The following is a 56,946-nucleotide window of genomic DNA, read 5'->3' as shown; positions in this document are numbered from 1 at the left end:
CGCCGCCCCCGCCGTCCGCGCGTTGCTCGCCGCCTTCCACGGCCGGCTCGCCGCCGAGGTGTACCGCGGGGCCGCGATCCTCACCCCGGGCAACGCCCACGCCCGCCGCTGGCAGGAACGGTGCGGCGCCGACCGGGCCCGGATCCGCACGGTGTACCCGGGCATGGCCGCCGGCCGCTTCACCGAGGTCGGCGAGTCGCCCGACCGCTCCGACCCGGACACGCTGGTCTGGGTCGGCCGGGTCGAACCCGCCAAGGACCTCGTCTCCCTCCTCCACGCCTTCGCCGAGGTCCGCAAGGAGGAGCCCAAGGCGCTGCTGCGGATCGTCGGCGCCCCCGCCGGCCCCGAGGGCGCGGCCTACCTCGGACACTGCCGCGCGCTCGCCGCGCAGCTCTTCCCGGACGAGGCGGAGGGTGTGCACGCCGTCGGCGACAACCCGGTCTCCTTCGAGGAGATCGGCGGCCCGGAGGCCCCCGCGCTGCCCGACGCCTACGCCGCCGGAGCGGTCGTCGTCCTCTCCAGCGTGGTGGAGGGCTTCCCCATCAGCCTCGTCGAGGCCATGTTCTGCGGCCGGGCCACGGTGTCCACGGACGTCGGCGCGGTCGTGGAGGTCATCGGCGGCACGGGGCTCGTCGTACCGCCGCGCAACCCGCGGGCGCTCGCGGAGGCGTGCGTGGCGCTGCTGCGCGACCCCGAGCGCCGTGAACGCCTCGGAGCCGCCGCGCGCGCCCGGGCGCTCGAACTGTTCACCGTGGAGCAGAACATCGCGGCATTCCACGGCATCTACCTGGAGATCGTGTCGCACTGTCCGGTGCGGCGCGTGGTCCTCGACGAGACCGGCGAGCCGCTGCCCTTCGCGGCCCCCGCCGAGTCCCACGTCCCCGGCAGCTGGACGGGCCCCACGGCCCGCGTCATGCCCCGCGGCGCCCCCGGCTGGGCCACGACCGCACCGGTCCGTGCGACGCCGCTGGTGACGGCGGAGGGGGCGTGATGGCGGAGCCGAAGAGAGGTGCGGACGAGGATGCCGTCCTCGCCGAGGGCGTGCCGGCCGGCGGGGTGGATGCCCCGGACGCCGGCGTGGGCGACCTGAACGGCCCGGCGTCCCGCGTTGGCCCGGCGGGCGGCGGATCGAGCGGGCGCGACCGGCCCGGGAGGCCCGGCGGCGCCGATCCGTGGGACGCGCGCGCGGCGGTGTCCGGACCCGCGCTCCCGGGCGCCCGCCGGGACCCGGGACCGGCCGCCGCGGGCGTCGTGACGGACCCCGCGCCGGACCGGAAGCCCGCCGCACCCCGGCGGGGCGCCGTCGACCCGGTGAAAGCCCTGCTGCACCGGCACCGAGAGCTGTGCGAGCGGGCCGTGGACCCGCTGGAGATCGCCGCCGGGCTGGAGGCGCACGGGGTCACCGACCGGACCGCCGCCCGCTTCCGGCACCGTGACGTCTTCTCGCTCGCGGAGGAGCTGTACGCGCGCGTGCCGCGCGGCGGTGAGCCGTGCCCCCGGCCCGCGGCCGCGCCGGAGCCCGGAATCCGCGCCGACTGGGTCCTGCTCACGCTGCTGCCCGGCGCCCTCGCCGCCGCCACCGTGGCCGGACTCCGCCTGACCCACGGGCAACCCCGCCTGCTGACGGCCCTCGGCGGCCTCCTCGCCGTAGCCCTCGCCACGCGCGCGGCCCTGCGACGCGGCCCCCTCGCCGACCCGAGCGGCACGCGCGCGTGGCACGCGGCGAGCGGCACGCGCGCGTGGACGCTCTGGCTGCTCGGATACTCCCTCTTCGGCGACGGCCTGCTGCAGGCCGTGCCGGCGGCCGGCCCCGACGCACTGCCGACCGGCACCCCGGACGGCTCCTGGCCCACGGCCACCGCGCCCGCCCTGGCCCTCGTCCTGGCCTGCGCCCCGGCGGCCTGGTGCGCCCACCTGCTCACCGCCGGCGCCCGCCGCAGACTCGCCGGCAGCCGGGGCCTGGAGGACTTCACGGCCGCCGCGAAACCGCTGCTGTTCGGCACGTTCGCCCTGTTCCTCGGCGCGCTCACCGCACTGCTCCTGCTGTGCGGCACCGTCCTGCACGAACCGGCGGCCTACCCGCAGGCCCTCACCCTGGGCGCACTGCTCCTGCTCGCCCGGCTGCTCGCCGTGCACCACCACCGGCGCGCCCCCGCCCTCACCCTCGGCGCCGCGGCGGCCACGGAGGCCGTGGCCCTCGCGCTGCCCCTGGCCGGCCGGCTGCCCGGCTGCGCCGTCCTCGGCACTCCCGTCGAGACCCTCGTGAACGCCTGGGGCGAGGCCGCCGTTCCGGCCCTGGCCTGCGGTGCCGCGGCCCTGGCCCTGCTGCTGCACGCCGGCCGCACGCTCACCCGGGCCTCGGCCCACGCGCCCACGACAACACCCGAGTGACCCTTCGGGCGCCGGCCCGACCCATCGCCGTAGGCAACCGCACCACCCCTGTTGAAGGAGAAGACCAGATGACCACCTCCCGAGCCGGAGCGCCCGGAGCCACCGGAGCCGCCGCCGGAGCCTTCGCCCAGGCCGGTTCCACCGGCGCGCACACCCCGGGAGCCGCGCGATGAGGGTCCTGCTGATCGGAGCCAACGGTTACCTCGGCCGCTTCGTCGCCGACCGCCTGCTCGCCGACCCGGCCGTCCAGCTCACCGCGCTCGGCCGCGGCGACGACGCCGACGTCCGCTTCGACCTCGCCAGCGGCAGCCCGGGCGCGCTCACCCGCTTCCTCGACGCGGTCCACCCCGGAGTCGTCGTCAACTGCGCGGGCGCCACCCGCGGCGGCGCCCGCGAACTCACCCGGCACAACACCGTCGCCGTCGCCACCGTCTGCGAGGCCCTGCGCCGCAGCGGCTGCGGAGCCCGGCTGGTGCAGATCGGGTGCAGCGCCGAGTACGGCCCGAGCCAGCCCGGCTCCTCCACCGCCGAGGACGCCGTACCGCGCCCCGGCGGCCCGTACGGCGTCAGCAAGCTCGCCGCGACCGAACTGGTCCTCGGCTCCGGCCTGGACGCCGTCGTGCTGCGCGTCTTCTCGCCCGCCGGCCCCGGCACCCCGGCCGGCTCCCCGCTCGGCCGGCTCGCCGAGGCCATGCGCCGCGCCATGCAGTCGGGCGACGGCGAGCTCAAGCTCGGCGGGCTCGGCGTCCAGCGCGACTTCGTCGACGTACGCGACGTCGCCCGCGCCGTGCACGCCGCCTCGCTCTCCGCCGCCCAGGGCGTCATCAACATCGGCTCCGGCCGCGCCGTCCGCCTCCGCGACGCCGCCGCCGTCCTCGCGCGCGTGGCCGGCTACGGGGGCGCCCTGCACGAACTCGACGCCCCGCCCGGCCCGCTGCGCACCATCGGCCACCCCCGCGGCGACTCCGACCACGCGGCGCCGGTGGCGTACCCGTACCCGGACGGCTGCGGCAGCTGGCAGCAGGCGGATGTGCGCACCGCACGCGACCGGCTCGGCTGGCGGCCCCGCATCAACCTCGAGGAATCCCTCGCCGACATCTGGATGGAGGCGGCATGCCGCATCTGACGAGCACCACCGCGGGCACCACGAGTACCGGCGTCCGCACCGCGCTCGGCATCCCCGGCTTCGCCCACCCGCTCGTCGCGCCCGCCCAGTGGGCCGAACTCGCCCGCCCCGGCACCCCGCTGGACTGGGTGGTCCTCGACGTGGCCGCGGGACCGGGCACCCGCCCCGACCCGCACTGTCTGGAGGCCGCGGGCCGGCTGCGGAACGCGGGCGTCCGCGTACTCGGCCACCTCGACCTCACGCACGGCACCCGGGGTTTCGCCGACCTCCTCGTCGACGCGCACCGCCATCTCGACTGGTACCGCGTCGACGGTTTCCTGCTGGACCGCTGCCCCGCCGGGCGCACCGCGCTCCCGGAGGTCCGCCGCGCGATCACCGCACTCCGGGCGATAGGTGACACGGCCCACATCGTCCTCGGGCACGGCACCCACCCGCACCCGGGCTACGCCGAGAACGCCGACCAGCTGGTGACCTTCTCCGGCCCCTGGTCCGACTACCGCTTCTCACAGGCCGCCGAGTGGACCGCCGACTATCCGCCCGACCGCTTCTGCCACTTCGTGCACGGAGTGCCCCGGGGCCACCTGGAGGAGGCGCTGCGGATCGCGCGCTGGCAGGGGGCGGCGACGATCTACTTCACGGACCACACCGACGGGGGCGGCCGCCTGGACCCCTGGGAGACGATGCCCGGCTACTGGGACGACATCGTCTCGCGTATCGGACCGGGTGTCTCGGAATGAAGAAGGCCGTGGCAGTGTTACGAGGAGAACAACTGTAGTGATCGACCGACCAACGGAGTCCCCGTGTCGCTGCCACCCCTGGTTGAGCCGGCTGCTGAGCTCACCGTAGACGAGGTCCGCAGGTACTCCCGCCACCTGATCATCCCCGATGTGGGCATGGACGGGCAGAAGCGGCTGAAGAACGCCAAGGTGCTCTGTGTGGGCGCCGGCGGCCTGGGCTCGCCGGCGCTGATGTACCTGGCCGCCGCGGGCGTGGGCACCCTCGGCATCGTGGAGTTCGACGAGGTCGACGAGTCGAACCTGCAGCGCCAGATCATCCACAGCCAGTCCGACATCGGCCGTTCGAAGGCCGAGTCCGCCCGTGACACCGTCAAGGGCATCAACCCGTACGTGAACGTGATCCTTCACGAGGAGCGGCTCGAGGCCGACAACGTGATGGACATCTTCAGCCAGTACGACCTGATCATCGACGGTACGGACAACTTCGCGACCCGCTACCTGGTCAACGACGCGTGCGTGCTGCTGAACAAGCCGTACGTGTGGGGTTCGATCTACCGCTTCGACGGCCAGGCGTCGGTCTTCTGGTCCGAGCACGGCCCCTGCTACCGCTGCCTCTACCCGGAGCCCCCGCCGCCCGGCATGGTCCCCTCCTGCGCCGAGGGCGGCGTCCTGGGCGTGCTGTGCGCGTCCATCGGCTCCATCCAGGTCAACGAGGCGATCAAGCTCCTCGCGGGCATCGGTGAGCCGCTGGTCGGCCGCCTGATGATCTACGACGCCCTGGAGATGACGTACCGCCAGGTCAAGGTCCGCAAGGACCCCGGCTGCGCGGTCTGCGGCGAGAACCCGACCGTCACCGAGCTCATCGACTACGAGGCCTTCTGCGGCGTCGTCTCCGAGGAGGCCCAGGAGGCCGCCGCCGGTTCGACGATCACGCCGAAGCAGCTCAAGGAGTGGATCGACGACGGCGAGAACATCGAGATCATCGACGTCCGCGAGCCGAACGAGTACGAGATCGTCTCCATCCCGGGCGCCAAGCTGATCCCGAAGAACGAGTTCCTCATGGGCACCGCCCTGGAGGCGATGCCGCAGGACAAGAAGATCGTCCTGCATTGCAAGACGGGTGTCCGCAGTGCGGAAGTCCTGGCCGTCCTGAAGTCCGCCGGCTTCGCCGACGCCGTCCACGTGGGCGGCGGCGTGATCGGCTGGGTCAACCAGATCGAACCGCAGAAGCCGGTCTATTAAGCCGGTCTGCTGGTCACCGTTCCCGCCGGTCCGCGGGAGAGCGGAAGCCCACGGCACTGATCACCTCAGCTGCCGTGGGCTTCTTCACGGGCCGATCTCCCGCCGCTATGGTCGTCCGATGCCGACGATCAAGCAGTTCCAAGTCACCTTCGACTGCGCGGAACCCGAGCGCGTCGCTCGCTTCTGGTGCGAGGTGCTGGGGTACGTCGCACCGACGCCGCCGGAGGGCTTCGCCACCTGGGACGACTTCAACCGCACCCTGCCCGCTGAGGAGCGGGGTGCGTGGTTCGCATGCAGTGACCCCTCGGGCGTGGGCCCGCGACTGTTCTTCCAGCGCGTTCCCGAAGGCAAGGTCGTCAAGAACCGGGTGCATCTCGACGTGCGGGCCGGCACCGGACTCGTGGGCGAGGAGCGCCTGGCCACGCTCGAAGCCGAATGCGCACGACTGGTCGCGCTCGGCGCGGAACGCGTGCGGCTGCTGCCCGCCGATGACGAGAACGAGTCGTGCATCCTGATGCGGGACATCGAGGGCAACGAGTTCTGCCTCGACTGAGTCATGGGCGTTCACGCCCGCAGAGCCGTCCGCGGTGCCTTGGCCGCCTCGTGACGCCGTGGGCCTGTGGCGTCATGAGCAGACCTTGCCGTCCTTCGGCACTCTGCCGTCGAGCAGGTAGGCGTCGACCGTCGAGTCGACGCAGTCGCTGCCGTTGCCGTACGCGCCGTGGCCCTCGCCCTTCCAGGTGAGTTCGACACCGACACCCTTGCCCAGCTCGTCGGCCATCCTGCGCGCGCCCTCGTACGGGGTCGCGGGGTCGCCGGTGTTGCCGACCAGCAGGATCGGTGCGGAGCCGGGTGCGCTGACCTGCGGGTCGTCGAACTGACCCGGCACCGGCCAGTCGTGGCACCAGCCGGCCGTGTCCCAGCCCAGGTAGTCGCCGAACACCGGTGAGATCCGCTCGAACTCCGCCAGCCGCTTCTTCGTCTCGGCGAGCGTCGGCCGCTCCTTGTCGTCCAGGCACGAGATGACCCGCTGGGAGTGGGACAACGTGCCGTAGTGACCGGCGGAGTCCCGTTCGTTGTAGTCGTCGGCGAGTGCCAGCAGTTCGGAACCGTCGCCCTTCTCGGCGGAGTTGAGGGCACTGGTGAGCCGGGGCCAGCTGGACTCGCTGTACAGCGGCAGGACGATCCCGGTGACCGCGAGTGTCTGGGTCAGCTTCCGCCCGGACGAGGTGGGCAGGGGATTCGCGTCCATCCGCTTCAGCAGGGCCGCGATCCTCCGCGAGCCCTGTGCGGAGTCCTGGCCGGTGGACTTCAGATAGTCGTCCAGCGCCCGTTGGAAGCCGCGGGTCTGGTTCTCGGCATGGCCCACCGTGTCCGCGGTCGGGTCGACCACCGCGTCGAGGATCATGCGGCCCACCCGCCGGGGGAACAGATGGGCGTAGACGCCGCCGAGTTCGGTGCCGTAGGAGATGCCGAAGTAGTGCATCCGCGTGTCACCGAGGACCTGGCGCATCAGGTCCATGTCGCGCGCGGTGTCGGTGGTGGAGGCATGGGCGAGCAGCGGACCGGCGGCCTTCCGGCAGCCCTTGCCGAAGTCGGCGGCGTCCTGGAAGTAGGCCTTCGCCTCGGCCGGCGTGTCCGGGGTGGCGTCCACGTCCTCGGCGGCCTCGATCTCCCGGTCGCTGCGGCAGCGGACGCCCTCGCTCGCACCGACCCCGCGCGGGTCCCAGCTCACCAGGTCGTACCGCTCGTGCAGCCGGGAGACGGTGGCCGCGTAGTACGGCATCATCGACACGCCCGAGCCGCCGGGACCGCCGAAGTCGAACAGCAGCGAGCCGATGCGGTCGCCGCCGGTGGCCCGCGCGCGGATCAGCGCGAGGCCGATCGTCCTGCCGCCCGGCTCGGACCAGTCCAGCGGCACCTTCAGCGTCGCGCACCGCCAGTCGCCGCTCGGAGCCGCGGAGCCCCTGGCCGCCGTGCAGCGGTGCCAGTCCAGGCGCTGCGCGGTGAGGGAGGCGGGCAGCTTCGGCGACGACGGGGAAGCCGAAGAGGGAGCCGCCCTCTTCCCCTTGCCCCCGCTCCCGTCTCCGCCGGACGAGCCACCGCCGCAGCCGGCCACCAGCAGCGCCGCGGCCACGGCGGCCGTCCAGCGCAGGAACCGCATCATGCGTACCCCCCTCACAGGCCCGCCGCGTCGGTGCCGCGCCGGGCGTTCACGCCATGGTAGGCACAGCGCGTCGATCGCGTGGCGGCCTGTGGATAACCTTCTGACCTGCGGATTTGCCGAGGCGTCGTGGTGTCAGGAACAGACCGTGCCGGCCTTCGGCTGCTTACCGTCCAGCAGGTAGCCGTTCACCACCCTCTGCACGCACCGGTTCTTGCTGTCGTACGCGCCGTGCCCCTGCCCCTTGTACGTCAGCTCGACGGCGACGCCCTTGCCGAGCGCGTCCACCATCTTCTTCGCCCCCTCGTACGGGGTGGCCGGATCGCCGGTGTTGCCGACGACGAGGATGGGCGCCGAACCCGGCGCGCTGACGTCGGGATGGTCGGCCGCGCCCGGCACGGCCCAGTCGGTGCAGCTGACCATGCCCCAGGCCAGGTAGTCCCCGAACAGCGGGGAGGCGGCCCGGAACTCGGGCAGCTTCTGCTGAACGTAGTCCGCGGTGTACCGCGGCTTCTCGTCGGCGCAGTTGATGGCGATGTTGGCGGCGGTGAGGTTGCTGTACTCGCCGTCCTCGTTGCGGCCGTTCATCGAGTCGGACAGCATCATGAGGATCTTGCCGTCGCCGTCGTACGCCTGCTCCAGGCCCTCGGTGAGGTACTCCCAGAAGTCCTTGGAGTACAGGGACTGCGCGATGCCGTTGGTCGCGGCGGTCTGGGTGAGCTGGCGCGGGAAGATGCCGGGGATCGGCTTCTTCTCCAGGTCGCCCAGCAGCTTCGCGATGCGGTTCTTGACGTCCTGCGGGGTGTCCCCGATCGGGCACGGTGTCTTCTTCGACGTGCAGTCCTCGGCGAAGTTGTCCAGCGCGAGCTGGAAGCCCCTGGCCTGGCCGAGCGCGCCCTGCTCGGGGTCCTGTGTGGGGTCGACGACGGCGTCGAGCACGGCCCGGCCGACGTTCTTGGGGAACAGGTGGGCGTAGACGCCGCCGAGCTCGGTGCCGTAGGAGATGCCGAAGTAGTGCAGTTTGGCGTCGCCGAGGGCCTGGCGCATCAGGTCCATGTCGCGGGCCGCGTCCGTGGTGCGCACCTGCGGCAGGATCTTCTTGGAGTTCTTCTCGCAGGCCGCGTTGAACTGCTTGGTGCGGTTCAGCAGTTGGGTGCGTTCGGCGCTGTCGTCGGGAGTCGCGTCCTGCTGGAAGTAGTCGTCCAGCTGACCGTCGCTCTCGCACTCCACCGGCGCGCTGCTGCCGACCCCGCGCGGGTCGAAGCTGACCAGGTCGTAGCGGGTGCGCAGGGCGGCGTAGTCGTCGCCGAACGCGGGCAGCGTGGTGACGCCGCTGCCGCCGGGGCCGCCGAAGTTGAACACGAGCGAGCCGATCCGCTTGCTCGCGGGGCCGCTGGCCTTGGCGCGGATCAGGGCGATGCCGATCGTGTCGCCCTTCGGCCTGCTCCAGTCCAGGGGCGCCTGCATGGTGGCGCACTGCCACTGGGTGCCGCTCGGCAGCGGGGACGGGGCGCTGCCGCCGCCCTCCGCCTCGGACGGCGCCGGGCAGTCCTGCCAGTCCAGCTTCTGCGCCGTGAGGTCCCCGCTCTTGGTGCCGTCGTCGCCGCATCCTGCCAGCAGGGCGGAGACCAGCACGGCTGCGGTGGTCAGGGCGGCAGTGCGCAGCCGGATCGGGTTCGCCATGGTCCCATCCTGGGGGCGCATTCGCCGCTGCGCGCGCCGGGCGCGGGCCGTACGAGGTACGACCGGGGCGCCCACGCGCGCGTGGTCCTACAGGGCTCCCTTGCGGGTGAGCTGGTTGAAGGCCAGCCAGCCCGGCAGCACGGGAAGCCACAGGGTCAGCAGCCGGAACAGCAGCACGGCCGGAGCGGCGACCTCCTTGGGCAGGCCGAAGGCGATCAGGCCGAGCGTCAGGCTCGCCTCCACCGCGCCCACGCCGCCCGGGGTCGGTGCCGCGGAGCCGAGAGCGTTGCCGGCGAGGAAGACGACGGCGACGCTGGCGATGCTCAGCGAGGTCGAGCCGTCGCCGAACGCGCGCACAGAGGCGTCCAGGCACATCACGAAGCAGGCCGTCAGCAGCAGCATGCCGCCGATGCCGGTGACGAGCTTCTGCGGCCGCTGCAGCACGTCGAGCATGCGCGGGACGACACCGGCGAACAGCGACCGCACGCGCGTGACGACGAATTTCCGCATGAACGGCACGGAGGTCACCACCAGCACCAGCACCGCCACGGTCAGCAGACCGGCGATGACCGTCCGGGACGGCGACAGCGACGGGGTCTTCTCGGTGCCGGTCAGATAGCCGAAGGACAGCAGCATCAGAATGTGGCAGCCGAGTCCGAACAGCTGCGACGCCCCGACGCTCGCCACCGCGAGCCCCGCACGCACACCGGCGCGCTGCAGAAAGCGCGTGTTGAGGGCGACACCGCCGACCGCGGCGGGCGCCACGATCTTCACGAACGACCCGGCGACCTGGGCCGCCACCGTCCTCAGGAACGGCACCCGCTCCGGCACGAATCCCAGCAGTGCCATCGCCGCGGCGACATAGCTGAGCGCGGAGAACGCCACCGCGGCGACCACCCAGCCCCACTGGGCCTGGGAGAACAGCGTGCCGAACTCGATGTGGGTGAGCTGCGTCAGCAGGTAGTACGCGCCGATCGCGCCCGCGATGAAGCTGATGAGCGTGCGCGGCCGCACCCGCTCCAGCCGGGCCGGCTCCACGGGGGCCTGCGGCCTGATCAGCAGCACCTCGTGCCGGATCTGGCTGAGCAGGTCCTCCTCGCGGGCCTCGTCGAGGGCTTCGTCGATGGCCCGCCGCTCCGCGCGCTGCTCGGCGCGGACCGTCTTCTTGTCGGGCTTGTCGACGGCGGCCCCGCTCGTCTCGGACTCCTCCTCCAGGCGCGCCTGCTTGGCCTGCCGGGACGCCTCCAGGACGGCTTCGCGTTCGCGCTGGGCGCGCTCCCGGGCCAGCCGGCGCAGCGTCGCGCGCGTGGAGCGCGTCAGCGCGATCGGCTGCAGCATCGGCAGACAGTCGGCGACCGCGTCGGGGCCGAGCACGCCGACCGCCGACACCACCGCCCGCTCGGCACCCACCCGCAGACCGAGCGTGGTGACCAGCTGCGCCACGTCCATGCGCAGGAGCAGATCACCGGCCGCGATCTCGCCGCCGCGCAGCTCGGTGAGGATCACCCTGCCGGAACGATCCACCAGGATGGCGTCCCCGGCGAGCCTGCGGTGGGCGATGCGGCGCGACTGCAGCGCCTGCACCTGCTGCCATGTGTGGCGCAGCAGTTCGTCGGTGATCTCGTCGTCGGCCAGCGAGTCCAGCGTGCGTCCGCCGGTGTGCTCGTAGACGAGCATCACGGCGTCGGGACCCAGCTCGGAGGTGGCGATCAGCTTCGGCGCGTTGGCGCCCGCCGCGATCGCCGCGTACGCCAGCAGTGCCTCCTGCTCCAGCGCCTGGCGCAGTGACTGGAGGCTGGAGCGGGTGGCGAAGCCGCGCAGGGTCAGATTGCGCCACGCACGGTAGAAGAAGCCCTGGGCCTGCTGTTCCCGGTCGACGACCGTGACGTCCAGCGGCGGGCCGTCCTCCAGGGTGACGAAGTAGCGGCGGCCGCGGTCGCCGCTCTCCGTCTCGACGACCTCCTCGCGGGCCGCGCTGACGGGGCGGAAGCCGACGTGTCTCAGGCCCGCCATCAGGGTCTGCCCGGTCGGGCGGACGTTCGGCGAGCCGACCGCGTACAGGGTGCCGTAGGCGATGGTCCAGCCGATCAGCACCGTCAGGATGATCGAGAAGGGTGTCGTGTAGCCGGTGACCAGCATCGAGAACGCGTCGAGCAGCAGCACGATCCACAGCACCGCGCGCCACCGGGGTCTGCGGGACATGCCGACGGCCGTCATGTACGCGATCACGGGCGCCAGATAGCCGTGCACCGGGTCGGTGAGCGCGTGGATGTCGCCGGGCGACGGCTGGGTGAGCGCCTCCTGGATCGAGCCGGGGGCGGCCCGGGCGACCCACAAATCCGTGGCGAGGGTCACTCCGTGGGCGAGGACGGCCGCGAGGACGCCGTCGGCGATCCGCAGCCCGTCCCGTTTGATCAGCCGTTCGATGGCGAAGGCGACCGGCACGAGGAGGATCGCGATGCTGGACGCCAGGCCCGCGATCTTGATGAGCAGGTCGGGGGCCTGACCGGTGCCCTTGTTGATGTCCTGTTCGAGGCCTGAGGTGGTGCCGTGCGCGAACGCGGCGATCGCCAGCAGGACGATGATCGCGAGGACGCCCACCAGGAGCCGCATGAGATCGGAGGGGCGGTGCACGCGCGCGGGGAGCAGCGGTTCGTCGCCCTCCACCTCGTCGGCGTGGGGATCGTCACCCGGGTGGTGGCCGGAGGGCGTGCTCTCGGAAATGTGCGCCCCCTCGGTCTCGTCGCTGTCGTTCTCACGCGCGCGGGAGACGTCGTCCGTACCCGGACCGGTGTCTTCCGCCGCGGCGCCGTCCCCGCGTGGACCGGTGTCCTCCCGGTGCGCGTCGCGGCCGCTCTGGCCCGCCGGGGAGGCGCCGGGGCGTGCGGCGGCGTCAGGGGTGCCCGCCGCGTCGTCGGGGTGCACGCCCTGCTGCTTCATGGTCTCTTCTTGGTCTCGTATCACCAGTCACCGCCCGCACGATGGTGGCATGCCCCACCGGCACACGCGGCCATCAGGGTGTGAATGCGCGGGCGCACAGTCTGCCGGAAGCACCGCCCGGGTGCGAGAGGAGCGTTCCTCGCAGCGCACGCCGCGTTGTCGGCGGGGTGCGGCAGGATGGGGTGAATGAGCGAGCGGAGCCGTGCCGAGAACACCCGTGAGGAGCGCGCGGACGCACTGCCGGAGTATGCCGAGCGGGTCCTCGAGACCGCCGAGAGCATTCCGCCGGGGCGGGTCATGACGTACGGCGATGTCGCCGAGTGGCTCGAGGAGGGCGGACCGCGCCAGGTCGGCAGGGTGATGGCCCTGTACGGAGGCGCGGTCCCGTGGTGGCGTGTCGTCCGCGCGGACGGGGCCCTGCTGCCCGGGCACGAGCTGCGTGCGCTCGCCCACTACCGCGCGGAGGGCACACCGCTGAAGGAGGCGGGCAGGAGCGCCGAGGGCCACCTGCCACGGCTCGACATGCGGCGGGCCCGCTGGGACGGCGGGGCGGACGCGAGGGGTCACACCTGACAGCTTCCGCCATCGGATGCCGCCGGGGGGCACCTGTGGCCCGTACGAGGGACATGGGGGACGTCCGTGGCATGCCGTACGTTCGTGGGGTGTGGGGCACGCGTGACGCGAGCGCCGCGAGGGAAGAAGCGGAAGCCCTGCTTCCGTCCGGAGCGGCGGCGTAGCGTCGGCTGCGCGTGTCCACCTCACCCCGCGGTCACCGCCTCGCACGCGTGACCGCCCGCCCACCAGCACAACCACCAGGACCGGCCGACCACGTGAGCTCCTCTTCCTCCACCAGGCGCCTGCCGCACCCCGTGCGGCAGGGGAGCCGTGGCGCTTACCGACTGGTCCGTACCCCGCCGGCCGCCGTGGACCCCCCTCGTCTGGACGCGGCGCAGCGTGCCGTGGTTGACCACACGAGCGGCCCCCTGCTCGTCCTCGCCGGTCCCGGCACCGGCAAGACCACCACCCTGGTCGAGTCGGTGGCCGCCCGGATCGCCCGGGGCGCCGACCCCGAGCGCATCCTGGTGCTGACGTTCAGCCGCAAGGCCGCCGTCGACCTGCGCGACCGCATGGCCCGGCGCATCGGCGCCGCCCGCGCGCCCCGCGCGACCACGTTCCACTCGTACGGCTACGCCCTGGTCCGCGCCCACCAGGACAGCAGCCTGTTCGCCGAGCCGCTGCGTCTCCTCTCCGGCCCCGAGCAGGACGTCACCGTCCGCGAGCTGCTGGCCGGCCAGCCGGAACTGCAGCGGCTCGGCCTGACGCACGTGCGCTGGCCGGACGAACTGCGCGCCTGCCTGACCACGCGCGGCTTCGCCGACGAGGTCCGCGCCGTCCTCGCGCGCAGCCGCGAGCTGGGGCTCGGCCCGGACGCCCTGGACGCCTTCGCCCGCCGCATCGGCCGCCCGGACTGGCGGGCCGCCGCCGCCTTCCTCGCCGAGTACCTCGACGTCCTCGACCTGCAGGGCGTGATCGACTACGCCGAACTGGTCCACCGCGCGGTCCTGCTCGCCCACCGCCCCGACGTCGCCGTGCAGCTCGCCGCCCGGTACGACGCCGTGTACGTCGACGAGTACCAGGACACCGACCCCGCCCAGGTACGACTGCTGCACGCCCTGGCCGGCGGTGGCCGCACCCTGGTCGCCTTCGGTGACCCCGATCAGTCGATCTACACCTTCCGGGGTGCCGACGTGAACGGCATCCTCGATTTCCCGGTGGCCTTCCCGCGCGTGGACGGCCGTCCCGCACCCGTCGAGGTGCTGCGCACCTCCCGCCGTTCCGGCGCCGCCCTGCTCGCCGCGACCCGCCTGATCACCCAGCGCATGCCGATGCCCCGGCTGCCCGCCGACAAGGTCCGCGCCCACCGCGAGCCGGCCGCCGTCCGGGACGGCGGCCGCGTAGAGGCCTACACCTACCCGACCTCCGGGACGGAACTGGACAACATCGCGGACATCCTGCGCCGCGCGCACCTGGAGGACGGCGTCGCCTGGAGCGACATGGCCGTCCTGGTCCGCGCCGGATCCCGCAGCCTCCCGTCGGTCCGCCGTGCCCTCACCGCGGCCGGTGTCCCGCTGGACATCGACGGTGACGACCTGCCCCTGCGCCACGAGCCGGCCGTCGCCCCCCTGCTGACCGCCCTGCGCGCGGTGGCCACGGCCGAGGCACGGGGGCGCGGGGAGGAGCCCGCCGCGTTCACGGCCGAGGCGGAAGCGGCCCCGGACGAAACCGCCGCCGAGACCGCCGCCGAAGACGCTGCGGAACCGGCCCCGGAGGAAGCCGAACCGGCTCCGGAAGAAGCTGAACAGGCCGCGGAGACAGCCGAACAGGCCGCGGAGACAGCCGAACCGGCCGCGGAGACAGCGGAACCGGCCCCGGAGGACACCCCCGCCGCGGGCGCCGCCGAGCGAGCCCCGGACACCTCCTGGCTCGACACCGAGACCGCCCTCACCCTCCTGGCCTCCCCCCTGGCCGGCATGGACACCGCAGACCTGCGCCGTCTCGGGCGGGCCCTGCGAGAGGAGGAGCGGGCGGCAGGGAACCCGGTGCCGCCCCCGTCCGACGAGCTGCTCGCGCGGGCTCTCGCCGAACCCGAGCGCCTCGCCGTGCACGACCCGGCGTACGCCCGTGGCGCGCAGCGCCTCGGCGCGCTGCTCCGCACGGCCCGCGAGCGCCTCGCGAGCGGCGGTACGGCCGAGGAGGCGCTGTGGGACCTGTGGGAGGGCACACCGTGGCCCACGCGCCTGGAGCGGGCCGCCCGGCGCGGCGGCGCGGCCGGCCGCAACGCCGACCGCGACCTGGACGCCGTGTGCGCGCTGTTCGCCACCGCCGCGCGCGCGGAGGAGCGCATCGGGGGCCGGGGCGCCCTGAACTTCCTGGAGGAGATCGAGGCCCAGGACATCGCCGCCGACACCCTCACGCGACGTGCGGTACGCCCCGACGCCGTACGCCTGATGACCGCGCACCGCTCCAAGGGGCTGGAGTGGCGGCTCGTCGTCGTCGCCGGTGTCCAGGAGGGACTCTGGCCCGACCTGCGTCGCCGCGGCTCCCTGCTGGAGGCCGACCGCATCGGCCGCGACGGACTCGCCGAACCGCTCACCCCGGGCGCGCTGCTCGCCGAGGAGCGCCGGCTGTTCTACGTCGCCGCCACGCGCGCGCGGGAACGCCTCGTCGTCACCGCGGTGAAGGCTCCCGCCGACGACGGTGACCAGCCCTCCCGGTTCCTGGCCGAGCTGGGTGCCGAGCCGAAGGACGTCACCGGCCGCCCCCGGCGCCCGCTGGCCGTGGCCGCGCTCGTCGCCGAGCTGCGCGCCACCACGGTCGACCCGCGCGCGTCCGCCGCGCTGCGCCGGGCCGCCGCCCGCCGGCTGGCCCGGCTCGCCGCGCTCGCCGACGAGGACGGCCGCCCGCTGGTGCCCTCCGCGCACCCCTACCGCTGGTGGGGCATGTTCGACCCCACCGAGAGCAAGGTGCCGCTGCGCCACCGGGACCAGCCCGTGGTGCTCTCCGGCAGCGCCCTCGACCAGCTCGCCAACACGTGTGCGCTGCAGTGGTTCCTGGGCCGCGAGGTGAAGGCCGACGCCCCCGCCACCGCGGCGCAGGGCTTCGGCAACGTCGTCCACGTCCTCGCCGACGAGGTCGCCTCCGGCCGCACCCCGGCCGACCTGGACGTCCTCATGGAACGCCTGGACTCGGTGTGGAACGCGCTCGCCTTCGACGCGCCCTGGAAGTCGCAGCAGGAGAAGGACAACGCGCGCGTGGCGCTCGAACGCTTCCTGAACTGGCACGTGCTGGACCGCGCGGGGCGCACCCCGGTGGCCAGCGAGCAGGACTTCGACATCACCCTGGGGGCGGGGGACTACCAGGTCCGCATCCGCGGCCAGATGGACCGCGTGGAGGCGGACGGCGAGGGCCGCGCCTACGTCGTGGACTTCAAGACCGGCAAGCAGGCGCCCAGCGCCGCCGAGGTGGCCCGCCACCCGCAGCTCGCCGTCTACCAGCTCGCCGTCCGCGAAGGCGCCGTCGACACCGCCTTCGACGGCGTGCGCCCCGAACCCGGCGGCGCCGAGCTGGTGCACCTCAGACAGGGCGCCGCCAAGCGCGACGGAGGCGAGACCCTGCCCAAGGCGCAGACCCAGGAGGCGCTGTCGGGGGAGTGGGTCGGTGAACTGCTCGCCACCGCCGCCGGGAAGGTCCTCGACGAGCGGTTCACCCCGAGCACCGGCCAGCACTGCACGCACTGCGCCTTCCGCGCCTCGTGCAGCGCGCGGCCCGAGGGGCGGCACGTGGTCGAGTGAGTCGCCGCGGGGGCGGAGTGACGTACGGCACCACACGTGCTGACCTGCGCTTCTTCTTCCCCGGGTGGTCGATTCGTCCTCGACTGTCAGTGCCCGCCGCTAGCCTCTTTCGACATGTCCGCCCGTATCACCGACCCCGAGCAGCTCAAAGAGCTCCTCGGCATCCCCTTCACCCCGGAGCAGACGGCCTGCATCATCGCGCCGCCCGCCCCGCAGGTGATCGTGGCCGGAGCCGGGTCGGGCAAGACCACCGTGATGGCGGCCCGCGTGGTCTGGCTCGTCGGCACCGGCCAGGTCGCCCCCGAACAGGTCCTCGGCCTGACCTTCACCAACAAGGCCGCGGGCGAGCTTTCCGAACGCGTCCGCAAGGCACTGATCAAGGCCGGGGTCACCGACCCGGAGGTCATCGACCCCGACAACCCGCCCGGCGAGCCGGTGATCTCCACCTACCACGCCTTCGCCGGCCGCCTGCTCACCGACCACGGCCTGCGCCTCGGCCTGGAGCCCACCTCCCGCCTCCTCGCCGACGCCACGCGCTACCAGGTCGCCGCGCGCGTGCTGCGCGAGGCGCCGGGACCCTACCCGGCGCTGACCCGCTCCTTCGCCGACCTCGTCAGCGACCTGCTCGCCCTCGACTCCGAACTCGCCGAACACCTCGTCGACCCCGAGGAACTGCGCGCCTGGGACGCCGACCTGCTGCACACCCTGCAGGCCGCCAAGCTCACCAACGCCGACCTGCGCAAGGTCCCCGACACGGCCACCGCCCGCCGTGAACTGGCCGGTCTCGTCCAGCGCTACCGGGCCGCCAAGCGCGAGCGCGACCTGCTCGACTTCGGCGACCAGATCGCCCTGTCCGCCCGCCTCGCCGGCATCCCCGAGGTCGGCCGCCTGCTGCGCGAGGAGTTCCGCGTGGTGCTCCTCGACGAGTACCAGGACACCTCCGTGGCCCAGCGTGTCCTGCTCGCGGGCCTGTTCGGCGGCGGCACCGGCCACCCGGTGACCGCCGTGGGCGACCCGTGCCAGGCCATCTACGGATGGCGCGGCGCCTCGGTGGCCAACCTGGACGACTTCCCCGCGCACTTCGCGCGCCCCGACGGCCGCCCCGCCACCCGGCAGGCGCTCAGCGAGAACCGCCGCAGCGGCGGCCGCCTCCTCGACCTCGCCAACGGCCTCGCCGAGCCCCTGCGCGCCATGCACGCGGGCGTGGAAGCCCTCCGCCCGGCCCCCGGCGCCGAGCGCGACGGCACCGTCCGCTGCGCCCTGCTGCGCACCCACGCCGAGGAGATCGACTGGATCGCCGACTCCGTCGCCCACCTCGTGCGCACCGGCACGGCGCCCGGCGAGATCGCCGTCCTGTGCCGCACCGCCACCGACTTCGCCGAGATCCAGGGCGCTCTCGTGGCCCGCGACCTCCCCGTCGAGGTCGTCGGCCTCTCCGGACTGCTGCACCTGCCGGAGATCGCCGACCTGGTCGCCGTCTGCGAGGTGCTCCAGGACCCCGGCGCCAACGCCTCCCTGGTGCGGCTGCTGACCGGACCGCGCTGGCGCATCGGCCCCCGCGACCTCGCCCTGCTCGGCCGGCGCGCCCGACTGCTCGTCGCCCACGCGCGCGGGGACGACACCGACGACCCGGACCGACGGCTCGCCGCGGCCGTCGAGGGGGTCGACCCGGCCGAGGTGATATCGCTCGCCGACGCCCTCGACACCTTCCTCGAAACCCCCATGGAGGGCGGCCCCGAGGACGGCGTCGACGACGGCCTGCCGTTCTCCCCGGACGCGCGCGTGCGCTTCGCCCGGCTCGCCGCGGAACTGCGCGACCTGCGCCGCTCGCTGGCCGACCCGCTGATGGACGTCCTGCACCGCGTCCTCACGGTCACCGGCCTGGAGGTGGAGCTGTCGGCGTCCCCGCACGCCCTGGCCGCCCGACGCCGCGAGACCCTGTCCAACTTCCTGGACGTCGCCGCCTCCTTCGCCGCGAGCGACGGCGAGGCCACCCTGCTCGCCTTCCTCGGCTTCCTGCGCACCGCCGCCCAGTACGAGAAGGGCCTCGACAACGCCCTGCCCGGCGGCGAGAACACCGTCAAGGTGCTCACCGCGCACAAGTCCAAGGGCCTGGAGTGGGACGTCGTGGCCGTCCCCGGGCTGGTCGACGGCACCTTCCCCAGCGCCCAGGGCCGCGAGAAGTGGACCGCCCAGGCCAAGGTCGTGCCGCACGCCCTGCGCGGCGACACCGACACCCTGCCCGACGTCGACAGCTGGGACGCGCGCGGTATGAAGGCCTTCCACGAGGCCATGAAGGACCACCAGTACACCGAGGAACTCCGCCTCGGCTACGTCACGTTCACCCGCCCCCGTTCCCTGCTGCTCGGCTCCGGCCACTGGTGGGGACCCAGCCAGAAGAGGAAGCGCGGCCCCTCCGGCTTCCTCCAGGCCCTGTACGACCACTGCGCCGCCGGGCACGGCGAGATCGAGGCCTGGGCGGACGAGCCCGCCGAGGACGAGGAGAACCCGGCCCTGCACACGGCCGGCGCCGACCAGGCGTGGCCGCTCCCGCTGGACGCCGCCGCCCTGGCCCGCCGCCGCGCGGCCGCCGAGACCGTCCTGGCCCACCTGGACGCGCTGGCCACCGGCGACACCGGCCGCCCGCCCGCCGCCCACGACCCCGACACCCTCGACGACCCCGACTGGCCCGCACCGCCGCCGTACGAGGACGGGTACGACGCGGACCCGTACGGCGCGGACCCGTACGACGAGGGGCCGAACGAAGAGGAGCCGTACGAGGGCCTCTACGAAGAGGATCCCTACGAAGAGGAGCCGTACGAGGGCGCACCCGACGGCGCCGGCGCTCCCGACGCATGGCACTCCTGGAGCACCGAGCGGCCGACCGTCCCCCACCAGGCGCCCGCGCCCGGCGCACGCGCCCCGCGGACCCCCGGCTCCCCGGCGCCCGAGAGTTCCCTCACACCCGAGGAAGCCCGCACCATCGCCTCCTGGGACCGTGACCTGGACGCGCTCACCGGAGAGCTGCTGCGCGCGCGCCGGACCGTCACCGACGTCCCCCTGCCCGCCACCCTCACCGCCTCCCAGCTGCTGCTTCTCGCCCAGGACCCGGACGGGCTCGCGCAGGAACTCGCGCGCCCCATGCCACGCCCCCCGCAACCGGCCGCGCGCCGAGGCACCCGGTTCCACGCCTGGGTCGAAGCCCGCTTCGAGGAACTGACGCTCCCCCTGCTGGAACCGGACGAGCTGCCCGGAAGCGACGCCGAGATCGCCGACGAACAGGACCTGGAGGCCCTGAAGGAGGCCTTCGAACGCACCGAGTACGCCCGGCGCACCCCGTACCGCGTCGAGGCGCCCTTCCAGCTCACGCTGGCCGGCCGCGTCGTACGGGGCCGCATCGACGCCGTATACCGAGACGGCGCCGGCGACGGGGCGACGTACGAGATCGTCGACTGGAAGACCAGCCGCACCCGCACCGCCGACCCCCTCCAGCTCGCCGTGTACCGGCTGGCCTGGGCCGAGCAGCAGGGCGTGCCGCCCGAGTCCGTCACGGCCACGTTCCTGTACGTGCGCACCGGCGAGGTCGTACGCCCCGCGGGCCTGCCGGACCGGGCCGCGCTGGAGCGGCTGCTCACGGACGGGACGGAAACGGCACAGCGGGCAAGCCGAGTGTGACGAACCGCCCGCCGAGGATGTCGGCACGGGCCGATAGGCTCGTGAGCATGAGCCAGACCCCGGACAGCGCCGTCCGCACGTACATCGAGCAGCACCGCGCCGCCTTCCTCGACGACCTCGCCGCATGGCTGCGCATCCCCTCCGTGTCGGCCCAGCCCGACCACGCGCCCGACGTACGACGCAGCGCCGACTGGCTCGCCGCCGCTCTCAAGGAGACCGGCTTCCCGACCGCCGAGGTCTGGCAGACCCCGGGCGCCCCGGCGGTCTTCGCCGAGTGGCCCGCCGACGACCCCTCGGCACCCACCGTCCTGGTCTACGGCCACCACGACGTGCAGCCCGCCGCCCGCGAGGACGGCTGGGACAGCGACCCCTTCGAGCCGGTCGTCCGCGGAAACCGCCTCTACGCGCGCGGGGCCGCCGACGACAAGGGGCAGGTGTTCTTCCACACACTCGGCGTCCGCGCCCACCTCGCCGCCACCGGCCGCACCGCCCCCGCGGTCAACCTGAAGCTGCTCGTCGAGGGCGAGGAGGAGTCCGGCTCCCCGCACTTCCGGGCCCTCGTGGAGGAGCGCGCGGGACGGCTCGCAGCCGACGCCGTGATCGTCTCCGACACCGGCATGTGGTCCGAGGACACCCCGACCGTGTGCACCGGCATGCGCGGACTCGCCGAGTGCGAGATCCGGCTCCACGGCCCCGACCAGGACATCCACTCCGGCTCCTTCGGCGGCGCCGTGCCCAACCCGGCCACCGCCGCCGCCCGCCTGGTCGCCGCCCTCCACGACGAGCACGCGCGCGTGGCGGTCCCCGGCTTCTACGACGGCATCGTCGAGCTCACCGACCGCGAGCGCGAGCTGTTCGCCGAGCTGCCCTTCGACGAGCGGCGCTGGCTGACCACCGCCAAGTCCCACGCCACCCATGGCGAGGCCGGGCACACCACCCTGGAGCGCATCTGGGCCCGCCCGACCGCCGAGGTCAACGGCATCGGCGGCGGCTACCAGGGCCCCGGAAGCAAGACGATCATCCCGTCGTCCGCGGTGGTGAAACTGTCCTTCCGGCTGGTCGCGGGCCAGGACCCCGACCACATCGAGAAGGCCGTCCGTGCCTGGGCCGGCGAGCAGCTGCCCGCCGGGATCCGGCACGAGATCGTCTTCGGCGCCGCCACCCGCCCGTGCCTGACCCCGCTCGACCACCCCGCCCTGCAGTCCGTGGTCCGCGCCATGGGCCGCGCCTTCCAGTCACCCGTCCGCTTCACCCGCGAGGGCGGCTCCGGACCCGCCGCCGACCTCCAGGAAGTCCTCGGCGCCCCCGTGCTCTTCCTGGGGATCTCCGTCCCCTCCGACGGGTGGCACGCCCCCAACGAGAAGGTCGAGCTGGACCTCCTCCTCAAGGGCGTCGAGACCAGCGCGTACCTGTGGGGCGACCTGGCCGAGCACTGGCGCCCAGCGCCCTGACCGGGCGGCGCCGTACGGACGGGCACCGTGCGCGGGGCACACTGGAGGGACCGCCCCGCACACCCCGTCCGAGACCGCTGCCCGCCCACCCCACGTCCCGCCGAACCGCCCGCCGAAACGAACCGCTGCCCTGGGGGAGTTGGAAGCACCCGTGACCACCTGGACCGACGACACAGCAGATCGACCCATCTCGCTCACCGCCCCGAGCGGCATCGACCGCGCCGCCCACCACAGGCTCGACGAGGCCTGGCTCGCGGCGGCCTGGAGCCACCCCACGACCCGCTGCTTCGTGGTCTCCGGCGGCCAGGTGCTCATCGACGAGACGCCCGACGGCCGCACCGAACTCGTCATGACCCCCTCGTTCGAGGCGCCGCTCACCGAGGCGCACCGCTACTTCCTCGGCACCGACGACGAGGGCGTCAGCTACTTCGCGCTCCAGAAGGACTCGCTGCCCGGCCGAATCGACCAGTCCGCACGCCCGGCCGGGCTGCGGGAGGCCGGCCTGCTGCTGTCGCCGCGCGACGCCGGGCTCATGGTGCACGCGGTCGGTCTGGAGAACTGGCAGCGCACCCACCGCTTCTGCTCCCGCTGCGGCGAGCGCACCGTGATCGCCGCCGCCGGACACATCCGCCGCTGCCCCGCCTGCGGCGGAGAGCACTACCCGCGCACCGACCCCGCCGTGATCATGGCCGTCACCGACGCGGACGACCGCATCCTGCTCGGCCGCCAGGTCCACTGGCCCGAGGGCCGCTTCTCCACGCTCGCCGGTTTCGTCGAGCCCGGTGAGTCGATCGAGCAGGCGGTGCGCCGTGAGGTGTCCGAGGAGGTCGGCGTCGTCGTCGGCTCCGTGGAGTACGTGGCGAGCCAGCCCTGGCCCTTCCCGTCCAGCCTGATGCTGGGCTTCATGGCCCGCGCCACGTCGACCGACATCGACGTCGACGGGGACGAGATCCACGAGGCCCGCTGGTTCTCCCGCGAGGAGCTGCACGAGGCCTTCGACTCCGGCGAGGTCCTGCCGCCCTACGGCATCTCGATCGCCGCCCGCCTCATCGAGATGTGGTACGGCAAGCCCCTGCCGACGCGCAGCTTCGTCTGAGGCCTCACCGGTGGCCGGTGATCCGTACTGGAATCACAACGTCCACTACCACCGTGCCGTGCTGGCAGCCGTCCCCGACGGCTGCCGCACGGCCCTGGACGTCGGCTGCGGCGACGGACTCCTGGCCCGCAAGCTCGCCGCCCGCGTGCAGCGGGTGACGGGTGTGGACCGGTCACCGGAGATGATCCGCCAGGCCCGCGCCCACCGATCCGGCGACGTCACGTTCGTCGAGGCCGACTACCTCGACCGCGGCGCGCTGCCGGCAGCCGGATACGACTTCGTCAGCGCGGTCGCCGTCGTGCACCACGCCCGCTTCGAGGACGCGATCGCCGGCCTGACCCGCCTGGTCGCGCCCGGCGGCAGGCTGGTCGTCGTCGGGCTCGCGCACAACCAGACCCCGACGGACTGGCTGATCAGCGGCTGCGGGCTGCCCGCGAGCAAGCTGCACGCGCGCCTGCGCGGCGGCAAGGGCGGCCCGGCCGGCATGCCCGTCGAGGACTCGCCGATGCCCTGGGGCGAGGTCCGTGCGGCCGCCCGGCACCTGCTGCCCGGCTGCCGCTACCGTCGCCGCCTGCTGTGGCGCTACGTCCTGGTCTGGGACAAGAGGCGGGACGGGAAACGGGACGACAAGCGGGACGAGTCGCGGGACGAGAAACGGCGGGGCGGCCCCTGAGACATCAGGGGCCGCCCCGCCGTGGTCCGCGCAGACCCGCGGGCGTCACGCGGCCAGCTTCTGCTTCACCTGGGCCAGCGACGGGTTCGTCAGGGTGCTGCCGTCCGCGAAGCGCACGGTCGGAACCGTCTGGTTCCCGCCGTTCGCCTTCTCCACGAACGCGGCGGACTCGGGGTCCTGCTCGATGTTGATCTCGGTGTAGGCGATGCCCTCCCGGTCCAGCTGGCTCTTCAGCCGCCGGCAGTAGCCGCACCACGTCGTGCTGTACATCGTCACAGTGCCCTGCATGTCTCTCGCGCTCCTCAGGCAGCTCGGAAAAGTTCGTCCGGGGGAAGAACGTACGCGCACCGGTGCGCCATTCCCGCCCGGGGTATCCACAGGCCCTGTGATGCCTGCCGCATTAGTACGACTGCGGGGGCCTGCCTGTGGACAACCGACTCGGCAGCCCCGGGCGACCTGGCAGCATGGCGGTGTGACACCAGCAACGCACTCCCCCCTCTTCCCGCAGAGCACCGACGGTTCCCCCCACGGGGTGACGCCGAGCGGGGCCGACGCGGTGCTCGAAGGGCTCGACCCCGAGCAGCGCGAGGTGGCCACCGCCCTGCACGGGCCGGTGTGCGTGCTGGCCGGAGCGGGCACCGGCAAGACCCGGGCGATCACCCACCGCATCGCCTATGGGGTGCGCGCCGGCATCCTGCAGCCCTCCAGCGTGCTCGCCGTCACCTTCACCAACCGCGCCGCCGGAGAGATGCGCGGCCGGCTCCGCCAGCTCGGAGCCCATGGCGTCCAGGCCCGCACCTTCCACTCCGCAGCCCTGCGTCAGCTCCAGTACTTCTGGCCGAAAGCGATCGGTGGCGGCATGCCCCGGCTCATCGACCGCAAGATCCAGCTCGTCGCCGACGCGGCCGCCACCCTGGGCACCAGGCTCGACCGGGGCGAGCTGCGGGACGTCACCGCGGAGATCGAATGGTCCAAGGTCACCCAGACCGTCCCCGCCGATTATCCGTACGCGGCCGCGAAGGCCGGCCGCGAGGCACCCCGCGACCCCGCCGAGATCGCCCATCTCTACGCGGCCTACGAAGACCTCAAGCGCGATCGCGCGGTGATCGACTTCGAGGACGTCCTGCTGCTGACCGTCGCCGTCCTCCAGGACCGGCACGACATCGCCGAACAGGTCCGCGCCCAGTATCAGCACTTCGTCGTGGACGAGTACCAGGACGTCAGCCCCCTGCAGCAGCGGCTGCTGGAGCTGTGGCTCGGCGAGCGCGACACCCTGTGCGTCGTCGGCGATGCCAGCCAGACCATCTACTCCTTCACGGGCGCAACGCCCGACCACCTTCTCGACTTCCGCGCCCGGCACCCCGGCGCCACCGTCGTGAAACTGGTCCGCGACTACCGCTCCACCCCCCAGGTGGTCCGCCTCGCCAACGGCCTGCTCGCCCAGGCTCGCGGCCGAGCCGCCGACCACCGGCTGGAACTGGTCTCCCAGCGCGCCGCCGGCCCCGAGCCCGTCCACACCGAGTACACCGACGAACCCGCCGAGGCCGAGGGCGCCGCCCGCCGCATCCGCGAGCTGATCGACGCGGGCGTCCCCGCCGCCGAGATCGCCGTCCTGTTCCGCACCAACGCCCAGTCCGAGACGTACGAACAGGCCCTCGCCGACGCCGGGGTCTCCTACCAGCTGCGCGGGGCCGAGCGCTTCTTCGACCGGCACGAGGTCCGCAAGGCCGGCATCGCCCTGCGCGGCGCGGCCCGCTTCGGCGGCAACGACTCCCTGCTCGACGGCGCCGTGGACCTGCCCTCCCAGGTGCGTGCCGTCCTGTCCGGCGAGGGCTGGACGAGCAAGCCTCCCGCCGGTTCCGGTGCCGTACGAGAGCGCTGGGAATCCCTGGCCGCCCTGGTCAACCTCGCCCACGACCTCGCCACGGCACGGCCCGCAGCCACCCTCGCCGACTTCGTGACGGAACTCGACGAGCGGGCCAACGCCCAGCACGCCCCCACCGTCCAGGGCGTCACCCTCGCCTCGCTGCACGCGGCCAAGGGCCTGGAATGGGACGTCGTCTTCCTGGTCGGTGTGGCCGAAGGCATGCTGCCCATCACCTACGCCCGGACCGACGAGCAGATCGAGGAGGAGCGCCGCCTGCTCTACGTCGGCGTCACCCGCGCGCGGGAACGGCTCCATGTCTCCTGGTCCCTGTCCCGCTCACCCGGCGGGCGCCCCAACCGCAGACCCAGCCGGTTCCTCGACGGACTGCGCCCCGGCACCACCGCCACCGTCGGGCGCGCCGGCACCGGCACCGGTGCCGGCATCGAGCGCGGCGCCGTCGGCGGCACCTCCGTCGCTCCCCGCCGCGTCCAGCGCACCCCGGCCCGCTGCCGGGTCTGCGGCCGGACGCTCACCGACGCGGGCGAGATGAAGCTGATGCGCTGTGAGGACTGCCCCTCGGACATGGACGAGGGGCTCTACGAACGGCTGCGTGAGTGGCGGGCGGTCCAGGCCGAGCGCAGCGGACAGCCGGACTTCTGCGTCTTCACCGACCGGACCCTCATGGCCATCGCCGAGGCGCGGCCCGAGAGCGCGGCCGAACTCTCCCGCATCCCCGGTGTCCTCAGCCGCAAGCTGCGCAGCTACGGCACCGATGTGCTGGCCATCTGCGCAGGCCAAGAGCCCGGGGGAGAGGGCGAGGACGGCTGATGCGAACTCGTCGAAAAAATAGTTTGCGCATGCCCCGGCAATCCCCATAGGTTCTAGGCACGGAAGCGGCGGCCTTCTCCAAGGCCCGGGTTCCGTGATGTACTTGCATATCCGAACGGACTGGTTCACCCCAGTCCTTGAGACGCCGAGAGGAGGCGAGTCCAGTGATCAGCATCAACACCAGCACCATCAGCACGGCCAAACTGACCGATCGCTCGACCGTCTCCACGTGCATGCTCGGCGCCTCGATCCAGGGCACCGGTCTGTCCGGCATTCGTGCCGTCCGTCCGGCCTCCGCCCTGTCTCTCGCGGGTCTTCCCGTCCGAGAGCGCAATGAGCGACCGACCAAGGCACTGGAAGCGGTAGTGGCACAGGCACATGCCTATGCCTTTGCGGCGGCCGGTGCCGGATTCCGGAAGCAGACGACGCAGCACCACCTGATGTGGGCCTTCCGTGGGCCAGAACCCTGGAGTGATCCAGCCTGATTCGATCAGGCCGGCGCCTTCAGGGCCGCGGAACCCCATCCGGGATCCGCGGCCCTTCTGTTTTCCCCGAACGGGGACGACGGAGCGAAGGGGCCTCGGGACAGGAAAGAACCCGGTACCAAGCCGACACCCGGTCAACCGGCCGGAACGACCAGACGAGGAAGACCAACCGTGCAACTCGAAGCGCACGCCCCGTCCGTACCGCCTTCGCAAACCATCCCCCCGCCCGGCCTCACGGAGGACTCCACCTTGATCCCCCTCACCGCGCTCACCGCGCTCGACGACGCCATCGAGAACCTCGGCGTACCCGTCCCCTGCCGCTCCTACGACCCGGAGGTCTTCTTCGCGGAGTCGCCGGCGGACGTCGAGTACGCCAAGTCCCTCTGCCGCACCTGCCCGCTGATGGAGGCCTGCCTCGCCGGCGCCAAGGAGCGGCGTGAGCCCTGGGGCGTCTGGGGCGGCGAGCTGTTCGTCCAGGGTGTCGTCGTCGCCCGGAAGCGGCCGCGTGGTCGCCCGCGGAAGAACCCGGTCACGGCATGAACACCGCAGGAACGATCGATCGCCCCCTCACGCACGACCCCAAGAAGCAGGCCCCGATGAAGCCGTCCACCAGCGAGCCCGCAGGTTCCGCGACCCCAGACTTCACCACCACCGGCGCGACCGAAGCGCGTCAGAACAGGACCCGAGAGATGCAACTCATGCAAGAAGCCCTGGCTCGTGCGCATATGCACGAACGACTCGACGACGCCGTGCGTGAACGCCGGGCCGTCCGCCTCGCGGTCGCCCAGCGGATGCAGCGCCGGGCCGAGCGCGCCTCGCTGCGCGCCCGGCGGGCGCTCGCCATGGCCGTCATGCAGTAACGACACCGAGAAGCGGTGGCCTCCCGGCCGAGGGCCGGGGGAGGCGAAGACTTCCCGGCGGGGGCCGGTCCGGACGAACGGACCGGCCCCCGCGGTGCGTTCCGCACGGCGATCCACCGCCGGCGGAGTTATCGTCACCAGGTGACGAGTCCTCCCGACGGAAGTGACCAGGGCGGCTCCACCACGGAGCCCCGGCCGCCTCTCGTGTGCGCCCGCTGTGGCACGCTCGCCGCCGGCCCCCCGCCGGTCACCTGGACCTGCTCCGTGGAGAACGGCACCCGCCGGTACTTCTGCGACACCTGCGCCCGGGAGAACCTGCGGGCGATCGAGGGGCGCCTGGACTCGGCATGGTGGTGAGCGTCCCTTCTCTCACTTCGCCCCTCACCCCGCCCCGGTTCAGGCCTCCGCGGCCGACTCCTCTTCGGCCGACTCCTCCTCGGCAGGCTCCTCGCCCGGGGCGTCCTCGAGCGGTTTCTCCTCCAGGGCGAAGCCCGGGAGCCACTCCTCCAGTTCCTCGCGGAGCCGGACCGTCGCGCCCAGCTGGCACAGCACGCCGATCGTGCTCAGCGTCACCCGGTGGATCAGCAGGTAGGCCGGCGGCAGATTGAGCCGCTTGCCCAGCTGATAGGCCGGTGAGCGCGGGTCGGCGATGCGGGCGGCCTGACTGCGCATCCAGCCGCGGGTGAAGGTGAAATCCTCGACCCGGGCCGGCTCGATGATCGGCAGCAGGTAGTCGAGGACCGCCTCGGGGTCCAGCTCTATGGACTCCTTCACGAACCCTTCCGCGCACAGCAGTTCGTAGACCGTCTCGGCGTCGCCGTCCAGCGTCAGCCGCAGCGAGACGCCGATCGGTGCCGGCAGCCCACCGGGAAGCCGGTCGACCGTGCCGAAGTCCAGGACACCGAGGCGCCAGTCGTCCTCGCCGTCCGGGCCGCCGGGCAGCAGCCGGAAGTTGCCCGGATGCGGGTCGGCGTGCAGCAGGCCGGTGCGGGCCGGGCCCGAGAAGAGGAAGCGGGCCAGGAGCTGACCGGCCCGGTCACGCTGCTCCTGGGTGCCGTCCGCGATGATCTCGGACAGCGGGACGCCGTCGATCCACTCGGTCACCAGGACCTGCTCGCACTGGTGGACCACGGCAGGGACGACCACGTCCGGGTCGTCCGCGAACTCGTCCGCGTGCGCCGTCTGCGCCTGGGCCTCCAGGCCGTAGTCCAGCTCCTCGGAGACCCGGTCCTTCAGCTCCGCGATCAGCGGCTTGATGTCCATGCCGGGGATCAGCGGACCCAACAGGCGGGCGAAACGGCTCAGTTGGCCGAGGTCGGAGATCAGGGCCTCCCCGGCGCCCGGGTACTGCACCTTGACCGCGACCTCACGGCCGTCGTGCCACACCGCCCGGTGCACCTGGCCGATGGAGGCCGCGGCCGCCGGCTTGTCCTCGAACTCCTCGAACAGGTCGTGCCAGTCCGGCCCCAGCCGCTCCTCGAGCACCGCGTGCACCGTGCGGGTCGGCATCGGCGGTGCCGCCTCCTGCAGCTTGGTCAGGGCCGTGCGATAGGGGCCGGCGATCTCCTCGGGCAGCGCGGACTCGAAGACGGACAGGGCCTGCCCGAACTTCATGGCCCCGCCCTTCAGCTCCCCGAGCACCTTGAACAATTGCTCCGCCGTCCGCTGTTGCAGCTCACGGCCGACGATCTCCGCGGACTCGCCCACGATCCGTTTGCCCAGCCCCCAGGTCGCCCGGCCGGCGATGCCGAGCGGGAGCGCGGCGAGCTTGGCGGTCCGGGTGACCGCCTTGCGGGGAAGATCAGACATGCGCCCTCCAAGTCCCATTCGGCCGCGCCGCGCCCGCTCCGCGTCGTCGCTCCGTCGACGGCCGATGCACCGCCATTGTCTCGCGCGGCTCCTCCTCGGTTGAGGAGTGCTCCCCTTTACCTCTCTCCGCCGCTCCGCAGCAGCATGCCGGATGCGGCCGGACCGGGCGGGCGTGCCAGGTCAGGCCCGGTACGGACACCTCCCAGCGGGCTCCGGTGCTGGACGGCGACTCCCCGTCGAGGAAGGCCAGCGCGTGCGCCGCGGCCAGTCCGGCGACCGCAGTGGCCAGCGTCAGATCGCAGGCCCCGACCCGGCGGGCCGCGCCGGACCGCCACTGGGTGATCAGCCGGGGCCAGGCCGGGTCCCGGTCCGTGCGGTCCTCGTGCAGACAGCCGGCGCAGCTCGACTCGCCGGGCAGGACGAGCGGGCCGACGACGCCCGTGCCCTCCACGACGCCGGCGTACAGGTGGGGTGTGCCGGAGGCCATGAGCGGCTCGGCGGAGCGCGGGTCCGGTGCGTGCACCGCCACGTCGTCCCGGGGCGTGAGGATCACCAGGGACAGGCCGGGCTCCGTGGCGCCGGAACCGGGGGAGTGGGCATGGCGTGGGGGCCGGTCCGGTGCCGCGCGGCGGACCGCGGCCCGCGCCGCCGCGTCCCGGCGCTCGCCGAGCGACTCGGTGGGCAGCCCGCCCGGTGCCACGTCCCACGGTTCGACGCGGCCCACGTCCCGTACGTCGACCTCGCCGATGCCGGCGCCGGAGAGCACCGACGCCAGCAGGGCGCCGACCCGCCCCGCGCCCCGCACCTGCACCCGCAGGGCACGGCGTGCGGCGAGCCGGGCGAGCGCGCCGCCCGGCTCGCGGGTGGTCAGGGAGAGGGCGGCGAGGTCGGGCCGCAGCCGCTGCAGGACCTCCTTCTTCTCCCGCAGCGTGTCCGCGGCCGGCCCGCCGCCGCGCGCGTCGTCGACGAGGCCCGCGTGGGCCAGCCGGTCCACGAGCGCGTCGACGTGGCCGTCCGGCAGGTCCATGCGGCGGGCCTCCTCGCGCAGCAGGGGCAGGCCCCGGGTGCCGTTGAGCAGCTGCAGGAAGCTGCCGCAGGCCGTGGACATGGGTCCCAGGGTGAGCGCGTGCGCCGGGGTCATCCCGAACTGCACGGTGTTGAGATCACGCCAGCCGCGCCGCAGCGCGGGCTTGACCATCGGATGCATGGCAGGCCCCCGTAGCCGAAGATCCCTGGACGCCCGGTCGAGTCCCCGGACGTCCCCGTCCGCCGGTGGAGCCGGTCGTGCTCCGCCGACGCCTGCCAGCATGCCCGGTCGGTGTGCCGGGTGCGGAGAGTTATCCACAGACGGGGGGTGTTTGTCGTATAAATCATGGCGTCATATGCGCCCATAGGGGACGGGTGAGCCGGTCCTACAAATCAAACGCATGGTGGGGCGTCGGCATCGATCGGTCCCGGAGCCGGGACTTTGCCCCTGTCCAGCGGGTAACGTCGGGGCGTGCCCGCCGACCCAATGCACCGCGCCGGAAAGCCACAGCGCAGCACGACGAGCCAGCCGCCCGCAGCCTCGCGGGCGAACGCGATCGAGGTCCGCAGGAGCGCCCGGCGCCGCCGGACGGTCTCCGCGTACCGCGAGGGTGATCGCACCGTCGTGCTGATCCCCGCCCGGATGTCGAAGGCGGAGGAGCAGCGCTGGGTCACCGTCATGCTCGACAAACTCGCCGCCCAGGAGAGCAGGCGGAAGCTGGGCGACGCCGAGCTGACCGAGCGTGCGGAGCGGCTGTCGGCCCAGTACTTCGACGGCCGGGCCCGGCCCGCCTCGGTGCGCTGGGTCACCAACCAGAACACCCGCTGGGGTTCGTGCACCCCGGCCGAGGGCAGCATCCGGCTCTCGCACCGGCTGCAGGGGATGCCCGAGTACGTCGTCGACTACGTCCTCTGCCACGAGCTCGCGCATCTTCTGGTGCCCGGTCACGGCCCGGACTTCTGGCAGCTGCTGGAGGCCTATCCCCGCACCGAGCGGGCCCGCGGCTACCTCGAGGGGGTCGTCGCCGCCGAACGGCTGCCCCAGCTGCCCGGCGCGCGCGACGAGTGAGCGCCCCGGCCGAGGAGCCCGCGTCCGCGGCCGGGCGCGGTTGTGTACCGGGTCTGTACCGACCCGGCCCGACGGGGGGCGATGCCGGCCTTTGCCGTTAGCCTGGCGCGACGCACTCACATTCGGGATGGGGGACGGTCGTAACGCATGGCCAGGGAATTCCAACGCGGCCACAAGGCCAGGATCAGTGACCTGACGACGGGCACGGATCTGTACGTAGGCGTGCAGATCGGGGCCCCCGGACTGACCTTCGACATCAGCTGCTTCGGTCTGGACGCCGACGAGCGCCTCTCGGACGACCGGTACTTCGTCTTCTTCAACCAGCCGAAGTCGCCGGAGGAGTCCATCCAGCTGCTGGGTGCGCAGGCGGGCGACACGGAGTCGTTCCGGGTCACGCTGGACCGCATCCCGCCGCAGATCCGCAAGCTGTCCTTCACGGCGACCCTCGACGGCACCGGGCAGATGTCGCAGGTCGGCCCCGGATACCTGCGCATCGTGGCGGGCGGCGAGGAGGTCGCCCGGTACTCCTTCAGCGGTGCGGAGTTCTCCACCGAGCGGGCCGTGATGGTCGGCGACATCTACTTCAAGGACGGGTGGCGGTTCGCCGCGGTCGGCCAGGGCTTCGACGGCGGTCTGGAGGCGCTGCTGAAGAACTTCGGCGGCGAGGTGGTGGAGGAGGAGGCGCCCGCCCCGCAGCAGCCGCAGACCGGCGCCGCTCCCGGCTTCGCCCCGCCCGCCCAGGCAACGGCACCGCCCGCGTTCGGCGCCCCCGCCGCCCCCGAGCCCGCCCCGGCGCCGGCCCCCGCACGGCAGCCCGCCGCCCAGGGCTTCGCCCCGCCGTCCGGCGCCACGCCCCCGCAGGGCTTCACGCCGCCGCCCGGGCAGACCCCGCCCCCGGCCCCGGCGTCGAACGTGCACGCCGCGCCGACGGTCATCGCCCCCCTGACCCCGCCCGGCGGCGGCACCGTGCCGCCCCCGTCCCCGGCCCCCGCGCCGCCGTACGACCAGCCGCAGTACGGCGGCCGGCCGCCCCAGCAGGCGTACCCCCAGCAGTCCCAGCAGCCGCCCTACGGCGGCCAGCCGACCGCGCCGATGCCCCCGGGCTACGGCCAGCAGCCGCCCTCCTACGGCGGTCAGCCCACCGCCCCCATGCCGCCCGGCTACGGGCAGGTTCCCGGTCAGCAGCCCGCCGGCTACGGCGTGCCGCAGGGCGCCCCGCAGGGCGGTGCCGGGGTGGCGGCCGCGCTGCAGATGTACAAGGAGACGCCGACCGGGCAGCGCTGGACGCAGCAGAACAAGAAGCTCATGCGCGTCGACCTCGGCGTCGGCGGCCAGCCCGTGCTGGCCAAGCAGGGCAGCATGGTGCTCTACCAGGGCAGGGTCGACTTCAGCTACAAGGGCGCCGGTTTCGCCGGGCGGATCGTCGGCAGCGCCACCGGCCAGGAGATGCAGCTGATGCGCTGCACCGGCCAGGGCCAGGTGTTCCTCGCCGAGAACTCCACCCACCTGCACCCCGTCGAGCTGCAGGGCGACGCGATCTGCGTGTCCGCGGAGAACGTCCTCGCCTTCGACGAGACCCTGCAGTACGAGGTCCGCCGGATCGAGGGCCACGGCATCCCCGGCGGCGCGCTGTTCACGATGCAGTTCCAGGGCACCGGCACGATCGTCGTCAAGACGCACGGCACGCCCGTGGTGCTGCCGGTCACGCCGACCACCTTCGCCGACTGCAACGCCGTCGTCGCCTGGTCGGCCGCCTCCCAGGTGATCGTCTCCAGCCAGGTCCGGATGCGCCGCAACGCCTATCCGGGCGACACCGGCGAGAGCGTCAACCTCCAGTTCCGGGGCGCTCCCGGCAACTTCATCGTCGTCCAGCCGTACGAGGTCTAGAGGGAGCCCGTCATGAACCAGCCGCTCGCGGGCTACGCCCCCGCACCCGTCACCGCCCGCATGGAGAACCACGGCCACCACATGCTGAAGGTGGCCATGCAGACCGGGAACGACCTCCTCGCGCGCGTGGGCTCGATGGTCGCCTACGAAGGCTTCGTCCAGTACGAGCCCAACCCGCCGGCCGTCCGCCAGATCGCCCGTGACTGGATCACCGGCGAGGGCGCGCCCCTGATGAAGTGCTCCGGCGACGGCCTGCTCTACCTCGCCGACTACGGCGCGAACGTCGTCGTGATCAATCTGGGCGGCGACGGCATCTCCGTCAACGCCACCAACCTGCTCGCCTTCGACGCCCATCTGACGTGGGGCGTCGAGCGGGTCAAGGGGCTCGCGAAGTTCGCCGGGCAGGGCCTGTGGAACACGAAGATCTCCGGGAACGGCTGGGTGGCCCTGACCTCCCGGGGCGAGCCGATCGTCGTCGACTGCGGCGGCGGTGAGGACGAGACGTACGTCGACCCGGACGCGCTCGTCGCCTGGTCGCCGAACCTGAAGGTGAAGGGCAAGCGCAGCTTCAAGGCGCAGTCGCTGATCGGCCGGGGCAGCGGCGAGGCCTACCAGATGGCCTTCTCCGGCCAGGGCATCGTCGTCGTCCAGCCGAGCGAGGACAGCACCGACCGCATCCGGATCCGGGGCTGAGGGGGAGCCAGAAAGCCATGCAGAGCCCGCTTTTCGCACACAACGACGTCCAGACGCAGGAGCGCTGGGCGTTGCAGAACGCGCAGCTGCTCCGGGTCACCCTGGAGGGCCACGACGACATCCTCGCCCGCAAGGGCACCATGGTCGCCTACCAGGGCCTGGTCGAGTTCGACGCCGAGTACCGCAGCAACAACCAGGCACGCGCGCGTGCGCACACCGGCGAGGGCCTGGACCTGATGCGCTGTCACGGCCAGGGCACGGTCTTCCTCGCCAACCTCGCCCAGCACGTGCACGTCATGGAGGTCGAGCAGGACGGGCTGACCGTCGACAGCTCCTACGTCCTCGCCATGGACTCCTCGCTGCACTACGAGGTCATCGCCGTCGACAGCCTCTACGGCATCTCCGGCTCCGGGAAGTACCAGCTGAACATCACGGGTCGCGGCCGGGTCGCCCTCATGACCTCGGGCGCCCCGCTGCTGATGCAGGTCACGCCGGACAAGTACGTCAACTGCGACGCGGACGCGATCGTGGCCTGGTCCACCGGCCTGCGGGTGCAGATGCAGGCGCAGACGCACTCCTCCGGGGTGTGGCGCCGGCGCGGCAACACCGGGGAGGGCTGGGAGCTGAGCTTCATGGGCTCCGGGTTCGCGCTGGTGCAGCCGAGCGAGCTGCTGCCGCCGCAGAACGCGGTGATCGGGCAGGGCCTCGCCGCCCAGTTCGGCATGGGGCAGCACGGGGCGCGCGCGCAGAACCAGGGCAACGTCTGGAGCTGACCTTCGGGCGCCGGAGGCAGGCGACAGAGGTAAGGGGCGGCCGCGAAGGTGGTCGCCCCTTACCCGTCCGGAGGCCGGTCATCCGTTCAGAGCCGGGCGCGGGTCGCCTCCAGCAGGCGTACGACCGACTCGTCGGCCACACCCGCGACCTCGTCGTAGGCGAACCAGCGCACGTCCAGCGACTCGTCGCTGACCGCGTGCTCGGCGTCGCCCGGCGCCAGGACCGCGTACTGGACGTCGTAGTGGCAGTGGCACGGCGGCGGGATCGGATGCCGGTCCAGGCGCACCGGTCCGCCCGGCAGCAGCGTCAGCCCGGAGATGCCGGACTCCTCGGTGGCCTCGCGCAGGGCCGCCGCCGTCAGGGTGGGATCGCCGGGCTCGCAGTGGCCGCCCATCTGCAGCCACATCCGCAGCTTCCGGTGCAGCGTGAGCAGCACCCGGCCGCGCTCCGGATCGATCACCAGAGCGCTCGCCGTCACATGCCCGGCCCCGCAGGCCTTCCACATGCCGTCCGGGTGGGCCGCCAGATGATCCAGGTAGGCCTGGCGCAGCTCCTCCTGGCCCTCGTACCCCTTCAGGACGAGGACCGCGTCGTCGTACAGGCTCACTCGGTGTCGTCGCCCTCGGCCTCGTCGTCGTCCTTCTTGCGCAGGTCCGGCTTGCCGTGCTGGCCGCCCGCCGCCTCACCGAGCATCTTGTCCAGCTCGGAGAAGTCCAGCTGCTCGCGGTGCACGAAGCCGTCCGGGTCGTCCAGGTCGGTCGCGGTCGGCAGCATGTCCGGGTGGGCCCACAGGCCGTCCCGGCCGTCCACCCCGCGCGCGTCCGTGAGCGAGGCCCACAGCCGGGAGGCGTCCCGCAGCCGGCGCGGGCGCAGCTCCAGACCGATCAGCGTGGCGAACGTCTGTTCCGCCGGGCCACCGGTCGCGCGACGCCGGCGCAGCGTCTCGCGCAGGGCGTCGGCGGACGCCAGACGCGGCTTCGCGGCCGCGTGGACCACCGCGTCCACCCAGCCCTCCACGAGCGCCAGAGCGGTCTCCAGACGAGCCAGGGCGGCCTTCTGCTCGGGCGTGTCCTCCGGCTGGAACATGCCCTGCTGAAGCGCGTCCTGCAGCTGCTCGGGATTCTGCGGGTCGAACTGGCCGACCACGTCCTCCAGCTTGGCCGTGTCGACCTTGATGCCGCGCGCGTAGCCGTCGACCGCGCCGAACAGGTGCGAGCGCAGCCACGGCACGTGCGAGAACAGACGCTGGTGGGCCGCCTCGCGCAGCGCCAGGTACAGCCGCACCTCCTCCTGCGACACGCCGAGGTCCTTGCCGAACGCCTCCACGTTGACCGGGAGCAGCGCGGCCTTGCCGGCCGGGCCCAGCGGCAGGCCGATGTCGGTGGAGCCGACGACCTCGCCCGCGAGCACGCCCACGGCCTGCCCGATCTGCGTGCCGAACATGGCGCCGCCCATCGAACGCATCATGCCGATCAGCGGGCCCGCCATGGCCTGCATCTCCTCCGGCAGGACGTCGCCCATCGCAGCGCCGACCCGCTCGGCGACCGGGTCGACCAGCTCCTGCCAGGCGGGCAGGGTCGCCTCGACCCACTCCGCGCGGGACCAGGCCACCGCCGACGCGGAGCCCGACGGCAGGGACGTCGCGTCGTCCAGCCACAGGTCGGCCAGGCGGACGGCCTCCTCGACCGCCTTGCGCTCGGCCGGGCCGACGCTCGCGTCCTTCGTGCCGTCCTGGGTGCCCTGCGCGACCGTCTGGCGGGCGATCTGCTTGGCCATGTCCCAGTTCACCGGGCCGCCCTCGTAGGAGAGCATCTGGCCCAGCTGCTGGAACGCGGCGCCCAGGTCGGTGGGGTTCAGCGAGCCGAACATGGCTGCGAGCGGATTGTCGGCGCCGGGGCCGCCAAAGCCTCCGGCTCCGGGCACCCCGAAACCGAACGGGTTGGCCGGTCCCTGCCCACCGCCGCTCTGCTGGTCCTTCTTCTTGCCCTCGTCGCCGTCCTCCGGCTCCTCCGGCGGAAGGCCGAAACCGAATGGGGTGTCACTCACGGGATTCCTCGGCTGGTAAGGCCACCGGTCTGTCTCCGGCGGCGCGGCTGTGCCCGACAACACCACCCAGCGTAGACACCCGGACCCGATCGGGCCTCGGTGCTTCGCCTGCGGAAGGCCTGCGGCAGGATGGATGCACCTGGTACGTACGCGTCACTCGCGCCCGTATGGAAGACAACCGCTGGAGACGCCCGGTGAGTTCCCCAGATCCGCAGGTTCGCGCAGCGCGAAACCTCTCAACCCCTCCCGCCGTACGCGGCCCCGTCGTCGCCGTCACCGGTGCCGCCACCGGGGTGGGCGCCCTGCTCACCGAGCGGCTCGCCGCCTGCGAGGAGATCAAGCAGGTCGTCGCCATCGACGAACGGCGCGGGGAGTGCGCCGACGCCCAGTGGCACATCCTCGACGTCCGCGACCCCGCGATCGCGGACAAGCTGCGGGGCGCGGACGTGGTCGTGCACCTCGCGCTCGATCTCGACCTGGAGACCGATCCGGCCGCGCGGACCGCTTACAACGTCCGGGGGACCCAGACCGTGCTGACGGCCGCCGCGGCGGCCGGCGTGCACCGGGTGGTGCTGTGCACCTCGGCGATGGTCTACGGCGCGCTGCCCGACAACGAGCTGCCCCTGTCGGAGGACGCCGAGCTGCGGGCGACCGCCGAGGCGACCGGGGTCGGGGACCTGCTGGAGATCGAGCGGCTGGCGCGGCGGGCCCCCCGGGCCCATCCGGGGCTGAACGTCACCGTGGTACGGCCCGCGGTGCTGGTGGGCGGCACCGACACCGCGCTGACCAGGTACTTCGAGTCGCCTCGGCTGCTGGTCGTGGCCGGGTCGCGGCCCGCTTGGCAGTTCTGCCACGTCGAGGACCTGTGCAGCGCGCTCGAGTACGCCGTGCTGGAGAAGGTCGACGGGGAACTGGCCGTCGGCTGTGACGGGTGGCTGGAGCAGGAGGAGGTCGAGGAGCTGAGCGGTATCCGGCGCATGGAGCTGCCGTCGGCGGTCGCGCTCGGCGCGGCGGCCCGGCTGCACCGGATCGGGCTCACACCGTCTCCCGCGGGAGACCTGGCCTACACGATGAACCCGTGGGTGGTCAGCGGCAGCCGGCTGCACGACGCCGGGTGGCGGCCGCGGTGGACCAACGAGGAGGTGCTCGCGGAGCTGCTGGAGGAGGTCTCCGGGAGGCACACGGTGGCCGGGCGGCGGCTGGGGCGCAAGGACGCGACGGCGGCGGGGGCCGCGGGCGCGACCGTGGCGCTGCTGGGCGCGGCGGCCGTCGTACGGCGGGCCCGGAAGGCCCGGCGGCGCCTGTAGACGTCCTGAGCCCGTCGGCCGCAGGCGGCTGTAGAAGCCTCCAAGGCACCACGCGCGCGTGACGGGTGAAACACGCATTCCGTGGCGTCACACGCGTGCGGCACGATAGGGGTATGGCACACACGCACGAGCACCCCGGTGAGCAGGCCGCTCAGGATCCCATCAAGCTGATCGGCGTCCGGGAGACCGCGCTCTCCGTGGACGAGGTGTTCCAGGCCGTCGGGGACGACGCGGCCGGGGGCGTCGCGCTGTTCGTGGGGACCGTGCGGAACCACGACGAGGGCGCCGACGTGGACGCGCTCGGGTACTCCTGCCACCCCAGCGCCGAGGCCGAGATGCGGCGGATCGCCGAGAAGGTGGTGGCCGACCACCCGGTCCGCGCGCTGGCCGCGGTGCACCGGGTCGGTGATCTCGCGGTGGGCGATCTCGCCGTCGTCGTCGGCGTGGCCTGCCCGCACCGGGCCGAGGCCTTCGAGGCCTGCCGCAAGCTCATCGACGACCTCAAGCACGAGGTGCCCATCTGGAAACACCAGCGGTTCTCGGACGGCACCGAGGAATGGGTGGGCGCGTAGCGTCGCCGAGGGGTGGTGGCCGGGTGACGGGAGGGCGGGCCGGGGCCTGCCGATGTCCGTCACTTGGAGCACATCGGACCCTCGGGTTGCGTAACCGGGACCCTCGCGTGAGCGTTGTCAGTGCGGATGGTTAATCTGCTGATCAGTCAGTTGCGGACGCTCATGGCCTCGGGAGGTCGGCATGGGGGCGCTTGTCTGGCTGCTGATTCCGCTTGTGGCTGCGATCGGCGGCGGACTGTGGGGCAGTTGGGCCAATCGGACCCGCAGAATACGCGGTGACGGCCCCGAGCTGGACGGATACGCCCGCTTCCGCGCGGCCATGGAGAAGCCGGACTCGGGCGCGCGCGGCGCCTGACGGGGGTGCCCTGACGGTGCGCTGACAGACACGTCCCGTACTGTCGAGTCATGCCACGCCGCACCGCGACGATGCTCGCCTCCACCCTGATGCTGATCGCGCTCCTGTGCGCGGGAGTACTCATCCCCGTGCCGTACGCGGAGATGTCTCCCGGCCCGACCGTGAACACGCTGGAGGACCACGACGGCGAGCCGGTGCTGCAGATCTCCGGGCACAAGACCTACCCGACCGACGGCCACCTGAACATGACCACCGTCCGGGTGACCAGCGCGGACTTCCGGATGAACCTGGTGGAGGCGGTCTACGGCTGGCTGGCGCACGACAGCAAGGTCGTCCCGCACGACACGCTGTACCCGGACGGCAAGACCGAGGAGCAGTCCACCCAGGAGAACGCCGAGGAGTTCAGCCAGTCCCAGGAGAGCGCGAAGGTCGCCGCGCTGAAGGAGCTGGGCGTCCCGGTGAAGTCCTGGGTGATCGTCTCCACCGTCCTCAAGGACTCCCCGGCCGAGGGCCGGCTGCACGCCGGTGACGTGATCAAGGCCGTGGACGGCGCCGCGGTCAAGCAGCCCTCCGACGTCGCCAAGCTCGTGACCAAGCACAAGCCGGGCCAGAAGGTCGTCTTCACCGTCGTGCCGGCCAAGGAACAGGCCGCCGCGGAGAAGGCGCACCGGACGGCGACCAGGACGCAGAACGTCACCCTCACGACGCGGACGTCCGACGACAGCGGGGCGAAGCGGGCCATCGTCGGGATCTCCGCCGGGACCGACCACACCTTCCCGTTCACCATCGACATCAAGCTCGCCGACGTCGGCGGGCCCAGCGCCGGTCTGATGTTCGCCCTCGGCATCTACGACAAGCTCACCCCGGGCAGCCTCACCGGCGGAAAGTTCGTCGCCGGTACCGGCACCATCGACGACAGCGGCACGGTCGGGCCGATCGGCGGCATCGAGATGAAGACCGTCGGCGCGCGCGACAAGGGCGCCCAGTACTTCCTGACGCCCGCCGACAACTGCGCCGCCGCGGCCAAGGACACCCCGAGCGGGCTCACCCTGGTCAAGGTCAAGACGATCGGGGACGCGCTCGACGCCCTGAAGGACATCCGCACGGGGCACACCGGCGCACTGCCCAGCTGCACCACCAAGGGCTGAGCCGGCCCTGACGCGGCTGGGGGCGCCCCTGTCGACCAGGGGCGCCCCCAGCGCCGTACCGCGGGACGTCGGTCCGCGTCCGTCCGCCGTCAGTCCGCGAAGGTCGCCGACAGCGCCTCGGCCAGGCCGGGAACCAGCTCGGGGCCGGTCAGGACCTCCGTCGGGGAGTCCTTCTCGCGCAGGCGCAGCGCCGCCTCGCGGCTGCCGTCGCGCAGCACCGCGACCGTCATCCGGACCTCCTGGCGCTCGGGGTGCTCGGCCACCCACCGGGCCAGTTTGGCCTCGCTCAGGTTCTGCGGGACCTGCGTCTCGGCGGACGGCGGCAGCATCAGGCGCTCCACCGTGAGCGCGCAGCCGGCCACCGCGTCGGGCCAGGCGATGGTGCCGAGGAACTCGTCGAGCGGCTTGCCGGACGGGATCTCGTCCTGCTCGATCGGGGTGAGACCGACGGTCTCGGACTCCTCCCCGAGACCCAGCTGGGCCGCGAGCGCGGGTTCCTGAACCCGCAGCCGTGCGGTGTCGACGAGGGCGAAGAGGCGAGCGGGCTGGTCCCAGCCGAGGCCGGAGGCGTACTCGTCGATCTCGAGTACGGCCCGGGTGAGCGGGTTCGCTGCCATGGGAGTGTTGGACATGGTCACAATCCTGCCTCGTTCCCGGCCCGAATCGGGAACCGAGCACAGCGTGAGTAAGTTGCATAGGTGTTGGCCCGCGATCACGGGGGGCCACGGAGGGCTCGCGAACACGAGGGCCTGACGGATCGACAGCGAACTTCGAGGTGCGCACCTTGGCTTTCCAGATGCCGGACCGCGGCGGAGGCTCGACGGGGCCACGGATGAGAGCGGGCCGCCCGTCCCGGCGTGTCCGGGTCCTGCTGATGACGCTGGGCGTCCTCGCCGTCCTCGGCATGGCGTTCACCATGTTCGCGGGCTTCTGGACGGACTGGCTGTGGTACCGGTCGGTGCACTACTCGTCCGTGTTCACGACCACCCTGTCGACCAAGATCGGGCTGTTCTTCGTCTTCGGCCTGCTGATGGCGGTGGCGGTCGGGGTCAACATCTGGCTCGCGCACCGGCTGCGGCCCCCGCTGAGCGCCATGTCCATGGAGCAGCAGAGCCTCGACCGGTACCGGATGGGTATCGCGCCGTACAAGAAGTGGCTGCTGCTCGCCGTCACCGCGCTGGTCGGGCTGATCGCGGGCGCCTCGGCGGCCGGCCAGTGGCGGACCTGGCTGATGTGGGTCAACGGCGTCCCCTTCCACCAGAAGGACCCCCAGTTCCACCTGGACGTCTCCTTCTACGCCTTCGACCTGCCCTGGTACCGCTTCCTGCTGGGCTTCGGCTTCGCCACAGCCATCCTGTGCCTGATCGCCGCCGCCCTCACCCACTACCTGTACGGCGGGCTGCGCGTCACCAGCCCCGGCGCGCGCGCCACCGCCGCCGCGACCGGGCATCTGTCGGTGCTGCTCGGCATCTTCGTGGCCCTCAAGGCGGTCGCGTACTGGCTCGACCGGTACGGCCTGGCGGTGAAGTCCAGCGACTTCAAGGCGACCGGCCAGTGGACCGGCCTGCGCTACGTCGACGCCAACGCCTATCTGCCGGCGAAGACCATCCTGTTCTGCATCGCCGTCATCTGCGCGCTGCTGTTCTTCGCGACCCTGTGGCGGCGCACCTGGCAGCTGCCCGTCATCGGCTTCGGCCTGATGGTCCTGTCGGCGATCCTGATCGGCGGCCTGTACCCGGCGATCGTGCAGAAGTTCCAGGTCCAGCCCAACGAGCAGGCCAAGGAAGCCCCGTACGTCCAGAAGAACCTCAAGGCGACCCGCGAGGCCTACGGCATCGACGACACCAAGGTCACCGAGTACTCCGGTCAGTCCACGACGAAGGACAAGACCAAGCTGCGCGACGACGCGAACGACGCGGCGAGCATCCGGATCATGGACCCGAACATCGTCTCGCCGACGTTCCAGCAGCTGCAGCAGATGCGGAAGTACTACGGGTTCCCCACCAACCTGGACGTCGACCGGTACCCCACCAAGGACGGCAAGGAGCAGGACACGGTCGTCGGCCTGCGCGAGCTGAACCTGGACGGCGTGCCCAACAACAACTGGATCAACGACCACTTCCGCTATACGCACGGCTATGGCGTGGTCGCCGCCAAGGGCACCGAGGCCGCCGACGGCCAGCCGGTCTTCACCGAGTACGACCTGCCGTCCAAGGGTGACCTCGGCACCTACGAGCAGCGGATCTACTACGGGGAGAAGACCAGCACCTACTCGATCGTCGGCGGTCCCCAGAAGGAGATCGACTACTCCGACGACCGTGGCGAGCAGTCCACCAGTTACCAGGGCAAGAGCGGGGTCAACCTGGACAACCCGCTCAACCGGGCCGCGTACGCGGTGGCGTTCAACGAGCCGCAGATCCTCTACTCGGGCGCGATCGGCAAGGGCTCGCGGATCCTGTACAACCGCACGCCCAAGGAGCGCGTCGAGGCGGTCGCCCCCTGGCTGACCATCGACGGCGACGCCTACCCGGCGGTCGTCAAGGGCCGCATCCAGTGGATCGTGGACGCGTACACGACGTCGAACGGCTACCCGTACTCCTCCCGTACGACGCTCGGCGACACGACGGCCGACTCGCTGACCGCGACCAACAACTCGCGCTCGGTGGTGGCCCAGCAGAACCAGGTCAACTACATCCGCAACTCGGTGAAGGCGACCGTCGACGCGTACACGGGTGAGGTCAAGCTCTACCAGTGGGACACCGAGGACCCGGTGCTGAAGACCTGGATGAAGGCCTTCCCCGGCACGGTGGAGCCGAGGAAGGCGATCTCGGACGACCTGATGGCCCATCTGCGGTATCCGCAGGACCTGTTCAAGGTCCAGCGCGAGCTGCTCACCCGCTACCACGTCACGGACGCGCAGACGTTCCTCACCGGCAGCGAGGTCTGGCAGGTGCCGGACGACCCGACCAACCAGTCGGGCAACGCGGTGCCGCCGTACTACCTGAGCATGAAGATGCCCGACCAGAGCAAGCAGGCGTTCTCGCTGTCGACGACGTTCACGCCCAACGGCCGGGACAACCTGAGCGCGTTCATGACGATCGACGCCGAGGCGGGCACCGGCGACTACGGCAAGATCAGAATCCTGAAACTGCCGACCAGCACCACGGTCGACGGACCCAAACAGGTGCAGAGCCAGTTCAACTCGGAACAGGACATCGCCGCGGCGATCAAGCTCCTCAAGGGCGGCGACTCCGAGGTCGAGTACGGCAATCTGCTGACGGTACCCCTGGACGGCGGCCTGCTCTACGTGGAGCCGGTCTACGTACGCGGTGGCGGGCTGAAGTACCCGTTGCTGCGCAAGGTGTTGGTCACCTACGAAGGCAGGACCGCCTTCGAGAACACGCTCGGCGAGGCGCTCGACAAGGTCTTCGGCACGACGGGCTCGGTCACCACACCACCGGACACCGGCACCACCAATCCGCCCGCGACCGGCAATCCGACGGTCCAACAGGCCCTGAGCGACGCGCAGAAGGCCTTCGACGCCGGCCAGGAGGCCCTGCGGGCCCCGAACGGGCCGGACTGGACCGCCTACGACAAGGCGCAGAGGAGCCTGAAGGACGCGCTGAAGCGGGCCGCGGACGCGGAGAGCAAGGCCGGCGGGTCCGGTCGGTCGGACGGCGGCAAGAACGGAAGCGGCAAAAAGAGTTGATCAAGTCCACCCCGTGTCGTGGTACGGTTGCCGAGCAACGGCGCGGGGTGGAGCAGCTCGGTAGCTCGCTGGGCTCATAACCCAGAGGTCGCAGGTTCAAATCCTGTCCCCGCTACTGCGAACGAAGGCCCGGATCCAACAGGATCCGGGCCTTCGTGGTGTGCGAACTCATGTACTGAGGGGAGGTACGGCCGCGCCGCCGTGGGGAGTTGAGTGGGGTGTGTTTGACTTGTCGTCCTGTGGGCATGTCGATAAAACGCTGAAGTGACCTCACGGGCTGCGGTATACCGGGTATACCCAGGTTGCAGGTGGTGCGACGATGGACGTTATGGGGGACAAGGCAACTCTGTTCGAGACAGGGCGATTTGTGCGGTCCTCGGAGGATTCCGGGGAGGAGACGTCCCGTGACCAGCGGGACGACATGGGGGATGCCGCCGAGGAACTGCGGCTGCGCCTCGCGTCGGAGACCGGCGACGTCGAGGCGATGAGCGTCCTCGGGGCCATGCTGCTGCGCCGCGGCGACCTCGACGGAGCCGAGCCCCATCTGCGGGCTGCCACCGCGGCCGGTGACCGGGCCGCCGCCAACAACCTGGGCGTCCTTCTGCACCAGCGCGGCTACGCCGAGGAGGCGGCCGGCTGGTGGCGCATCGCCGCCGTCGCCGGTTCCGCCGCCGCCGCGCACGCGCTGGGCCGCCACCACCGCGAGCGCGGGGACGAACCCGCCGCCGAGTACTGGCTGCGCCAGTCCGCCGAGCAGGGCCATGCCCTCGGCGCCTACGCACTCGCCGACCTCCTGGAGCACCGCGGGGACGTCGGCGCCGAGCACTGGATGCGGGCCGCCGCCGAGCGGGGTCATCGCGAGGCCGCCTACCGGCTGGCGCGCGCTCTCGACCGCACGGCCGGGCACGGGGACGAAAGTGGCGCCGACAACGCTGTCGCGGAGGCCGAGCAGTGGTACCGGCAGGCCGCTGCGCGCGGTCACCGGCGGGCCGCGCTGCACCTCGGCGCCATCCTGGAGAAGCGCGGGGAGCTGAAGGAGGCCGGGCGCTGGTACCTGACCTCGGCCAAGGACGGCGAGCCCCGGGCCGCCTGCGCGCTCGGCTTCCTGCTGCGGGACGCGGGCGACACCGAGAGCGCGGCCGTCTGGTGGTTGCGCGCCGCCCAGGACGGCGACGGCAACGCGGCCAACGCGCTCGGCGCGCTGCACGCCGAGCGCGGGGAGACCCAGACCGCCGAGCGCTGGTACCGGGCCGCGCTGGACGCCGGCGACGACAACGGCGCCTACAACCTCGGGCTGCTCTGCGCCGAGCAGGGCCGGACCGCGCAGGCCGAGCAGTGGTACCGGCGGGCCGCCTACGCCGGGCACCGGGAGGCCGCGAACGCCCTCGCCATCCTGCTGCTCCAGGGCGGCGACACGACCGGCGCGGAGCCGTGGTTCTCCAAGGCGGCCGAGGCCGGCAGCGTGGACGCGGCGTTCAACCTCGGCATCCTGTACGCCGGGCGCGGCGCGGACGAGATGGCGCTGCGCTGGTACGAGCGGGCCGCTGCCGCCGGACACACCGAGGCCGCCCTGCAGGTCGGGATCGCCCGGCTGCGCGACCGCGACGAGCCGGAGGCCGAGCGGCACCTGCGGTGTGCGGCGGGCGGCGGCAGCGCGGAGGCCGCCTACCGGCTGGCCACCCTCCTCGACGCGCGCCGGCCTCCGGAGCCGGCGCACGAGCTGGGGGAGGTCGTCCACGAGAAGACCGAGTGCGAGGAGTGGTACGAGCGGGCCGCCACCCAGGGGCACCGGCGGGCGCAGGTGCGGGTCGGCATGCTGGCCGCCGCGCGCGGTGACGTGGTCGAGGCGGCGCGGTGGTACCGGGCGGCGGCCGAGGCCGGGTCGCGCAACGGCGCCTTCAACCTGGGGCTGCTGCTCGCCCGCGAGGGGAGCGAGCCGGAGGCGGCGGTGTGGTGGACCCGGGCCGCCGATGCCGGGCACGGCCGGGCGGCGCTCCGGCTGGCCCTCGTCTACGCGCGTCGCGGCGAGCTGGCGGAGGGGCAGAAGTGGGCCGGCCGGGCGGCGGAGCTGGGACCGGCGGAGGTGGCCGAGCGGGCGGGGCGGCTGCGGGACGCGCTGCGGGAGGAACTGACCGCGTGATGCCGGGAAAGTGGCCCTGGTCACTCGGCCCCCAACTGATTTGCCTCCGTCGGCTCCCCTCGCGTAATGTCGTGTTCACCGACGCGGGGTGGAGCAGCTCGGTAGCTCGCTGGGCTCATAACCCAGAGGTCGCAGGTTCAAATCCTGTCCCCGCTACTGAAGGCCGAGGGCCGGAATCCAGAAACGGATTCCGGCCCTCGGTTTTTGCGTGCCTACGCGAAGGGCCCCGGCGGTGCCGGGGCCCTCGGAAGCGTGGGTGTCAGACGCCGGCGCAGTTCGGGCACAGCCCGCGATACGTCACCTCGACGTCCGACACCGTGAAGCCGAAGCGCTCGGTGTCGGGGAGGTCGGCGATCGGGTTGCCCGTCGGGTGGACGTCACGGATCGCGCCGCACCGGGCGCAGACCAGGTGGTGGTGCGGCCGGTGCGCGTTGGGGTCGTAGCGCTTGGCGCGCTTGTCCGTCGAGACTTCCAGCACCTCGCCGAGCGTGACCAGCTCACCCAGCGTGTTGTAGACGGTCGCCCGGGAGATCTCGGGCAGTTTCGCGACAGCCCGTGCGTGGACCTCGTCGGCCGTCAGATGAACGTGCTCGCCGTCGAGGACCTCGGCCACGACGCGCCGCTGCGCGGTCATCCGCCATCCGCGTCCACGCAGCCGTTCCAGAAGGTCGCTCATGGCCACCAGCCTAACAGGAAGACGTCCCAGGACGGGAATAGGTGTGACTTTGGATCAGCATTTGACTTAGACATTGTCCAATGTAGGATCTGGAACGGCTTTAGCCACAGGACAGAACTGGGACAGGGCAGGACTGGTCAGGAATGACGCAGGAGGCGCACGTGACGCAGGGACCGCTCACCACGGAGGCCGGTGCCCCGGTCGCCGACAACCAGAACAGCGAGACGGCGGGCGTCGGCGGACCGGTCCTGGTCCAGGACCAGCTGCTGCTGGAGAAGCTGGCCCACTTCAACCGCGAGCGCATCCCGGAGCGGGTGGTGCACGCCCGCGGTGCCGGCGCGTACGGCACGTTCACGGTGACGGCCGATGTCACGCCGTACACGCGTGCCGCCTTCCTCTCCGAGATCGGCAAAGAGACCGAGGTCTTCCTGCGTTTTTCGACCGTGGCCGGAAATCTCGGCGCGGCGGACGCCGTCCGCGACCCGCGGGGCTTCGCGGTGAAGTTCTACACCGAGGAGGGCAATTACGACCTCGTCGGCAACAACACCCCGGTCTTCTTCATCCGGGACGCCGTCAAGTTCCCGGACTTCATCCACACCCAGAAGCGGGACCCGTACACCGGTTCCACCGAGGCCGACAACGTGTGGGACTTCTGGTCGCTGTCGCCGGAGTCGACACACCAGGTGACCTGGCTGTTCGGCGACCGCGGCATCCCGGCGTCGTACCGGCACATGGACGGCTTCGGCTCGCACACCTTCCAGTGGAACAACGAGGCCGGCGAGGTCTTCTGGGTCAAGTACCACTTCAAGACCGAACAGGGGATCAAGAACCTCACCGCCGGGGAGGCGGAGGTCCTCGCGGGCAAGGACCCCGACTCCCACCAGCGTGACCTGCGCGAGGCGATCGAGCGCGGCGAGTTCCCGAGCTGGCGGGTCGGTGTGCAGATCATGCCGGCCGCGGACGCGGCGGCGTACCGGTTCAACCCGTTCGACCTGACCAAGGTGTGGCCGCACGCGGACCACCCGGTCCTGGAGATCGGCAGGCTGGAGCTGAACCGCAACCCGCGCAACGTCTTCGCCGAGGTCGAGCAGTCCATCTTCAGCCCCGCGCACTTCGTGCCGGGCATCGGCCCCTCACCCGACAAGATGCTCCAGGGGCGTCTGTTCGCGTACGGCGACGCGCACCGCTACCGCGTCGGCATCAACGCCGACCACCTGCCGGTGAACCGCCCGCACGCCACCGAGGCACGCACCAACTCCCGTGACGGCCACCTGTACGACGGCCGGCACGGGGAGGCGAAGAACTACGAGCCGAACAGCTTCGGCGGTCCGCGGCAGACCGGCCGCGCGCTGTGGCAGCCGTTCGACGGCTTCACCGGCGGCACCGGCAGCCACCCGACACCGGCGCACGCCGAGGACGACGACTTCGTGCAGGCGGGCAACCTCTACCGGCTGATGTCGGAGGAGGAGCGGGAGCGCCTGGTCGCCAATCTCGCGGGGGCGATCTCCGGGGTCTCCCGCGAGGACATCGTCGCGCGCGCGATCGGCAACTTCCGCAACGCCGACGCCGGCTTCGGCAAGCGGCTGGAGGCGGCGGTGCAGGCCCTGCGCGGCTGAGCCGGCCGCCCTCGCGGCCGGACGGGCCGGACCCACGGTGCTCTGGGTCCGGCCCGTTCGTGCGCTCAGGGGACGGGGGCGGGCTCGCGGGCCGGGGCCCAGCAGCGGATGACGTCACGGACCGAGACGATCCCGGCGACCTCGCCGCGGTCCAGGACGACCAGGTGCCGGAAGCCGCCGTGGGCCATCGCCCGGGCGGCCTCCTGGAGGGTCCAGGTGGGGGCGGCGAAGACGACCTCGGTGGTGGTGTGGGCGTGGGTGCGTTCGGTGTCGGGGTTCTGGCCGAGGCCTACGGAGTTGAGGATGTCGCGTTCGGTGAGGATGCCGATGCCGCCGGCGTCCGGGTCGAGGACCACGGCGGCGCCGACGCGGCGGGCGGACATCAGGGCGGCTGCCTGGCGCAGGGTGTGGGCGGGGCCGACGGTGAGGATCACCGTGCTCATGGCGTCTCGGACGAGCATGGGTGGGGCCACCTCCTAGGAATCGCTGCCGTTGTGCAGAGATTCACAAGTTCACAAGTGGGGGTGACCTCAGGTTGCCAGGTAAAGCGTGGGTCAACAAGGGGGCGCGCGACGTCAGTTGAGGGCGTACCGGGAGTACTCCCGTTCCTCACTGGCGCTGGTTGAGATACCCCAGCAACTCCTCGTGCAGCAGGCCGTTGGACGCGGCGGCGTTGCCGCTGTGCGGGCCCGGGCGGCCGTCGAGGCCGGTGAAGGTGCCGCCCGCCTCGGTGACGATGACCGCGTTGGCCGCCATGTCCCAGAGCGACAGCTCCGGCTCGGCGCAGAGGTCGACGGACCCCTCGGCGACCATCATGTAGGGCCAGAAATCGCCGTACGCGCGCGTGCGCCACACCTGGCGGGTGAGGTCCAGGAAGCCGCCGAGGCGGTCCTGCTCCTCCCAGCCGGACAGGGACGAGTACGCGAACGAGGCGTCCGCGAGCGTGCCGACGCGGGAGACGTGGATACGGCCGGCGGAGGTGATGCTGCGGCCGCTGAAGGCGCCGTGCCCCTTCGCCGCCCACCAGCGGCGGCCGAGGGCGGGCGCGGAGACGAGGCCGACGACGGGCTGGTAACCGCCCTCGCCCGCCTCCATGAGCGAGATGAGGGTGGCCCACACCGGCACGCCGCGGACGTAGTTCTTGGTGCCGTCGATCGGGTCGATCACCCAGCGGCGGGGACCGCTGCCCTCGACGCCGTACTCCTCGCCGAGGACCGAGTCCCGCGGGCGGGCGCGCTGGAGCTGGCCGCGGATGAGTTCCTCCGCCGCCTTGTCCGCTTCGCTCACCGGGGTCATGTCCGGCTTCGTCTCCACCTTCAGGTCGAGCGCCTTGAAGCGCTCCATGGTGGCGGCGTCGGCAGCGTCGGCGAGGACGTGGGCGAGGCGCAGGTCATCCAGGTAGTCCGGCATGTAGGGAACGGTATCTGCCGCGGCCCGTACCAAGCCACAGGGGGCGGTGCGTGTCAGCGCCCCGGGAGGCGAGAGCGCCCCCGCACCCTTGACAGTGCATACAACCCCGTCAAACCTGGGCGCAGGGTCGCTCCGCCCCAGGGAGGCGATGATGCCTGCTGCCCGGGATTCGTTGCTGGACGCCGCGTACACGGCGCTCGCGCGCCGGCCGTGGTCCGCTGTGCGGATGGTCGACGTGGCCGCGGCGGCCGGGGTGTCCCGGCAGACGTTGTACAACGAGTTCGGCAGCAAGGACGGGCTGGCCAGAGCGCTGGTGCGACGGGAGGCCGACGGCTATCTCGCCGGTGTCGAGCGGGCGCTCGCCGGCTCCGGCGGGGTGGAGGAGCGGCTCACCGCCGTCGCCGAGTGGACGAGCCGCGCCGCACGGGACAACGCGCTGGTACGGGCCCTGCTCACCGGTTGCTGGACCGAGCGGCTGCCCGCTCCGCCGCTGGCCGGCGTGGCCTCGTCCTCGGCGGTGCCCGCGCAGCGCCGTGCGGACGGGCCGCTGCCGGCGCCCCGCGACTTCGTGCGGATCGTGCGGGACCGCGCGGTCAGCGCCCTGGCGGGACCCGCGGCGGCCGCCGACACCGCCGAGCTGGGCCGGCCCTGCGAACTGGTCGTGCGCCTCGCCCTGTCCTGCGTGGCGGCACCGCCGGGTGAGGGCGGGGTGGCGGAGCTCGTCCGGGCGGTCGTCCCGTGCCCGGCGGTCTGACGAGGCGTCAATCGCCAGCTCAGCGAAGAGGAAAGGGATGCGAGCCGGCTCAGTACGGGCCGCCCCGGTGGTAGGAGGACCTGTGCTGCTGCGGCCGGTCACCGCGCTCGTGCGCAGCGTCGGACCGGTCGGCGGGTGCCGAGCGTCCCGCCAGGTCGCGCAGCGTCCGAAGCCCGGCCAGCACCTCGCCGCGCCGGCCGGAATCCTTCAGCCACTTGGGCAGGCGCGGCAGCATCGCCTGCGTGGACCCGGTCCCGCCCTCGCGCAACGTCGCCCCCACGTAGTCGGCCAGCTCGGCGACGTGCTCCTCGTCGTAGGCCCACAGAACCCGCCCCGCACAACGCGTCTGAAGCCAGAGCGGCCGCCGGAAGAACGGGTCCTCGGTGCCGCCGAAGTCGACCCCGATCAGCGCGCCGCCCCGCAGCTCCGCCTGCCACTCGGCGGTCGCGCCGCACCCGCCGCACGTGAGCCGGCGGGGCCGGAACATCAGCTCTCCGAAGTGCTTGAGAGGGGGAAGACCGGGGCGCTGCACCACCTCCGCCCGGCCACCGCAGCGGGGACAGACCACGAGGATGCGACCCGCGTACCGGGCCAGCCACCGTCCCCGGTCCAGGTGCCGGGCCGGACCGGTGCTCCCCTCGCCCTCCACGCCCGACGCCTTCAGTGCGTCGACCCCGACAGCTGCAGCCCGATCACCCCGACGATGACCAGACTGATCGACACGATCTTCAGGGTGGACACCAGGTCGCCGAGGAAGACCATGCCGTAGATCGCGGTGCCCGCCGCGCCGATGCCGGTCCACACCGCGTAGGCGGGGCCGACGTCGAGTTTCCGCAGGGAGAGGGTCAGCAGGCCGAAGCTGCCGAGCGCGAAGGACGCGAAGGCGATCGTCGGCCACAGGCGGGTGAAGCCGTGGGAGAGCTTCAGGCACACGGCGAAACCGGTCTCCAGAATCCCGGCCACGATGACCAGCAGCCACGCCATGTGCGGTCCTCCCGTTGGTCCGGATCTCCGGCTGGGTGCGATTATGCACTTACCGGCCGGACACCCCGGCAAACAACGCGGCGCTCAGTCGCCCTCCTTGCGCTCCCGCGTGGCCAGCAGCCGCCGCAGCGAGTAGAGCCGCGCCGGGTCCGCGTGGCCCTCCTCGACCCAGGCGTCCAGCGCGCAGTCCGGCTCGTCGTGACTGCACGCGCGCGGGCAGCCCTCCGTGCCGGACTCCAGGTCCGGGAAGGCGTGGATCACACGGGACGGGTCGATGTGCGCGAGGCCGAAGGAGCGCACGCCCGGAGTGTCGATCACCCAGCCGTCCGCCCCCGTGAGCGGCAGCGCGAGAGCCGACGTGGTGGTGTGCCGGCCGCGGCCCGTCACCGCGTTCACATGGCCCGTCGTACGCCGCCGCTCCTCCGGCACCAGCGCGTTGACCAGGGTGGTCTTGCCGACGCCCGAGTGGCCGACGAACGCGGTGATCTTGCCGTCGAGGTGCTCGCGCACCCGGTCCGCCGCATCCCCGTTCTCCAGCTCCTCACGGCTGGTGACCACGTACGGGATGTCGAGGTCGCCGTACAGCTCCAGCAGCTTGTCCGGCGGGGCCAGGTCCGACTTGGTCATGACCAGCAGGGGTTCCAGGCCGCCGTCGTAGGCCGCCACCAGGCAGCGGTCGATCAGCCGCGGGCGCGGCTCGGGGTCGGCCAGGGCCGTGACGATCGCCAGCTGGTCGGCGTTGGCGACGACCACCCGCTCGAAGGGGTCGTCGTCGTCGGCCGTGCGGCGCAGCAGCGACGACCGCTCCTCGATGCGGACGATCCGCGCGAGGGTGTCCTTCTTGCCGGTCAGGTCGCCGACCAGGGCCACCCGGTCGCCCACCACGGCGGCCTTGCGGCCCAGTTCGCGGGCCTTCATCGCGGTCACCGCGGTGCCGTCGACCAGACAGGTCAGCCGGCCCCGGTCCACGGTGAGGACCATGCCCTCGGCCGCGTCCTCGTGCTTGGGCCGGATGTTGGTCCGCGGCCGGTTGCCCTTGCGGTTGGGACGGGTGCGGATGTCGTCCTCGTCGGTGTGCTTGCCGTAACGGCGCATGACGTACGTCCCTACTGCCCGAGCATCCCGGTCCACAGCTCGGGGAAGTCCGGCAGGGTCTTCGCCGTCGTCGCCACGTCCTCGATCCGTACGCCCTCGACCGCCAGGCCGATGATCGCACCGGCGGTCGCCATGCGGTGGTCCTCGTAGGTGTGGAAGACGCCTCCGTGCAGGGGGCGTGGGCGGATGTGCAGACCGTCGGCGGTCTCGGTGACGTCGCCGCCGAGTTCGTTGATCTCCTTGGTCAGCGCGGCCAGCCGGTCCGTCTCGTGCAGCCGCAGGTGCGCCACGCCCCGCAGCGTGGAGGGGGAGTCGGCGAGCGCGGCGACGGCGGCGATGCCGGGGGTCAGCTCACCGACGTCGCCGAGGTCCACGTCGACGCCGTGGACGGCACCCGAACCGGTGAACACCAGCCCGTACTCGGTGAGTTCGCAGGAACCGCCCATCTCGGTGAAGATCTCCCGCAGCCGGTCACCCGGCTGAGTGGTGCGCTCGGGCCAGTCCGGGATCAGCACCTTGCCGCCGGTGACCAGGGCCGCCGCCAGGAACGGCTGGGCGTTGGACAGGTCCGGCTCGATCGTCAGGTCGCGGCCGAGCAGCGCGCCCGGCGTCACCCGCCACACGTTCGGCTCGCCGCCCGACTCCGGGGTGTCCACCTGCGCGCCGACCGCGCGCAGCATGTCCACCGTCATCCGGATGTGCGGCATGGAGGGCAGGGTCGCGCCGGTGTGGCGGACCTCGACGCCCTGGTTGAAGCGCGGGCCGGACAGCAGCAGCGCGCTCACGAACTGGGAGGACGAGGAGGCGTCGATCGACACCGGGCCGCCGTCCAGGGCCCCGCCGCCGTGCACGGTCAGGGGCAGCGCGCCGCGGCCGTCGTCGTCGATCCGGGCGCCGAGCGCGCGCAGCGCGTCGATCACGCCGTGCAGGGGGCGCTCGTACGACCGCGGGTCCCCGTCGAACCGGATGGGACCGTCGGCCAGCGCGGCCACCGGCGGCAGGAACCGCATCACCGTGCCGGCGTTGCCGACGTCGACCGTGGCCGGGCCGTGCAGACCGGTCGGCAGCACCCGCCAGGCCTCGCCGGTGCCGTCGGGACCGACCCCTTCCTCGATCTCCACACCCATGGCCCGGAGGGCGCCGGCCATCAGCAGGGTGTCGCGCGAGCGCAGCGGGCGGCGCAGCCAGCCCGGCTCGGAGGCGAGGGCGGCCAGCACCAACGCGCGGTTGGTGACCGACTTGGACCCGGGCACGTGGACCGTCGCGTCGACGGCTCCGCTCGCGTGCGGGGCGGGCCAGAGGGCGGTGTGTGCGGGGTTAACGGTCATGCGCCCACTTTAGTGGCTGGGAGCGACCGGAGATCTTGATCAAAAGCGGCGAAACCCGAACGAAATCACGGCGCCGGGCATGCCGCGCATATATGCGCCCCGGGCCCGCGAGGGCGGCCGCCCCGCCCCGCCCCGCCCCGCTCACACCTCCAGCAGCCAGCGCCCCCCGCCGATCAGCGAGCACAGCGACACCGCATGGAACAGGAACAGCCACAGGCCCGCCGGTACGTGCGTCAGCCGGGACAGCTGGTCCGCGTCCGAGTCGCCCGCTCCGCCCCGGGACCGCTTGGCCTGCAGCTCGAACGGCGGCCGCACCCCGCCGAAGAGCAGGAACCACACCACCGCGTACGCGAACGCCGCCTGCACCTGCGGGCCCGCCAGCCACGACACCAGCAGGAAGGCGCCGCCCGCGAGGACGACGGTCAGCACGCCGTACGCGTTGCGGATCATCACGAGCATCGCCACCAGCAGGGCCGTGGCCGCCCACAGCAGGAGGGTGATGCGGCCGGCGGCCAGCAGGGCGGCACCGCCGAGGCCCAGCAGCGAGGGTGCCGTGTACCCCGCGGCGGCCGTCAGGATCATGCCCACGCCGTACGGCTTGCCCCGGCTCACGGTCAGCCCGCTGGTGTCGGAGTGCAGGCGGATTCCGGTGAGCTGCCGGCCGGTGAGCAGGGCGATCAGCCCGTGGCCGCCCTCGTGCGCGATGGTGATCGCGTTGCGGGATATCCGCCACAGCGTGTGCGGGACCACCACGGCGAGCGCCGCGACCAGCGTGGCCAGCACCACCCACAGGTCGGGATCGGGCTGGGTGCCGGTGAGCCGGTCCCAGAGGTCGGGCAGCGCGAGGGCGGCGGCGAGGCTGTCCATGTGTCGAGGTGGCTCCTGTCGGCTTACGGAGTCTGGCAGTGTGGCACGTATGTGCGGACGGTATGCATCGAGTCGCAGGCCCGAGGATCTCGCAGGAATCTTCGGGGTCGAGATGGGGGTCCCCCCAGGGCGAGCGGAGTCGAGCCTCTGGGGGAGGGAGCCCGAGGAGACCCTGGAGCCGGACTACAACGTGGCGCCGACCAAGGAGGTCTACGCCGTCCTCGACCGTCCCCTGAAAGACGCGGACTCCCCGCGTCCGGTTCGCCAGCTGCGCAAGCTGAGGTGGGGCCTGGTCCCGTCCTGGGCCAAGACCCCCGAGGGCGGCGCCCGGATGATCAACGCGCGTGCGGAGACCGTGCACGAGAAGCCCGCCTACCGGCGTGCCTTCGCCGCCCGCCGGTGCATCGTCCCCGCCGACGGCTACTACGAGTGGGTCACCGGCACGCAGGAGCGGGAGCTGGAGGTCGAGGGCCGGAAGAAGAGGCCGCGCAAGCAGCCGTACTTCGTGCTGCCCGCCGACGGCTCGGTGTTCGCGATGGCCGGGCTGTACGAGTTCTGGCGCGACCGGACCCTGCCCGACGACCACCCGGGTGCCTGGTGGGTGACCTGCTCCGTGATCACCACGGAGGCCGAGACGACCCCGCTGGCCGTGGCCCCCGCCGACGGCCCGCACTCCCTCGCCGACATCCACCCCCGGATGCCGCTCATGCTCACCCCGGACCGCTGGGACGCCTGGCTCGACCCCGCCCGCACCGACCCGGAGCACCTGCGCGACCTGCTCGCCCCGCCCCCGGCCGGCCGGATGCGCGCCTACCCGGTCTCCACGGCGGTCAGCAACGTCCGCAACAACGGCCCGGAGCTGCTGAAGGAACTGGAGGCCCCGGAAGAGGGCACACTCTTCTAGCGTGACTGGGGTGACGAGGGTGACGAGCGTGACGACCGAGATCATCAGCACGGAGGCGGGGGACGCCCGCATCACCTGGCACCCGGGGCACAAGGCGCGGCTCGTGCTCGCCGCCGGCCATGGCGCGGGCGGCGGTGTCGAGGCCCGGGACCTCCAGGCGCTCGCCCGGGCACTGCCCGCGCACGGCGTGACCGTCGCCCTGGTGGAGCAGCCCTGGCGGGTGGCCGGGAAGAAGGTCGCGCCCGCGCCGAAGACCCTGGACGCCGGTTGGCGCGGAGTCTGGCCCGCGCTGGCCCGGCCCGGCCTGCCGGTGATCTCCGCCGGCCGCAGCGCCGGCGCCCGGGTCGCCTGCCGTACCGCGGCCGAGCTGGGCGCGCACGCCGTGCTCGCGCTGAGCTTCCCGCTGCACCCGCCGGGCAAGCCGGAGAAGTCCCGCGCGCAGGAGCTGCTGGGGGCCGGGGTGCCCACGCTGGTCGTCCAGGGCGGCAACGACCCCTTCGGCAGGCCGGCGGAGTTCCCCGAGGGCTCGTACCGGCTCGTCGAGGTGCCGTACGGCGATCACGGCTTCGCCTTGCCCAAGCGCGCGGAGATCACCCAGGAGCGGGCGCTGGAGATCGTCACCGAGGGTGTTGTGGAGTGGGCCGCGTCACTCGGGTGAGGCGGGAATGCCGGGATGCGGACGGCTGTTGAGGCGGACAGAAGTGCTGAGGCCTCGGCACCGACGTCGTAGGGAAGGAAGTCCGCCGCATGGGTTCGACCGTATGCCCGAGCCGCAGCAGCCGCCTTGACCTGGACTGGTCGGTGCTGCACGCGGCCAAGGCCGCTCCTATTCGAGGAGCGGCAGGCACGGGTCGTGTTCTATCCTCCGAAACGAGTGGGACCGGTCTCGGTCCTGCCCGGGATCTTGAGGAGGTGGGTCCGGTCACCGGTACCGACGCAGGGACCGACAACGGCCAGGCGGAGCGGCCCGAGGGCCAGGGCGTCAGCGCGGGCGCGAGCAAGGAGTCCGGCGCGGAGCGCACCGCGCGCTTCGAGCGGGACGCGCTCGAGTTCCTCGACCAGATGTACTCGGCCGCGCTGCGCATGACACGCAACCCGGCCGACGCCGAGGACCTGGTGCAGGAGACGTACGCCAAGGCCTACGCGTCCTTCCACCAGTTCCGTGAGGGCACCAACCTCAAGGCGTGGCTGTACCGGATCCTCACCA

At 72.5% G+C, this 56,946-nt stretch carries 49 protein-coding genes and 2 tRNA genes (1 of these 51 only partly in view); 34 read left to right on the top strand and 17 right to left on the bottom strand.

Annotated features, from left to right (window positions below):
• The 6 genes from AB0N17_RS36520 to AB0N17_RS36495 form a co-directional block, all read left to right on the top strand.
• Positions 1 to 991, top strand: partial view of a DUF3492 domain-containing protein gene (locus AB0N17_RS36520; protein ID WP_366015934.1) — the 3' portion only. 716 nt of this gene lie to the left of the window's left edge; the window shows 991 of its 1,707 coding nt (coding positions 717–1,707); its start codon lies beyond the left edge, outside the window; the stop codon is at positions 989 to 991.
• Positions 991 to 2,391: a hypothetical protein gene (locus AB0N17_RS36515; RefSeq protein ID WP_366015932.1), complete on the top strand. Its 1,401-nt coding sequence runs from the start codon at positions 991 to 993 to the stop codon at positions 2,389 to 2,391. The genes AB0N17_RS36520 and AB0N17_RS36515 overlap by 1 nt, the downstream gene beginning before the upstream one ends.
• Before the next feature lie 169 nt (positions 2,392 to 2,560).
• Positions 2,561 to 3,517, top strand: a complete 957-nt coding sequence (locus AB0N17_RS36510) for an NAD-dependent epimerase/dehydratase family protein (protein WP_366015931.1) — start codon at positions 2,561 to 2,563, stop codon at positions 3,515 to 3,517.
• A complete protein-coding gene (locus AB0N17_RS36505) occupies positions 3,505 to 4,254 on the top strand; it encodes a spherulation-specific family 4 protein (protein ID WP_366015930.1) in 750 nt (249 codons plus the stop codon). Before AB0N17_RS36510 ends, AB0N17_RS36505 begins: the two co-directional genes overlap by 13 nt.
• A 63-nt stretch (positions 4,255 to 4,317) precedes the next feature.
• On the top strand, positions 4,318 to 5,496 hold the full coding sequence (gene moeZ, locus AB0N17_RS36500; RefSeq protein WP_366015929.1) for an adenylyltransferase/sulfurtransferase MoeZ: 1,179 nt from the start codon (positions 4,318 to 4,320) through the stop codon (positions 5,494 to 5,496).
• 118 nt (positions 5,497 to 5,614) lie between these two features.
• The gene (locus tag AB0N17_RS36495) at positions 5,615 to 6,049 is read left to right on the top strand and encodes a VOC family protein (RefSeq protein ID WP_366015928.1); all 435 of its coding nucleotides are present in this window, start codon (positions 5,615 to 5,617) and stop codon (positions 6,047 to 6,049) included.
• 72 nt (positions 6,050 to 6,121) lie between these two features.
• On the opposite strand, the gene AB0N17_RS36490 is transcribed toward AB0N17_RS36495, so the two are convergent.
• From AB0N17_RS36490 to AB0N17_RS36480, 3 genes are all read right to left on the bottom strand, one after another.
• On the bottom strand, positions 6,122 to 7,663 hold the full coding sequence (locus tag AB0N17_RS36490) for an alpha/beta hydrolase (protein WP_366015927.1): 1,542 nt from the start codon (positions 7,661 to 7,663) through the stop codon (positions 6,122 to 6,124).
• A 132-nt stretch (positions 7,664 to 7,795) separates the two neighbouring features.
• On the bottom strand, positions 7,796 to 9,343 hold the full coding sequence (locus AB0N17_RS36485) for an alpha/beta hydrolase (protein WP_366015926.1): 1,548 nt from the start codon (positions 9,341 to 9,343) through the stop codon (positions 7,796 to 7,798).
• A gap of 87 nt (positions 9,344 to 9,430) precedes the next feature.
• Entirely contained in the window at positions 9,431 to 12,283 is a 2,853-nt protein-coding gene (locus AB0N17_RS36480; RefSeq protein WP_366015925.1) for a lysylphosphatidylglycerol synthase domain-containing protein, read from the bottom strand.
• A gap of 186 nt (positions 12,284 to 12,469) precedes the next feature.
• Between AB0N17_RS36480 and AB0N17_RS36475 the strand changes: the two genes are divergently transcribed.
• The 6 genes from AB0N17_RS36475 (at position 12,470) to AB0N17_RS36450 (ending at position 23,530) form a co-directional block, all read left to right on the top strand.
• Positions 12,470 to 12,856 carry an MGMT family protein gene (locus AB0N17_RS36475; RefSeq protein ID WP_366015924.1) on the top strand — a complete coding sequence of 129 codons (387 nt, stop codon included), beginning with the start codon at positions 12,470 to 12,472 and terminating at the stop codon, positions 12,854 to 12,856.
• Between the two features lie 257 nt (positions 12,857 to 13,113).
• On the top strand, positions 13,114 to 16,635 hold the full coding sequence (locus AB0N17_RS36470; protein ID WP_366015923.1) for an ATP-dependent DNA helicase: 3,522 nt from the start codon (positions 13,114 to 13,116) through the stop codon (positions 16,633 to 16,635).
• Positions 16,636 to 16,749: 114 nt separating this feature from the next.
• Positions 16,750 to 20,310 carry a UvrD-helicase domain-containing protein gene (locus AB0N17_RS36465; RefSeq protein WP_366015921.1) on the top strand — a complete coding sequence of 1,187 codons (3,561 nt, stop codon included), beginning with the start codon at positions 16,750 to 16,752 and terminating at the stop codon, positions 20,308 to 20,310.
• A 47-nt stretch (positions 20,311 to 20,357) separates the two neighbouring features.
• Positions 20,358 to 21,761, top strand: a complete 1,404-nt coding sequence (locus AB0N17_RS36460) for a dipeptidase (protein ID WP_366015920.1) — start codon at positions 20,358 to 20,360, stop codon at positions 21,759 to 21,761.
• Between the two features lie 151 nt (positions 21,762 to 21,912).
• On the top strand, positions 21,913 to 22,857 hold the full coding sequence (gene nudC / locus AB0N17_RS36455) for an NAD(+) diphosphatase (protein WP_366015919.1): 945 nt from the start codon (positions 21,913 to 21,915) through the stop codon (positions 22,855 to 22,857).
• A gap of 10 nt (positions 22,858 to 22,867) precedes the next feature.
• Positions 22,868 to 23,530, top strand: a complete 663-nt coding sequence (locus AB0N17_RS36450; protein ID WP_366015918.1) for a class I SAM-dependent methyltransferase — start codon at positions 22,868 to 22,870, stop codon at positions 23,528 to 23,530.
• A gap of 45 nt (positions 23,531 to 23,575) precedes the next feature.
• Here AB0N17_RS36450 and AB0N17_RS36445 read toward each other — a convergent pair whose 3' ends face one another.
• Positions 23,576 to 23,818: a mycoredoxin gene (locus AB0N17_RS36445; protein ID WP_061924256.1), complete on the bottom strand. Its 243-nt coding sequence runs from the start codon at positions 23,816 to 23,818 to the stop codon at positions 23,576 to 23,578.
• A gap of 100 nt (positions 23,819 to 23,918) precedes the next feature.
• On the opposite strand from AB0N17_RS36445, the gene AB0N17_RS36440 reads away from it, so the two are divergent.
• The 5 genes from AB0N17_RS36440 (at position 23,919) to AB0N17_RS36420 (ending at position 27,927) form a co-directional block, all read left to right on the top strand.
• A complete protein-coding gene (locus AB0N17_RS36440) occupies positions 23,919 to 26,225 on the top strand; it encodes an ATP-dependent DNA helicase UvrD2 (RefSeq protein WP_366015917.1) in 2,307 nt (768 codons plus the stop codon).
• Between the two features lie 164 nt (positions 26,226 to 26,389).
• The gene (locus tag AB0N17_RS36435; protein ID WP_366015916.1) at positions 26,390 to 26,710 is read left to right on the top strand and encodes a hypothetical protein; all 321 of its coding nucleotides are present in this window, start codon (positions 26,390 to 26,392) and stop codon (positions 26,708 to 26,710) included.
• A 171-nt stretch (positions 26,711 to 26,881) separates the two neighbouring features.
• Positions 26,882 to 27,250 (top strand): WhiB family transcriptional regulator, encoded by a 369-nt coding sequence (locus AB0N17_RS36430; protein ID WP_037660091.1) that lies wholly within the window; start codon positions 26,882 to 26,884, stop codon positions 27,248 to 27,250.
• Entirely contained in the window at positions 27,247 to 27,570 is a 324-nt protein-coding gene (locus AB0N17_RS36425; protein WP_366015915.1) for a hypothetical protein, read from the top strand. The genes AB0N17_RS36430 and AB0N17_RS36425 overlap by 4 nt, the downstream gene beginning before the upstream one ends.
• Before the next feature lie 141 nt (positions 27,571 to 27,711).
• Positions 27,712 to 27,927 (top strand): hypothetical protein, encoded by a 216-nt coding sequence (locus AB0N17_RS36420; RefSeq protein WP_366015914.1) that lies wholly within the window; start codon positions 27,712 to 27,714, stop codon positions 27,925 to 27,927.
• A 39-nt stretch (positions 27,928 to 27,966) separates the two neighbouring features.
• Here the strand turns inward: AB0N17_RS36420 and AB0N17_RS36415 are convergent, their stop codons facing one another.
• Positions 27,967 to 29,379, bottom strand: coding sequence for an AarF/ABC1/UbiB kinase family protein (locus AB0N17_RS36415; protein WP_366015913.1), 1,413 nt, complete (start codon positions 29,377 to 29,379; stop codon positions 27,967 to 27,969).
• The gene (locus AB0N17_RS36410) at positions 29,372 to 30,586 is read right to left on the bottom strand and encodes a TOMM precursor leader peptide-binding protein (RefSeq protein ID WP_366015912.1); all 1,215 of its coding nucleotides are present in this window, start codon (positions 30,584 to 30,586) and stop codon (positions 29,372 to 29,374) included. Before AB0N17_RS36410 ends, AB0N17_RS36415 begins: the two co-directional genes overlap by 8 nt.
• A 291-nt stretch (positions 30,587 to 30,877) precedes the next feature.
• Between AB0N17_RS36410 and AB0N17_RS36405 the strand changes: the two genes are divergently transcribed.
• The 4 genes from AB0N17_RS36405 (at position 30,878) to AB0N17_RS36390 (ending at position 34,827) form a co-directional block, all read left to right on the top strand.
• Complete coding sequence (locus AB0N17_RS36405; protein ID WP_366015911.1) at positions 30,878 to 31,474, top strand: M48 family metallopeptidase; 597 nt, start codon at positions 30,878 to 30,880, stop codon at positions 31,472 to 31,474.
• 147 nt (positions 31,475 to 31,621) lie between these two features.
• The gene (locus tag AB0N17_RS36400) at positions 31,622 to 33,361 is read left to right on the top strand and encodes a TerD family protein (RefSeq protein ID WP_366015910.1); all 1,740 of its coding nucleotides are present in this window, start codon (positions 31,622 to 31,624) and stop codon (positions 33,359 to 33,361) included.
• A gap of 12 nt (positions 33,362 to 33,373) precedes the next feature.
• Positions 33,374 to 34,054 (top strand): AIM24 family protein, encoded by a 681-nt coding sequence (locus AB0N17_RS36395; RefSeq protein WP_366015909.1) that lies wholly within the window; start codon positions 33,374 to 33,376, stop codon positions 34,052 to 34,054.
• Positions 34,055 to 34,071: 17 nt separating this feature from the next.
• Entirely contained in the window at positions 34,072 to 34,827 is a 756-nt protein-coding gene (locus tag AB0N17_RS36390) for an AIM24 family protein (RefSeq protein ID WP_366015908.1), read from the top strand.
• Between the two features lie 86 nt (positions 34,828 to 34,913).
• Here the strand turns inward: AB0N17_RS36390 and AB0N17_RS36385 are convergent, their stop codons facing one another.
• Both AB0N17_RS36385 and AB0N17_RS36380 read right to left on the bottom strand, forming a co-directional pair.
• The gene (locus tag AB0N17_RS36385; RefSeq protein WP_366015907.1) at positions 34,914 to 35,435 is read right to left on the bottom strand and encodes an NUDIX hydrolase; all 522 of its coding nucleotides are present in this window, start codon (positions 35,433 to 35,435) and stop codon (positions 34,914 to 34,916) included.
• The gene (locus AB0N17_RS36380; RefSeq protein ID WP_366015906.1) at positions 35,432 to 36,874 is read right to left on the bottom strand and encodes a zinc-dependent metalloprotease; all 1,443 of its coding nucleotides are present in this window, start codon (positions 36,872 to 36,874) and stop codon (positions 35,432 to 35,434) included. Before AB0N17_RS36380 ends, AB0N17_RS36385 begins: the two co-directional genes overlap by 4 nt.
• A gap of 194 nt (positions 36,875 to 37,068) precedes the next feature.
• On the opposite strand from AB0N17_RS36380, the gene AB0N17_RS36375 reads away from it, so the two are divergent.
• The 4 genes from AB0N17_RS36375 (at position 37,069) to AB0N17_RS36360 (ending at position 40,256) form a co-directional block, all read left to right on the top strand.
• Positions 37,069 to 38,181, top strand: a complete 1,113-nt coding sequence (locus AB0N17_RS36375; protein ID WP_366015905.1) for an SDR family oxidoreductase — start codon at positions 37,069 to 37,071, stop codon at positions 38,179 to 38,181.
• 113 nt (positions 38,182 to 38,294) lie between these two features.
• Complete coding sequence (locus tag AB0N17_RS36370; RefSeq protein ID WP_366015904.1) at positions 38,295 to 38,753, top strand: molybdenum cofactor biosynthesis protein MoaE; 459 nt, start codon at positions 38,295 to 38,297, stop codon at positions 38,751 to 38,753.
• 214 nt (positions 38,754 to 38,967) lie between these two features.
• Complete coding sequence (locus tag AB0N17_RS36365) at positions 38,968 to 39,108, top strand: hypothetical protein (protein ID WP_366015939.1); 141 nt, start codon at positions 38,968 to 38,970, stop codon at positions 39,106 to 39,108.
• 50 nt (positions 39,109 to 39,158) lie between these two features.
• A complete protein-coding gene (locus AB0N17_RS36360) occupies positions 39,159 to 40,256 on the top strand; it encodes a PDZ domain-containing protein (protein WP_366015902.1) in 1,098 nt (365 codons plus the stop codon).
• Positions 40,257 to 40,345: 89 nt separating this feature from the next.
• Here the strand turns inward: AB0N17_RS36360 and AB0N17_RS36355 are convergent, their stop codons facing one another.
• Positions 40,346 to 40,888: a PPA1309 family protein gene (locus AB0N17_RS36355; protein WP_366015901.1), complete on the bottom strand. Its 543-nt coding sequence runs from the start codon at positions 40,886 to 40,888 to the stop codon at positions 40,346 to 40,348.
• A gap of 164 nt (positions 40,889 to 41,052) precedes the next feature.
• On the opposite strand from AB0N17_RS36355, the gene AB0N17_RS36350 reads away from it, so the two are divergent.
• The 4 genes from AB0N17_RS36350 to AB0N17_RS36335 all read left to right on the top strand — a co-directional run bounded on the left by AB0N17_RS36350 (position 41,053) and on the right by AB0N17_RS36335 (position 46,261).
• Positions 41,053 to 43,965 (top strand): UPF0182 family protein, encoded by a 2,913-nt coding sequence (locus AB0N17_RS36350; protein WP_366015938.1) that lies wholly within the window; start codon positions 41,053 to 41,055, stop codon positions 43,963 to 43,965.
• A gap of 41 nt (positions 43,966 to 44,006) precedes the next feature.
• Positions 44,007 to 44,080 (top strand) — tRNA-Met (locus AB0N17_RS36345).
• Between the two features lie 204 nt (positions 44,081 to 44,284).
• Positions 44,285 to 46,105, top strand: a complete 1,821-nt coding sequence (locus tag AB0N17_RS36340) for a tetratricopeptide repeat protein (RefSeq protein WP_366015900.1) — start codon at positions 44,285 to 44,287, stop codon at positions 46,103 to 46,105.
• Positions 46,106 to 46,187: 82 nt separating this feature from the next.
• A tRNA-Met gene (locus AB0N17_RS36335) sits at positions 46,188 to 46,261 on the top strand.
• 103 nt (positions 46,262 to 46,364) lie between these two features.
• On the opposite strand, the gene AB0N17_RS36330 is transcribed toward AB0N17_RS36335, so the two are convergent.
• Positions 46,365 to 46,781 carry a Fur family transcriptional regulator gene (locus AB0N17_RS36330; RefSeq protein WP_366015899.1) on the bottom strand — a complete coding sequence of 139 codons (417 nt, stop codon included), beginning with the start codon at positions 46,779 to 46,781 and terminating at the stop codon, positions 46,365 to 46,367.
• 161 nt (positions 46,782 to 46,942) lie between these two features.
• On the opposite strand from AB0N17_RS36330, the gene AB0N17_RS36325 reads away from it, so the two are divergent.
• Positions 46,943 to 48,397, top strand: a complete 1,455-nt coding sequence (locus AB0N17_RS36325) for a catalase (RefSeq protein WP_366015898.1) — start codon at positions 46,943 to 46,945, stop codon at positions 48,395 to 48,397.
• 65 nt (positions 48,398 to 48,462) lie between these two features.
• Here AB0N17_RS36325 and AB0N17_RS36320 read toward each other — a convergent pair whose 3' ends face one another.
• Positions 48,463 to 48,858 carry a CBS domain-containing protein gene (locus AB0N17_RS36320; protein ID WP_366015897.1) on the bottom strand — a complete coding sequence of 132 codons (396 nt, stop codon included), beginning with the start codon at positions 48,856 to 48,858 and terminating at the stop codon, positions 48,463 to 48,465.
• A 148-nt stretch (positions 48,859 to 49,006) separates the two neighbouring features.
• Positions 49,007 to 49,807, bottom strand: coding sequence for a histidinol-phosphatase (gene hisN / locus AB0N17_RS36315; protein WP_366015896.1), 801 nt, complete (start codon positions 49,805 to 49,807; stop codon positions 49,007 to 49,009).
• Between the two features lie 148 nt (positions 49,808 to 49,955).
• On the opposite strand from hisN, the gene AB0N17_RS36310 reads away from it, so the two are divergent.
• Positions 49,956 to 50,561, top strand: coding sequence for a TetR/AcrR family transcriptional regulator (locus AB0N17_RS36310; protein ID WP_366015895.1), 606 nt, complete (start codon positions 49,956 to 49,958; stop codon positions 50,559 to 50,561).
• Between the two features lie 49 nt (positions 50,562 to 50,610).
• Here AB0N17_RS36310 and AB0N17_RS36305 read toward each other — a convergent pair whose 3' ends face one another.
• The 5 genes from AB0N17_RS36305 to AB0N17_RS36285 form a co-directional block, all read right to left on the bottom strand.
• Positions 50,611 to 51,210 (bottom strand): hypothetical protein, encoded by a 600-nt coding sequence (locus AB0N17_RS36305; protein ID WP_366015894.1) that lies wholly within the window; start codon positions 51,208 to 51,210, stop codon positions 50,611 to 50,613.
• An 11-nt stretch (positions 51,211 to 51,221) separates the two neighbouring features.
• Positions 51,222 to 51,545, bottom strand: a complete 324-nt coding sequence (locus AB0N17_RS36300) for a multidrug efflux SMR transporter (protein WP_353605384.1) — start codon at positions 51,543 to 51,545, stop codon at positions 51,222 to 51,224.
• Between the two features lie 84 nt (positions 51,546 to 51,629).
• On the bottom strand, positions 51,630 to 52,640 hold the full coding sequence (gene rsgA, locus AB0N17_RS36295; protein WP_366015893.1) for a ribosome small subunit-dependent GTPase A: 1,011 nt from the start codon (positions 52,638 to 52,640) through the stop codon (positions 51,630 to 51,632).
• Positions 52,641 to 52,651: 11 nt separating this feature from the next.
• On the bottom strand, positions 52,652 to 53,968 hold the full coding sequence (gene aroA / locus AB0N17_RS36290) for a 3-phosphoshikimate 1-carboxyvinyltransferase (protein WP_366015892.1): 1,317 nt from the start codon (positions 53,966 to 53,968) through the stop codon (positions 52,652 to 52,654).
• 141 nt (positions 53,969 to 54,109) lie between these two features.
• Complete coding sequence (locus tag AB0N17_RS36285; protein WP_366015891.1) at positions 54,110 to 54,835, bottom strand: M50 family metallopeptidase; 726 nt, start codon at positions 54,833 to 54,835, stop codon at positions 54,110 to 54,112.
• Between the two features lie 49 nt (positions 54,836 to 54,884).
• Here AB0N17_RS36285 and AB0N17_RS36280 point away from each other — a divergent pair, with 49 nt between their 5' ends.
• The 3 genes from AB0N17_RS36280 to AB0N17_RS36270 all read left to right on the top strand — a co-directional run.
• The gene (locus AB0N17_RS36280; RefSeq protein ID WP_366015889.1) at positions 54,885 to 55,739 is read left to right on the top strand and encodes an SOS response-associated peptidase; all 855 of its coding nucleotides are present in this window, start codon (positions 54,885 to 54,887) and stop codon (positions 55,737 to 55,739) included.
• A gap of 28 nt (positions 55,740 to 55,767) precedes the next feature.
• Positions 55,768 to 56,397, top strand: coding sequence for an alpha/beta family hydrolase (locus tag AB0N17_RS36275; protein WP_366015887.1), 630 nt, complete (start codon positions 55,768 to 55,770; stop codon positions 56,395 to 56,397).
• Positions 56,398 to 56,651: 254 nt separating this feature from the next.
• On the top strand, positions 56,652 to 56,946 hold a 295-nt coding region (locus AB0N17_RS36270; RefSeq protein ID WP_366015886.1), incomplete at its 3' end, for a sigma factor.

Source organism: Streptomyces sp. NPDC051133, assembly GCF_040682635.1.
Taxonomy (GTDB): Bacteria; Actinomycetota; Actinomycetes; order Streptomycetales; family Streptomycetaceae; genus Streptomyces.
The sequence above is the reverse complement of the archived record's forward strand: the minus strand, read 5'-3'. Positions and strand labels throughout refer to the sequence as shown.

Excerpts from the sequence above, each read along its gene's own strand:
- AB0N17_RS36480 (WP_366015925.1), bottom strand. The coding sequence starts at position 12,283 with ATGAAGCAGCAGGGCGTGCACCCCGACGACGCGGCGGGCACCCCTGAC.
- AB0N17_RS36370 (WP_366015904.1), top strand. The coding sequence starts at position 38,295 with ATGGCACACACGCACGAGCACCCCGGTGAGCAGGCCGCTCAGGATCCC.
- AB0N17_RS36410 (WP_366015912.1), bottom strand. The coding sequence starts at position 30,586 with ATGCATCCGATGGTCAAGCCCGCGCTGCGGCGCGGCTGGCGTGATCTC.
- AB0N17_RS36440 (WP_366015917.1), top strand. The coding sequence starts at position 23,919 with ATGCCTGCCGCATTAGTACGACTGCGGGGGCCTGCCTGTGGACAACCG.
- AB0N17_RS36390 (WP_366015908.1), top strand. The coding sequence starts at position 34,072 with ATGCAGAGCCCGCTTTTCGCACACAACGACGTCCAGACGCAGGAGCGC.
- AB0N17_RS36355 (WP_366015901.1), bottom strand. The coding sequence starts at position 40,888 with ATGTCCAACACTCCCATGGCAGCGAACCCGCTCACCCGGGCCGTACTC.
- AB0N17_RS36460 (WP_366015920.1), top strand. The coding sequence starts at position 20,358 with ATGAGCCAGACCCCGGACAGCGCCGTCCGCACGTACATCGAGCAGCAC.
- AB0N17_RS36425 (WP_366015915.1), top strand. The coding sequence starts at position 27,247 with ATGAACACCGCAGGAACGATCGATCGCCCCCTCACGCACGACCCCAAG.
- AB0N17_RS36320 (WP_366015897.1), bottom strand. The coding sequence starts at position 48,858 with ATGCTCGTCCGAGACGCCATGAGCACGGTGATCCTCACCGTCGGCCCC.
- AB0N17_RS36340 (WP_366015900.1), top strand. The coding sequence starts at position 44,285 with ATGGACGTTATGGGGGACAAGGCAACTCTGTTCGAGACAGGGCGATTT.
- rsgA (WP_366015893.1), bottom strand. The coding sequence starts at position 52,640 with ATGCGCCGTTACGGCAAGCACACCGACGAGGACGACATCCGCACCCGT.
- AB0N17_RS36285 (WP_366015891.1), bottom strand. The coding sequence starts at position 54,835 with ATGGACAGCCTCGCCGCCGCCCTCGCGCTGCCCGACCTCTGGGACCGG.
- AB0N17_RS36505 (WP_366015930.1), top strand. The coding sequence starts at position 3,505 with ATGCCGCATCTGACGAGCACCACCGCGGGCACCACGAGTACCGGCGTC.
- AB0N17_RS36415 (WP_366015913.1), bottom strand. The coding sequence starts at position 29,379 with ATGTCTGATCTTCCCCGCAAGGCGGTCACCCGGACCGCCAAGCTCGCC.
- AB0N17_RS36490 (WP_366015927.1), bottom strand. The coding sequence starts at position 7,663 with ATGATGCGGTTCCTGCGCTGGACGGCCGCCGTGGCCGCGGCGCTGCTG.
- AB0N17_RS36515 (WP_366015932.1), top strand. The coding sequence starts at position 991 with ATGGCGGAGCCGAAGAGAGGTGCGGACGAGGATGCCGTCCTCGCCGAG.
- AB0N17_RS36330 (WP_366015899.1), bottom strand. The coding sequence starts at position 46,781 with ATGAGCGACCTTCTGGAACGGCTGCGTGGACGCGGATGGCGGATGACC.
- AB0N17_RS36445 (WP_061924256.1), bottom strand. The coding sequence starts at position 23,818 with ATGCAGGGCACTGTGACGATGTACAGCACGACGTGGTGCGGCTACTGC.
- AB0N17_RS36350 (WP_366015938.1), top strand. The coding sequence starts at position 41,053 with ATGCCGGACCGCGGCGGAGGCTCGACGGGGCCACGGATGAGAGCGGGC.
- AB0N17_RS36485 (WP_366015926.1), bottom strand. The coding sequence starts at position 9,343 with ATGGCGAACCCGATCCGGCTGCGCACTGCCGCCCTGACCACCGCAGCC.
- AB0N17_RS36400 (WP_366015910.1), top strand. The coding sequence starts at position 31,622 with ATGGCCAGGGAATTCCAACGCGGCCACAAGGCCAGGATCAGTGACCTG.
- hisN (WP_366015896.1), bottom strand. The coding sequence starts at position 49,807 with ATGCCGGACTACCTGGATGACCTGCGCCTCGCCCACGTCCTCGCCGAC.
- AB0N17_RS36280 (WP_366015889.1), top strand. The coding sequence starts at position 54,885 with ATGTGCGGACGGTATGCATCGAGTCGCAGGCCCGAGGATCTCGCAGGA.
- AB0N17_RS36465 (WP_366015921.1), top strand. The coding sequence starts at position 16,750 with ATGTCCGCCCGTATCACCGACCCCGAGCAGCTCAAAGAGCTCCTCGGC.
- AB0N17_RS36360 (WP_366015902.1), top strand. The coding sequence starts at position 39,159 with ATGCCACGCCGCACCGCGACGATGCTCGCCTCCACCCTGATGCTGATC.
- AB0N17_RS36310 (WP_366015895.1), top strand. The coding sequence starts at position 49,956 with ATGATGCCTGCTGCCCGGGATTCGTTGCTGGACGCCGCGTACACGGCG.
- AB0N17_RS36475 (WP_366015924.1), top strand. The coding sequence starts at position 12,470 with ATGAGCGAGCGGAGCCGTGCCGAGAACACCCGTGAGGAGCGCGCGGAC.
- AB0N17_RS36495 (WP_366015928.1), top strand. The coding sequence starts at position 5,615 with ATGCCGACGATCAAGCAGTTCCAAGTCACCTTCGACTGCGCGGAACCC.
- aroA (WP_366015892.1), bottom strand. The coding sequence starts at position 53,968 with ATGACCGTTAACCCCGCACACACCGCCCTCTGGCCCGCCCCGCACGCG.
- AB0N17_RS36510 (WP_366015931.1), top strand. The coding sequence starts at position 2,561 with ATGAGGGTCCTGCTGATCGGAGCCAACGGTTACCTCGGCCGCTTCGTC.
- AB0N17_RS36300 (WP_353605384.1), bottom strand. The coding sequence starts at position 51,545 with ATGGCGTGGCTGCTGGTCATCGTGGCCGGGATTCTGGAGACCGGTTTC.
- AB0N17_RS36395 (WP_366015909.1), top strand. The coding sequence starts at position 33,374 with ATGAACCAGCCGCTCGCGGGCTACGCCCCCGCACCCGTCACCGCCCGC.